This window comes from Vibrio sp. WZ-1, from assembly GCF_052037695.1.
GTDB lineage: Bacteria > Pseudomonadota > Gammaproteobacteria > Enterobacterales > Vibrionaceae > Vibrio.
This window is the reverse complement of record NZ_JBQEQR010000085.1, coordinates 1-57671: the sequence shown is the minus strand read 5'-3', so window position 1 is coordinate 57671 and position 57671 is coordinate 1. Positions and strand designations below refer to the sequence as shown.

The window sequence follows — 57671 nt, the reverse complement described above, 5'->3', positions numbered from 1 at the left end:
TTACTGCATCAAGAATGAAATCCATTGTGCGTGTGTGCAACACGGCATTGGCAAGCATATCTTGAAACAGAAAGCGCCACTTTGGCTAGCTCAACATCCAGACGTAATGGCATTCCACCAAGCGCCTTTAGAATTTGGCGGCGATGGTGCCCTACTGGTGCTACTTTCTATTCCAGAAAAATAAGGCACTAGCTAACAAGAACGACAAAGGCAGGTTGACCCTGCCTTTTTGCTTGTCTCGAGCTGGAATCCCGAGTTCTAACGTCCTATGGCGTGATATGCCACAGTACTTCACCGCGTTGTGTTTGCGGATCATACTCAATACATGCCAAACCCGATGTTGGAAACATTGGAGGCGTCATGTCTTTCACGAACTCAGAAGTTAAATAACCAACTAGCGGTAAGTGAGATACAAACAGTAGAGAATCAAGCTTTTCCACTTCAATCAAGGCATTAGCAAAATCAAACACCTGATCGGATTGACCGTAAGGGGTGATCTCTTCACATGTTTCGATGCTCTTTGCCGAAAAATGCGCGCTGATTTCTTGCCAAGTTTGCTCTGCTCGAATGTACGGACTCACCAATACTTTATCGAATTGGGCAAAACCTTGTTCTTTACATGCACGGGCAACCGCTTCCGATTCAGTTCTGCCTCTTGGGGTCAGTTGTCTTTCTGCGTCAGAGTTCGCAAAATGTTCCGCTTCACCGTGGCGCAAGATAAATATTTTCATGTTATTTCCTAGGGATAGCTAACGCTACCAAAAGGTTGACTGCTATCTTTATATCGATAGCGGGCTAACTTTAATAATGTTGAAGCAAAAATACTGATATAATTATCGGTTCATTATACCAATTCGCTTGCTAAAGATAGCGACTTTCTTAACAATCTATTAAAAAGAATATACTCAGTTCATCACATTCTACGATGAAGTAATGAACTCAGTGCATTCCTTCAAATAGCTCGAACCCCATAGCATTAGCTAATGGGCTTATGCAGTACTCTTACGAATAACAAAAATGCGGCAAGCAGTATTTGTCGAAGCGCAAACTTTGCGCCTCCCCACTCGGGGTTCATAATTACTGTAATGCGAAATCTGGAGATGCATCGTGCACTTAAGTCCAAACGATTCAAATCAATACCGCTACATTACACTGAGTAATGCCCTTCGCGTGTTGCTGATTCATTCCGACACGGCTCAGCAGTCGGCAGCAGCTCTAGCAGTTAACGTTGGACACTTCGATGATCCGATGGATCGTCAAGGTCTGGCACACTATCTAGAACACATGCTTTTTTTGGGTACGGAAAAATACCCTAAAGTGGGCGAGTTTCAAAGTTATATTAGTCAACATGGTGGTACCAACAATGCTTGGACGGGTACTGAGCACACTTGTTTCTTCTTCGATGTGACACCAACAGCATTTGAAACTGCACTTGACCGTTTTAGTCAATTTTTTACCGCACCACTGTTTAACGAAGAAGCGCTAGACAAAGAGCGCCAAGCAGTCGATTCAGAATACAAGCTAAAACTCAATGATGACTCTCGCCGCCTGTATCAAGTAAACAAAGAAGTCATTAACCCTGAACATCCATTCGCTAAATTCTCCGTCGGTAACTCAGATACACTAGGCGATCGCGATGGTAAATCGATTCGCGACGAGATTGTTGAGTTTCACCACTCTCAGTATTCCGCAGATTTGATGACGCTGACCTTGTTTGGTCCGCAATCTCTGGATGAGCAGCAAGCGTGGGTGGAAACCATGTTTGCTGATATTCCAAACCACCAGCTGCGCGGTAAATCGATCGATGTGCCTATCGGCACTGAAGACAGCACAGGCATTTTGGTCCAAGTAGAGCCCATTAAAGAATTCCGCAAACTGATCCTGACTTTCCCAATGCCAGGAATGGATGAACACTATAGCGTGAAACCGCTCTCCTACTTTGCTCACCTGCTAGGCTATGAAGGCGAAGGCAGTCTGATGATCCAATTGAAAGAGAAAGGCTGGATCACTTCCCTCTCTGCTGGGGGGGGCGCGAGTGGCAGCAACTATCGAGACTTTACGGTGAGTTGCACACTGACTCCAAAGGGTTTAGATCACGTCGATGGTATCGTGCAAGCGGTGTTCCAGTACCTAACTATGATTAAACAAGATGGTATGGATCAATGGCGCTACTTGGAGAAGCAAGCGGTATTAGAATCGGCCTTCCGCTTCCAAGAGCCATCTCGCCCAATGGATTTGGTCAGCCACCTGGTCATAAACATGCAGCACTATCAGCCGGAAGACACGGTTTATGGTGACTACAAAATGGCAGGCTATGATGAAGAGCTTCAACGTTCATTGTTGCAGTATCTTTCGGTTGAAAATGTTCGCGTCACATTGATTGCAAAAGGCTTGGAATACAATCAAACCGCAGAGTGGTACTTCACGCCTTACTCGGTCACCCCATTCAACGATGACCAGCGCCGCTTCTATCAGCAAATCGACCCAAGTTGGCAATTCTTACTACCAGAAAAGAACCCATACATTTGTTACGATCTCGACCCAAAACCGTTAGAAAATGGCGGCTCATTGCCTGAGTTGGTCGAAGATTTAGAAGGCTTTCGCCTGTGGCATCTGCAAGATGATGAGTTCTGCGTACCAAAAGGCGTTGTGTATGTTGCGATCGATAGCTCCCATGCTGTCGCATCACCGAAAAACATCGTAAAAACGCGCTTATGTGTCGAGATGTTCCTCGATTCTCTGGCACAAGAAACTTATCAAGCGGAAATCGCCGGCATGGGCTACAACATGTATGCTCACCAAGGTGGCGTCACATTGACCCTGTCCGGATTTAGCCAAAAACTGCCCCAACTACTAGAGATGATTCTTCATCGCTTTGCGGCGCGCGAGTTTAGTCCGGTTCGCTTTGAAACGATTAAACAGCAACTATTACGTAATTGGCACAATTCATCTCAAGATCGTCCTATTTCGCAGCTGTTCAATGCTCTAACCGGCCTACTTCAACCAAACAATCCACCTTTCGCGACACTAGTCGAAGCATTGGAGGAAATCGAAGTCGATGAGTTATCAGTATTTGTCGAATCGATCCTCGCGGAATTGCACGTAGAGATGTTTGTTTATGGCGACTGGCAACGTCAGCAAGCTCACGATATGGCCACCACGTTAAAAGACGCACTGCGCGTTAAAGAGCAGCGCTACGAGGAGGCACTTCGCCCCTTGGTCATGCTGGGGGAAAACGGCAGCTTCCAACGTGAGGTACATTGCAACCAACAAGATTCAGCGGTTGTTATCTACCATCAATGTGAAGATATCGAACCTCGCAATATTGCCCTTTATTCACTTGCGAATCATTTGATGTCAGCGACCTTCTTCCATGAAATCCGCACAAAACAGCAGCTTGGCTATATGGTTGGCACCGGCAATATGCCACTAAATCGCCATCCAGGTATCGTACTTTACGTGCAATCACCAAATGCAGCTCCAGCCGAACTGGTGACCTCGATTGACGAGTTCTTAAATGCCTTTTATATGGTGCTATTAGAGCTCAATGAGTACCAGTGGCACAGTAGTAAACGAGGGCTGTGGAATCAAATAGCAGCACCAGATACTACATTACGTGGCAGAGCACAGCGCCTTTGGGTCGCTATCGGCAATAAAGATACCGAGTTCAACCAAAGAGAAAAAGTACTGCAGGAACTAAAAAGCCTTACCCGTACAGATATGATTCGCTTTGTCGTGAATGAGCTTAAGCCTCGCACAGCTAATCGCTTGGTGATGCACTCCCAAGGAACGTCACATATTGATGCTCCACGTATTGATTTAGGACTAGAAGTGGGTTCTATAGAAGAATTTCAACTGCGCCCACAAGACTGTGGTTTAGGATAATGCTTGACGGCATAGCTGGCGTAAAATGGTAAAAACATCACTTTCGTTTATGCTGTAATAGCCTTGTTCAAGAAACACATGCAAACATGAGGATAATATGAAAAAGCTACTTTTACTTGCTGCGGTACTAATGCCACTTGCACCTTTCGCTCATGCGGATATCACGATTAAGGGCGATGACTTTGAGCTAAGCAATGATTGTTTGCGCCTCGATGGTGATAACGTCTCGATAAAATCTGATGACTGTTCTTCAGGCAAACATGATAAGAAGCACAAAGGAAACTCGAGTGTTCATGGTGATGACAACCCTGGTAAGGGCCATGACAAGGGTAAGAAAGACAAGAAGAAGTAATGTCTTGATAACTAATTAGAAAAAGAAAGGCTTGCATTCCGCAAGCCTTTTTATTTATCCAGTCAGATATAGCTAAGAGTAGAAATTGCGACCTTCTCCTGCACGGGTTAACAACCCATCACATGGTGCGTAACGTTCGCCGTATTTCGAAGCAAATTCATTCATTTTCTCCACCAGTTCTTTCAAACCGAACTGATCCATGTAACGGAATGGACCACCTAGGAATGGTGGGAAACCAATACCAAAGATCGCACCGATATCACCGTCGCGTGGTGAACGAATAATACCATCATCTAAACAGCGGACCGCTTCGTTTAGCATCGGCAATACACAACGCAGCGCGATATCGTTGTCGCTTAACTTCGACTCAGGGGTCAGGTTCAACAGCTTGTACACTGACTTATCGACTTCTTTCTTCTTACCTTTGTAGGTATAGAAGCCTTTACCACTCTTACGCCCTTTGCGACCGTCATTCAGTAGTGTGTCGAATACGTCTGGACCTTTAAATCGTTCACCCAATTCGTTAACCAAGATCGGCATGATCTTGGCGCCAATATCAACACCAACTTCATCCAACAAGGTAATCGGACCGACTGGGAAGCCGAAGTCAAGTAGCGCGCCATCAAGTTGTTCGATCGGCTCATTTGCAAGCAAGATGTTTGCAGCTTCGTTCATGTAAGGAGCAAGAACACGGTTTACATAGAAGCCAGCTTTGTCTTTAACAACGATTGGTGTCTTGCCCTGCTTCTTCGCAAGTGCAACAACCGTAGAAATGGTCTCTTCTGACGTAGTTTCATGAGGAATCACTTCCACCAGCGGCATTTTCTCTACAGGGCTGAAGTAGTGCAGACCGACGATGTTTTCTGGGCGTTCTGCTTTTTCCGCAATGTTGTGGATTGGTAGCGAAGACGTATTGGTCGCAAAGATAGTTTCTGGTTTCGCGTTCGCTTCAATATCCGCAACCATCTTTTGCTTCAGTTCGAGATCTTCAAATACCGCTTCGATAACCACATCAATATGGTTGAAGCTTGTAAAGTCAATGCCACCCGAGAGTTGCAGCATCTTCGATTGTAGACCTGCTTTCGAGATTATGCGGCGCTTACGCTGCTTTTCGAACAACTTGTAGTTGTAGTTCAATGCGTTAAGCACACCGTCATTGCTGACATCTTTAATTCGTACTGGCACTTTCGCTTTCGCAACAGAAACATGGCTGATGCCTGCCCCCATAAGACCGCCACCCAACACGCCAACTTTGTTGACTGCGGCTGGATCAGCTTCCGCGCCGTTTTCTTTCTTCATTTCAGTGGTGGCAAAGAAGATAGATCGCAATGCTTTCGATTCTGAGCTCATCACCAATTCGCCAAAGCGCTTCGCTTCAAGCTCTTGACCTTGCGCAAAACCTTTTTCAAGACCATGCTGGATCACTTCTAGAATCGCGACCGTTGCTGGGTAATTGCCACGAGTTTTTTCATTGGTTTTCTTCGCTGCTTGCTCAAACACAAACTTGCGCCCCAAACTGCTGCCCGACATCAACTTCTCTTTTGTCGATTGTTTTTGCTTGCCTCTCTTCTTCTCTTTCTCAATGTGCTTCTTAGCAACATCCAGTAAGATAGTTTCAGGCACACAAGCATCAACCACGCCCAGTTTCTTCGCTTTCTTCGCACGCAGTTGTTTGCCTGTAAGGATTAAATCTAACGAAGGCAATAGACCAATCAAACGCGGAAGACGTTGAGTACCACCAGAACCTGGCAACAGACCAAGTTGCACTTCTGGCAAACCCAGACGCGTTTTATCGGAATCAGTACATACGCGGTAGTCACACGCGAGAGCAAGCTCTAAGCCACCACCAAGGCAGGGACCATGAATCGCGGCAACGACCGGATAAGGCAGCTCGGAAAGCTGTTTGAACAACTCTTGACCTTGCTTAGCTAGTGCCTCAGCTTCACTTGCCGTGGTGCACGCTTCGAGCATACGAACGTCGGCGCCCGCAACAAAGTTATCTGGTTTTAGGGAATGAATGATCATCCCTTTCACGCCGCTAGTGTCTTTCAGTTGAGCGAAAATCTCTTTCATCTCATCTGCAAACGCCGCTTGCAGCGTGTTCATTTTTTCGTTTGGCACATCGATGGCTAGCCAAGCAATGTTTTGCTCATCAATCTTTAGACTAAATGCTTTTTGCTCGCTCATTACTCAACCTCCAAAATCATTGCTGCACCAAGACCACCTGCGGCACATGCGGTATTCAACGCAAGACCACCACCGCGACGTTTAAGCTCACGTAGCGTTTGTGTCATCATACGAGCACCTGTTGCGGCAAATGGGTGACCATAGGCAATCGAGCCGCCAAGGACGTTGAACTTGTCCATATCGATTTCACCAATCGCTTTCGAACGACCTAAATTTTCTTGGGCAAATTTGTCACAAGCAAACATCTTCACGTTTGCAAGAGCTTGCGCAGCAAATGCTTCGTGCATATCGATAAGCGTCAGATCTGAAAGCTCTAGACCGGTATTCTCCAACACTTTTGCTGTCGCATATGTTGGCCCCATTAGCATGTCCATTTCTACACCGATGGCAGAGAACGCATAGCCACGAATGTAGCCAAGAATTTCCATACCTAGCTCTTTTGCTTTGCCTTCTCGCATTAGCATCACCGCTGCGCTACCATCAGTAAGTGGAGTACTGTTCGCGGCGGTCACACTGCCATATTGGCGATCAAAAGCGGGACGCAGTTTCGCGTAGCCCTCTAGTGTAGAATCATGACGAATATTGTTATCTTCAGAAATCCACTTCTTGTAGGGTTCTGGGAAAGCAGTCATTACTTCATCTTGGATCTTGCCGTCTTTCCATGCTTGAGAGGCTAAAGAATGAGAGCGGTGTGCCAATGCATCTTGCTCAGCACGAGTAATACCGTGACTCTTCGCCATTTGCTCTGCAGTCTGTCCCATCGACAAACCAGTTGAGTATTCCGCTACTGCTGGCGGCACAGGCATTAAGTCTTTAAAGCTGAGTTGTTTAAGAATGCTGAGCTTTTGTCCCAACGTTTTGGTTTTACTTAGTGCAAGCAAGTTCGCGGCAAGTTTCTTCGAAACGCCAATTGGTAAAACAGATGATGAATCTGCACCACCAGCGATACCAACATCAATGCTGCCCGCCATAATACTTTCAGCGACGTTGACTGCGGCTTGGAAGCTGGTCGCACACGCACGAGTTACGCTATAGGCATCAGTGTGGATGTGCATTCCTGTTCCTAACACGATTTCTCGAGCAATGTTTGGCGCTTCTGGCATTTGAACAACCTGTCCAAATACAACTTGTTCGATAAGTTTCGGATCGATATCTGTACGAGCAAGCATTTCGCTCACTACCATTTTGCCTAAATCGACCGCTGGCACCTGGCTGAACTCAGTGCTTTGACGAGCAAAGGGGGTTCGTAGCCCTGCGACAATAGCGACACGCTCACCTTGGCGTGTTTTCACTTCCTGCTTGCCCATTGTTTCTCCTTAAATACAAGAGGTCTGACCTGATGCATTGTAATCAACTTGTTAAATTTATCAAACATGCGTTTAAATAAACGTGAAGCAAGTAGATCTATTGCTCTAGTTCGTTGATTCTTCTGCGATTAAGATAAACTAACTATAGGTTCTAGCTGGAAAAGATGGGGAGAAGCGGAAAAATTGGCAAAAAAAAACCACACAAAACTGTGTGGTCGGAATATCTATAAAACAATTAACATACGCCAATTGTAAAATTAATCAGTTTCCTGATTAGGAGAAAGTAAAGTCAGCCTTCAAAAGGAAGTGTCATCTTGCTCAACATGTTAGTCGCAATGACTAACTAGATGACAAGATGTACTATAGCCCCTTCAGGGTATGAGATTTTGAAATAGATCAATTTTTATGGTGTTTTTATATATTCCTATTCGCTCAAAGATCAAAAACAGCGTTTGAACAACATCAAGTAGATAAACGACATCATTAAAAATAATAACCATAAATTATCATTGCACTTGATAAGCGATTGATTATTTGAACAGTAATTTGTGCTGCTGAGCTACATTGATATGTAGTGACTTTGGTATTAAGACCTCACAGAGCAAGATGGAGGCTCCTGTGGCAATATTTAAAATGTTCGGAAATAAAAAACCCGACAGTCCGGTCAACTCTGATATGGACAGACAAAGAAAATACGAAGCTCTTGTTCGGGGCTATCACAGAGACTTGTATCGCTACGCTTACTGGTTATGCAAAGATAAGGCGATTGCAGAAGATTTGGTTCAAGAAACCTGTCTGCGAGCATGGAAGTCGCTGGATAGTCTTCAAGATGAAAAGGCAGCGAAATCTTGGCTTATCACCATATTAAGACGAGAAAACGCACGCCGCTTTGAACGCAAACAGTTTGATTTGGTTGATATCGATGACTATGGCAATGATGCTAAAGTCAGCGATGACCCACATCATCAGCAAGAATGGTTACAGGCTCAAATCATGAAGCTTGATGTCGAATATCGTGAGCCGTTATTTCTTCAAGTCGTGGGTGGTTTCAGTGGAGAAGAAATCGGCAGTATTCTTGAGCTAAATAAGAACACTGTCATGACTCGCCTTTTCCGCGCCCGTAATCAATTAAAAGAGATGTTGGATTCTCAAGATACTCAGAGAGGACAAAAGAATGGATGATTTAGAGTTTCGTCGTCGCATTTTGTCGGATCCAAAACAAAAGGATGAAGACATTCTCCAAGCTATCGCTAGTAACGACGCTAACAGCAAGTTTGTTGATGACATTTTGGATCTCGACCTAAAGATTAAGCAAGCCATGAATGTGGATGCACCGGAAGATCTCGCTGACAAAATTTTATTTAGCCAAACATCAAATGCACTTGATGAAGATAAAGTGGTTAGACCTAACTTTGCACGTAAAGCGATGGCTCTAGCCGCATCAATTGCGTTTACGGCAGGTTTGCTCGTTGGTCAAATTAACTGGGGTAATGTTGTTGTTTCACCAGCACAAGCGAGCTTAGCAGATACTGCGATTGAACATGTCATCGCTGAAGAACCGTTTGTTAAAGCGTTAAACGAAGACGTGTCTAGCAAGCAAGTAAATGCAAAAATGATGCCCTTTCATTACCAGTTTAAGAAAAGCTTCCCTTATCACGTTTACTACCTAAACCATTGTGGTTTCGCTGACTCACACGCGCTGCACATGGTTTTCGAAGGTTCTAAAGGCAAAGTTACGATGTTTATTACTCAAGTAGAGAGCGATGCAACCGTCGGCTTTGATAAGGATGGAATGACTGGCGTTGTAAAACCTGTTGGGTCCAACAGTATGATCCTTGTAGGTGAAAGCGGTGAAGATGTTGAAACCATCGCTGACAAGCTAGCGATGCTTATTCAGCCGATGTAACAACTTCAGCGAAACTACGCTACTAACAAGTTAAAAGCCGCTAAATTTCGAAATTTAGCGGCTTTTTGTTTATAAAACACCTCAAAAGCATTCACGTCAACTATTCAATTTAGAGTCAAAACTCTAAATTATGCACTTTAGATGCAATTTCCCGACATTTAGACATCATTTCTGCAATTTTTATTCAAATTTATTCAATGGTCGGATTTGTATGGTCCACTCTTAATACTAATATCTGCGCCACTGAGCAAAAGCTCAACTTATCGTCCAAAGAGACGAAACGAATAAGGAATAAAAAATGACTCAGAACACGCGTCTGTTTAAAAAGACTCTCCTAGCAGTAACAGTTGCAATGGCATCAGGCCAAGCAATGGCAGCTGGTTTCCAAATAAATGCACAATCCGCAACTGGTATTGGTCGAGCGTTTGCCGGTGATGCAGTAATTGCAGATAACGCATCGGTAATGGCTCGTAACCCTGCAGCAATGGCTCTATTTGACAAAATGGAACTATCTGTAGGTTTTGAAAGCATTACCTCAATGATTGAAGTAAAAGACTCGACTTACCGCGGCTTAACAGCCCCACTAGGTACATCTTCAAACTACGACGATGCTGGTGACACTTCTATTGCACCCAATATCCACCTAATCGTTCCTGTAAATGACAAATTTGCTTGGGGTGTAAATGCTTACTCTAACTTTGGTACCAAGACTGAGTTTGATGACAGCTTTGTTGCAAAAGAGTACGGCGGTCTAACTGACGTTAAAAGTGCAAACCTCGGCGTTGCTGGCTCTTACCGTCTAAATGATCAATGGAGCTTTGGTGCTGGTCTAGACCTTATCTATGGTCAAGGCACAATGAAGCGCGAGCATAGCGTGCTAGGTACTCTAGTGGATGTTGATAAAGCTGATGGTTGGGCAGTAGGCTTTAACGTAGGTACGGTTTACGAGTTAGACGAAAACAACCGTTTTGGTTTGTCTTACCGCTACAGTCCAGAGATGGAAGCGAAAGACGACAAAGGTCAGAAAATCACACTTCCTCTACCAGATATGGCTGAGTTCTCTGGCTACCATAAAATTACCGACACTAAGTTTGCCGTACACTACTCTGTTCAGTACATTGGCTGGAGCGCCTTTGATCAGATCGAATTCCGTAATCTTCAAGGCTCACCACTTGGTTCAAGCTACGATAAGCAGTACCAATGGCAAGATGGTTGGCACTACGCAATTGGTGGTACTTACTACCTAAACAACGATTGGACACTTCGTACAGGTTACATGTACGACACAAGTGCACAAGACTCCCTAACTTCTGTATCGGTTCCTGATTCAGACCGTCAATGGTTCTCTGCAGGCTTCACATACCACATCGATAACAAGTCAAACGTAGACTTTGGCTTTACTTACCTGATGGGTAAAGATGTAGATGTAAACGAGTCAACACCGAACCCAATGCATGTTCCAGGAAATCCTTTAACAGGGCCAGCAAACATCTCATCGCTATCAGCAACAACCCATGCAGACGCGATTCTATTCGGCTTACAATACAGCCGCAGCTTCTAAGCAGTAAGCGATAAGCTAATATAATTACTCTCTATGTAAAAGGCTGGAATTCCAGCCTTTTTTCTTATCTATTTCAAATCTCTTGCCACATTTAGGCGAACAAGTGTTGCCCTAAAACGTCATTAGAACTCACAGTTGTTCGCTGAGTTTTTTTCACACAGCCGTTACAGTCAGATAAACATACTGAAAAATGTCCACTTCATAGTAATTTAGACTAAAAACACTGTTTTATTGGATTTTCGTTTTTAAAGTAATAACTCTAGTCGTAAACTTTCGCCCCACGTTATAAATAACTCAGCGAACATTACAATGAAAACCAACAAGACTCTCCTTTCAGCAGCAGTGGCATTTGGCCTATTGAGCACATCAGGCGTTGCAAACGCAGCAGGTTTCCAACTTGCAGAGTACTCAGCGACAGGTCTAGGCCGTGCATACGCTGGCGAAGCAGCAATGGCTGATAACGCAAGTTCACAATGGCGTAACCCAGCAATGCTAACTTACCTAGAAGGTACGCAAGTGTCTGTTGGCGCAATCTATGTAAACCCTAACATTGATGTTGATGGCACATCGACATTCGTAAATGGTTCTAATAAAGCAAGCTCACACGACTTTGCTCACGATGCTATTATCCCTAACTTCTACCTGTCACATCAGTACAATGACAAATTTGCTATTGGTCTAGCGTTTGGTACTAACTACGGTATGGAAACAGACCTAGGTAAAGATTTTGCTGCAGCTAACTTTGGCAACCAAGCTAGCGTTACGTCAATGGAAGCGAACTTGAATGCAGCTTACAAACTGAATGAAGCGCTAAGTATCGGTGGTGGTATCCGTTACATCATCGCAGATGGTAGCATTGGTGCGGTAATGCCTCCTCAAATGGGTGTTGTAAACCCTGCATTAGCTGGTCAAACACTGAAGTATATGGAAGGTGATGACAAGGCATGGGGTTGGCAATTAGGTGCAGCGTGGCAGATCAATGATAGTAACCGTATTGGCTTCGCATATAAATCAGCGGTAGACCTAACCCTAGAAGGTCACGCAAATGGCCTTGCTTTCAACCCAATGAACCCTAGCGTTAAAAAAGCAGGTTCAATGGACCTAACTTTGCCGGCAACCGCAGAACTAGCTAGCTTCCACCAGCTAAATGACCAATTAGCCGTGCACGCAAGCATTAACTGGACAGATTGGAGTAGCTTTAAAGAGCTAGTGGCTGATTTCCCAGACTCTTCTGATCTAATCAAATCTGAAAACTGGGAAGATAACTACCGCTTTGCTGTAGGTACTACATACAAGCTTGACCAAAAATGGACACTGCGCTCAGGCGTTGCATACGACATGTCAGCCGTTGATGACAAGTACCGTACGACTACAATTCCAGAAACTGACCGTCTATGGCTAAGTGTTGGTGCTGGTTACGAATGGTCTAAGAACCTGACGCTAGACGCTGGCTTTACTTACATTTTCGCAAAAGACGCACCTATCAGTGAGCCTCGTGATGCATCTGACAATGCTGCAGCAGCTTTCGGTGGCGCATTTGAAGGTGAAGTAACAGGTAACGTTTGGCTAATCGGTGTTCAAGCGAACTACAAGTTCTAATTTGAACGCTACTTATCGATAAAAGAAAGTTACTGATAAAAAGAAAGGCTTGGTGAAAACCAAGCCTTTTTGTTTTTCGACTTACTGAAGCGTTTAGAAGTCTTCTTCTAAGTACTCATCCAAGTATGCTTCTTCGTCTTCATCCACTTCATCAGTGTCGTTGATTTCTGCTTTGAAATCTTGACGTTGAAGATAAATATCACGCGTCAACACGTATGGATCTGGAGATGCTTCAAGCTGCGCTTCTTGTGGAACAACCAGCGCACGCTTTTCCATACCCTCAAAAGCCCACTTACCTAAGCCAGCCCAGAAGTTAAGGTAAGAGAGTGGAACATACATACCATCCACGGTGTCTGTCACTTCACGTAGGGTATACGGCCCGTAACCTGGTAGCATAAAATATGGACCGTTACCGACACCGTAGTGACCCACTACACTGCTGAACTCTTTGTTGTCGTACTTAGTAATACCTGCGGCTGTTGCAATATCAAACAAACCAAAAATACCGAACGTCGAGTTGATCCAAAAGCGGTTAAAGTGCCCCACCGCTTTGGTGCCATTACCCATAACAAGATTGTTTACTACACTTGCAGGTTCATCTAGGTTAGCCAAAAAATTAGCTATACCAGAGCGAATCGGTACTGGCGTGTAATCGACATAAGCTAGAGAAATTGGACGCACTAAATATGGGTCTAGATAATCGTAGTTGATGTCCCACATAGCTCGGTTAAAACCTTCCAATGGATCATAGACACTGGAGGTCGAGCTATTAGTTTCACTTTCTTCGCTTGTTACTTCTTCTGGCGCTGATGAACAACCCGCTAAACCAACAGCAAGCAGCAGCCAAAAGATAGATTTACCCTTGTTATACATTATCTGTTCCATACGAACTATTACTATACCTAAGTGACCTTAGTTGAAGCCTATAAGCTAAAACGTGTATAAAAAGTCACTTGGGAATAAAAATAAACGAAGGCCAGCAAAGCTGACCTTCGTCATTCTACTCTATAGTTGTTGGGCGTACCACAAAGTGGCAAACACAATCACGACACTTATTGCACGTACTGTATAGAATATAGCGCTACAACTATTGATATTGGTTATTAATGGTAACTTCGACCGGCTGACCAAATTCGACCACAGCACTTTCACCATGCCAATCTTTGTCACGAGTCGCAACGTTGCCATCTGAGTCCACACGGACGCGAACTATCAGCTTATCCAGTGAAGATAATTTCTGGCCATCCATCATCGCGTTGCCATCATCCAACACCACCGTACGAGGGAATGTGCCCAATGGGTAACGTGCTGCTGCGACTGGCATTGGAGAACCATCTGCTCGATGAACCGATACGATCAATACCGCGTTTGGATCCAGCTGCGCTTCCGGCGCAACGTTAATGGTCACTGCCACGCTCTTGTCTGGTGAAACCGCTTCACCCATTTGCTTACGTGCGCTTTCAATACTACGACCCAGCATTTCATAACGGCTGTCTTCTGGGCCAATCATTTGCTGCATGATACCCCAGTACTTAATCGCCGCAGGGAAGTCTTGACGTTCGAATGCATCAAACGCAAGTAGCGAGAATACACGTAGATCGACATAATCTTGCTGCATCAACTTGCCAAGCAGAGAGCGAGCCGTCGCCTGATCCATGTCGTCTTGAGAAAGCATTAGAGCTTGTGCGTAACCAAGTTGAACATCAGGATCTTTTGGCTCTAGCTTGTACGCTTTTTCCATTGCATCAATTGAAGTTGTTACATCGCGATTAGCCAGTGCGATACGACCTAGTAATAACCAACCCGTTGAGTCTTCCGGTTGGTAGTGCAGGCGCGTACGCAGTGCCAAAGATAAGTCAGCCATTTCATCGTCACTTAATGGCTCAGATGAAGCAGACATCAGCTTTTTAGAAAGCTCAGGAAGGTTTGACGTGACTTCTTGCCACTGTACGACATCTTGAGAAGCACCAAACTTGTAATACAAGCCATAGCTTAGCGCTACGGTCAAGACTATTGATGGAATCAATACTGCAATTGGAGAAACCTTAGTTTCTTGCTGAGCTTTATCGCCAGGGATGTCATCGAGAAGAGATTGTTTTAGATCCGAAATCAGATCATCTTGGCTCTCAACCAGGCCTTCATCAGTTTCTTCAGCAAGCTCAGAAAGACGATCTTTATAGAACGCTTTGTTGAGCTCATCGCGTAACACTTCATCGTTGTTGGCTTTTTGCTTAAGTAGTGGCAATGCAACTAATGCACATGCTATCAGCGTTAGAACAACGGTAGAAACCCAAAATAGTGTCATTACTTCTTATCTCCGTTGTTCTCTTCATCAAGCAGTGATTTGAGGCGCGCTTCTTTTTCCGCATCCCATTGTTCATCATTGGTTTGTACTGCTTTCGCTTTTGATTTTCTGCTACGTAACACAATCAAACCAAAACCGCCTAAAACCACGGCCAGCGGCCCTAGCCAAAGAATTGCAGTCGCAAAAGTAAACGGAGGATTATAAGTTACAAAATTACCGTAACGAGCAATCATGTAATCTACGATCTCATCTTTGGATTTGCCATCTTTGGTCATTTCATAGACCTTATGACGCAAGTCCTGAGCAAGTTCTGCATTTGAATCAGAGATTGTATTGTTCTGACACTTAGGGCAACGAAGCGTATGACCAAGCTCTTTGAACTGCTGTTCTTGCTCTAAGTTATCAAACTCATACACTTCGATTGCAGCATGTGCTGCAAGCGAAAATGTCATGGCTGCAAATACCGCTAGGATAAACTTTTTCATTGCTTCGCCTCCTCAACCAGCTTGGTGTAAAGCGGTTCTAGAGTTTCAGCCCAGTTACGAGGGTTTACATCACCAACATGGCGGTAACGAATTACACCATCAGCATCAATGATGAATGTTTCTGGCGCGCCGTATACACCTAGGTCTAAACCTAGCATACCGCTACCATCAAACAAGCTGATCAGGTAAGGGTTACCAAGATCATTCAACCAGCCAATGGCTTTGTTACGATCATCTTTGTAGTTCATACCGATGATCTTCACGCCTTTGCCTGCTAATTCATTCAAGTACTTATGCTCGGCATAGCAAGTTGGACACCAAGTCGCCCAAACGTTCAGCAGCAAAGGTTCACCTTTGAAGATCGACTGATCGTATTGTTTACCTGGTTCTGCTAAATCTTCAAGATGAAATTCAGGAACTGGCTTGCCAACTAGTACTGATTCAAGCTTGGTCGGATCGTCGCCCTCTTGGTTACGAACCAACTGAGTTGCAAAGATACCCGCCAACACCATGAAAGCGACCAACGGGATAAATAAGACTTTCTTATTCATTTTATGCTTCCTTTTCCGCTAGCTTTGACTTTTCGTCTTTCTTAGCCGTTTTACGGAAGCGGTAACGTCTATCAGAGATAGCAAGTGCCCCACCTAAAGACATGATCAATGAACCAGCCCAGATCCAACGAACGAATGGTTTGTAGTAAATGCGAACAGCCCAAGAACGGTTATCTTCTAGACGCTCACCCATTGCAATATATAGGTCGCGAGTGATGCCACGGTCGATTGCCGCTTCTGTCATCATTGACTTCGCTGTGCGATAGAAACGTTTCTCCGCGTGCAACGTGTTCACGTACTTACCATCATTGGTGATTTCGAAGTCCGCGATGTAACCATCGTAGTTTGGACCGTCTTTGTCACGTAGACCTGAGAAGTAGAAATCGTAACCGTAAATCTTGAAGTGCTCACCTGGAGCCAAACGCACATCACGCTCGATGCTGTAGTTTTGCACCATCGCAATACCAATCACAGTCACAGCTAGACCTACATGACCCAGCATCATCGCCCAGTGGCTGCGTTGTAGCTTACGAACACCTTCACCAAAGCTGTGACGGTGTGTTGCACGCTCGTACAGTTCGAAACCGTGCATTGCAATAATCCAGATTGCCATTACCCAGCCGATGTAAGCCATCACTGAGAAAAAGTCTGCGAACAGGTATACACAAACCGCAGCTAGCGCGAAAGAAAGCACACCAGAAACCATCATTGGCTTGATTAACTTAGATAGATTGTCGCGCTTCCAACGAATAAGAGGACCGATACCTAATAGGAAGGCAAATGGCATCATCAACCATGCAAATAGCATGTCGAAAAATGGCGCACCGATAGATACAGAACCTAGGCCAATTTGTTTATGGACAAGCGGTAGCAATGTACCAACCAGTACAACAACCAGTGCAGCAATAAGAAGAACGTTGTTGGCTAGCAGTGCGTTCTCACGCGATACCAAATCAAAGTTACCACGTACACGCACTGCTGCGCCTTTCACAGCGAATAGCAGCAGTGAACCACCGATTACAAAGACTAGGAAGCCAAGAATAAACATACCGCGAGATGGGTCAGACGCAAACGCGTGTACCGACACCAAAATACCGGAACGAACCAAGAAGGTACCTAACAAACTTAGCGAGAATGCTGAGATCGCTAGAAGTACTGTCCACGCTTTAAATGTACCGCGTTTTTCCGTTACCGCTAGAGAGTGCATTAATGCTGTACCCGCCAGCCAAGGCATGAATGATGCGTTTTCTACTGGATCCCAAAACCACCAGCCACCCCAGCCAAGTTCGTAGTACGCCCACCAAGAACCTAGTGCGATACCTAGGGTCAGGAATACCCAAGCCGCCGTTGTCCAAGGGCGAGACCAACGAGCCCACGCCGTATCAAGACGACCAGTCATCAGTGATGCAATCGCAAACGAGAACGCAACCGAGAAGCCAACATAACCCATGTAAAGCATTGGTGGGTGAACGATCAGACCCGGGTCTTGAAGAAGTGGGTTCAAGTCACGACCATCAACTGGGAAGAATGGCAACGTACGTAGGAATGGGTTCGAAGTAAGGATGATAAACAGCAGGAAGCCTACCGAGATCATGCCCATCACAGCGAGTACACGTGCAACCGATTCTTGTGGCATACCTCGGCTAAAGGTTGCCACCGCTACCGTCCATGCAGCTTGGATAAGAACCCAAAGCAACAATGAACCTTCGTGCGCACCCCAAACTGCCGTCAAACGGTAATACCAAGGCAGCTGGCTATTTGAGTTACTTGCTACGTATTGCAGCGTAAAGTCGTTGGTATAAAAACCCCAACACAAAATTACGAATGAGAAAAACAACATAATGAACATAGACCATGAAAGCGGTCGTGCGGTGTTCATCAACATGCTGTTGTTATTTGATGCGCCCCATAATGGCAAAACACTCAGGAGTACTGCCATCGCAAGTGAGAGAATGAGGGCAAAGTGACCGATTTCAGCAATCATTGGTCGCTTCCTTGTTTTTGTTCAGTTGTGTACTGCAAAGGCTCATGCGTCTTCTTCATTGCTTCTGCAATTTCAGGTGGCATGTACTCTTCATCGTGTTTCGCTAAAACCTCGAAAGCTTTTACGGTTGTTGCATCTTCAAGCACACCTTGAGCAACAATACCTTGCCCTTCGCGGAATAAATCTGGAAGGATACCTTCATAAACAACAGTAACTTTTGGGCCAACATCATGCAGGTCAAAGCGTACTTTTAACGATTCTGGATCTCGGCGTACCGAACCTTCCACCACCATACCACCAATACGAAGACGCTGACCAACCTCAGGTTTTGTTCCGTCAGGCTTACCATTCACCAATTCCGTCGGCGTGTAGAATAGATCCATATTTTGGTTCAGTGCATAAAGCATTAAACCGATGGTTGCACTAATACCGATAAAGATCGCTAAGACTATGCCTAGCCTCTTTTTACGTCTCGGATTCATAACGTGTTCTCCATATTCTTCGCCGCGTCAATACGCTCTTGACGATCAATTTTCGCTTTCACCTCTTTCAACAGTGCATCCCCACGACGGATGCTTGAAATCAGAAGAATAAGCATAGATAAGAAGGTAATACCAAACGCGCTCCATACGTAAGCTGCGTAGCCACCCATGGCAAATAGTTCGCTCAGAGAATCAAAATGCATAATCAATTACCTCACTGAGTTTTTTCAGTCGCGAGTTTGCGCACCCAAGGGCGGTGACTCTCTTTGCTGATAATTTCGTTACGGAAACGTACCATTGTCACTGCGCCAAAGAAGAACGCAAAACCAAAAATATTCAGCAATAGTGGCCAAAGCATATTGGATGAAATGGACGGTTTTTCAAATTTAGTAATAGTTGCACCTTGATGTAGCGTGTTCCACCATTCAACTGAGAAGTGAATAATTGGTAGGTTAACAACACCAACGATAGCCAAAATGCCTGCCGCTTTCGCTGCGGTTTTCTGGTCATCAAATGCGTGATACAACGCAATCACACCAAGGTAAAGGAATAGAAGAATAAGCTCTGAAGTTAGGCGTGCATCCCATACCCACCAAGTACCCCACATCGGTTTCCCCCAAACTGCGCCTGTCAAAAGGGCAATAAAGGTGAACACTGCGCCAATAGGCGCCATTGCAAGTGCAGCCATATCAGAAAGACGGACCTGCCAAACCAAACCGATAAATGCGGCGATGGCCATAGACATGTACACACCCATCGACCAAATAGCCGAAGGTACGTGGATGTAGATGATTCGGAAACTATCACCTTGTTGGTAGTCCGAGGGCGCAAAGGCAAGGCCCCACACGGTACCTACCGATAAGCATACGAGGGCCAATGCAGCAAACCAAGGGAGCAATTTACCACTTAGGCTATATGCTGCTTCTGGCTTGGCGTAAGGATGTAGCCATTTCCACATGTTAAGTTCTCACTCTTACTTCAGGGACACTGTCAAAACGGCCGAGACCGTAGCAGTGCTTTAATAATAATTCTTTGATCAAACGTCGCTTAAATTGCTTTTATTGAGTTAGTTAACACTAACTCGCAATGCTGCGCTGATGGCGAATGGCGTAAGGGTCATCGCTCCCATCAGCATTGCGCCTAAAATTGCCAGTTGTCCGTTATACGCCATACCTAGTGCTGCAGCATCAATTGCGGACGTAGCGAAAATCAGAATTGGGATGTAGAGCGGAAGAATGAGCAAACTCAAAAGAACGCCGCCTTTTTGCAACCCAACCGTCAGTGCTACACCAATAGCACCGATAAAACTTAGCGTAGGAGTACCAATAATTAGTGTCAGTACAATCGACAACCAAGTGTTAAAATCAAGAGAAAGTAGAATCGCCAATAGAGGGCTGATTAAAATCAAAGGCAAGCCAGTTAGCAACCAATGAGCTATGACCTTTGAAATCACTACAAGTTGCAATGGGATTGGCATCAGCATCATTTGTTCTAATGCACCATCTTGATAATCATCACGAAACAGTCGTTCTAATGATAATAAGGCCGATAGTAGTGCAGCAACCCAAACAATACCCGCTGCAATACGTGCTAACAAATTAGGTTCAGGCCCGATGCTGAGTGGAAAAAGGGTAATCACGATAATGAAGAACCACAGAGGGTTCAAAATGTCAGCCTGACGGCGAAACGCAATCAAAAGCTCACGGCGAATAATGGTAGTCATCGCTGAAATCATATCAATCACCCAGTTTTATTTTTCTAAGTTTCGGGCTATCTGCAAACATATCTTGGTGAGTAGTTAAGATTACGATGCCACCATTATCTGCGTGACTGGCAAATAGTGACTCAAGTACTTTAACGCCTTGCTTATCGATTGCAGTTAGAGGCTCGTCTAGAATCCATAAGATTTGATTACTTAACCACAGCCGTGCCAACGCAACACGACGCTGCTGTCCAGCAGAAAGCTGTGCTACAGGCACGTCTTCTCTGCCCGCGAGCCCCACTTGAGTGAGCGCAGCAAAGATATCTTCGTTAGAGGAACGATTATTATGGATAGATTGGTAAAAGCGCAGGTTTTCAAACGCGGTCAGTTCACGTTTAACACCTGTTTGATGCCCTAAGAAAAGTAAATCTTGATGGAAAACATCACGAGATTTCTCAACCTCTTCTCCCTTCCATTTAATGATACCTTCGTCTCTATCACCTAACCCAGTGACAATACGTAGCAATGTCGTTTTTCCGGTGCCGTTACGTCCTTCAATTTGGACCAATTCACCAGGTCTAATTTCGAATTGCAGGTTTTCAAACAGGACCCTTTCATCACGGATCGCAGTTAGGTTAGAGACTTCTAACATAGGGCTTCAACTAAAAAATGAACGAGCCGCTATATTAACACAGCTTAGTTGTGACAAAACAGGATAAGAAAGCGATGATGTATGTAAGTTCGTGAGTTTTTGTTAACTTACTGTCACATTTTAATAAAATTAACTATAACTGGTTATAAGCTTTTATTTTAAAAATAAAAAAGGAGCCGAAGCTCCTAAGTTTTGTTTATCGACGTCTTCCTCGCGAGGGGTGTCGATGCTCATCAGAAGGGTGCCCACTTAAAGGTGGAATTTTTTCCTTACCTGCAAGCTTCTTCTGTAAAGAAAGCATCAATTCCGCCTCTGCTTTTGGTAGTTCGCACTCTTCGATCAGCTCATTGATATCAGCACCCAATTGAACCATTTTTGTTGCTCGGCTATACAAACGTCCGTCTGTATCCGCATGCTCAAGTTCATGTATGCGCTCGCTTAAATGCTGGATGATATCTTGCTGCTCTGAAACTTTTTGCCCTAATCCAATGACAACCGAACGAACTTCCAATAACTGTTTATTGAGTTTTTGAGTCTCTTTCTCTGCATGGCGAAACTGAGCACGCTGCTGATCCAATTGCTTTTGCAATCCTGAGCGTATCCGCACAATCGACAAGAGCAAGACTAAGACAATAAATACAACCCCACCAATAATAAGCGGGGCTGAAAGGAAGGAGTCTTCAATCATTATAGGTGAGCCATCTCATCCCATTCGTCTTCGCTTAGTAGCTTGTTCAAATCAACCAGGATTAGCAACTTACCATCACGGTTGCTCACACCTTGAATGAACTTAGCACTTTCGTCAGTACCTACTGAAGGTGTAGTGTCGATCTCAGAAGAACGTAGGTAAACGACTTCAGCTACGCTATCTACAAGAATACCAATAACTTGACGTTCTGATTCGATCACAATGATACGAGTGTTATCCGTCACTTCACCTTCCATTAGGCCAAAGCGCGAACGTGTATCAATAACGGTAACCACATTACCACGTAGGTTGATAATACCTAGAACGTAATCTGGTGCACCTGGAACTGGTGCAATTTCAGTGTAGCGAAGCACTTCACGAACTTGCATTACATTGATGCCGTAAGTTTCTTCTTCTAGTTGGAACGTCACCCACTGAAGAACTTCGTCATTCGATGTATCTTTCTTCACTTCTACTTCAAAAGCTTGAGACATAGTAAATCCTCGTTTATGTCGTTCCCGACCACAATTCTATTTTAGTGATTTTACATCTAAACCAGCGTTTAGCATGCCAATTAGTGCATGGACATGAATTAAAGCACACATTTTTTCTTTAACCATGCCAGCAAGCCAAGGTCTCTTGCCTGCTTGTTCACGCCAGCGCACTTTGTCCACATTTAGTGTTTCGGTGCCAAGTAGTTGATTACTTGCCAGCCCCCACATACTTTCACCAAGCATCACTACATATTCGTAGCTATCTTTGTATTCGTCGCTCGACAGCTTATCGGGCATCACCCATTTAGCGGTATCGACAACGTCGTATTGATTCTCTCTGCTGGTTTGAAGGCCCAAATACCAATCCGGGCGACCAATCAAATGGTTCAATTCAGCAATTCTGTGTATTCCACCTAGCTCATCCAGAGGAACCGCAAAGGTGACACCATTGACATCAAAATACAGAACCTGAAAGTCTTCGCTTCGCTGCGTGCTTTCCCACTCGTTTTCAGGCTCAAAGCCAGCTTGAGTGTCGAGCTCGACGTTTACCTCTAACTCTGTATCAACAATTGGCTCAACAACGTCTTCTACAGGCTCGGCGGTAACCGTTTCTGTTGCGCTCTCAGGTAACGAAGGCTCTTCGATTACCCACTCTTGAATCTCTTCTTCAACAGCCACGTGTTCTGCAACTTCAACTTCGACCTCTTGGTACTTAGTCTCAGATGCGATGTCTATCGTGTTCTGTTCCAGAATATCGTCAATATCCAGCTCTGCGACTACATTCGTCGACTCAAGTTGACTAAGAAGCCGCTGTACATCCTCAAGATTTGGAGCTTCTAGCTCCGGAGAATATACCTCGTGATATTGGTACGATTCTGGTTGCGAATATTCAAGCTTCAGCTCTGGCTCTGGCTCTGGCTCTGGCTCTGGCTCTGGCTCTGGCTCTGGCTCTGGCTCTGGCTCTGGCTCTGGCTCTGGCTCTGGCTCTGGCTCTGGCTCTGGCTCTGGCTCTGGCTCTGGCTCTTCAGAGCTTAATTCCTGTTCCAATAAGTCAAGTGGACTTTCTTGCGATTCAAACTCTTCATCGAGTAGCGCACTAAAGTAATCATCTAGCGCTTGCTCGCTCGAAAGAACTGGCTCGTGATTACTCATCAATTGCTAACCTCTCTAAATAGATCAGCAACTGTTTATAAGCAAAAACGCCTCGACTGCCTGACGCAAAGTGTGATGCTGGTAATCGCTTCAAACTGGCGTCTCTAAACTTGGTGTCGATGGGTACAGCTGATGTCCAAACTTTGTCTGGATAATCTTTCTTCAACTGGGTCAATGTCTGCAAAGATGCTTTGGTGCGTTTGTCATACATCGTAGGTACGATCGTCACTTTAAACTCATCTTTGCGAGACTTTTGCATGATGGTCAAAGTACGAATCATCCGTTCCAAACCTTTCATTGCTAAAAATTCAGTTTGAACTGGAATCAAAATTCGATCGCTTGCAGCAAGCGCATTCACCATCATTACACCAAGTATTGGCGGGCAATCAATCAGTACATAATCGTAATCTTGCTCTACAGCTTGGAGGGCTCTTTTTAAGATCAACCCCATGCCACTGCGATTTCCCATTACACGGTCGAGTGTCGCCAAGGACATATGAGCAGGAATAATATCGATACCTTCAACCTGAGTCTCAAGAATCAATGGACGTACTGTACTGCTGTTAAACGTTCTCAACTGGAAAAGGTCGAATAAGCTTGAGCTCACCGCATCCGGGTCAAAGCCAAGGTAGGTTGTCAACGATGCATGAGGGTCAGTATCGACCATCAATACACGATGCCCTTTTTGACTCAACAAGCCAGCTAACGTCACTGTCGATGTCGTTTTTCCTACACCACCTTTTTGGTTAGCTACACTCCAAACGATCATGATTTTTCCTACGCTAAGCCAACTTCGACCAACATGCGTTCTGCAATACGTTCTAAAGGTAGATCTTCTGTAGAAATCCCAGCTTTAGCAACTGCTTGAGGCATGCCATATACTACACAACTCTCTTCATCCTGCGCCCAAATTGTTGAGCCAGCGGACTTAAGCATGCGAGCACCCTCGCGGCCATCTGCACCCATACCGGTCAGCACCATTGAAAGCACTTTGTCGCCATAAATTTTCGCAGCAGAGCCAAAAGTAACGTCAACACACGGTTTGTAGTTCATTCGATCGCCACCATCGATAATACGAAGGCGCGCAGCTCCTGCTCTACCATCGATCATCATCTGCTTACCACCTGGTGCAAGGTACGCTACGCCAGCTTGCAATACGTCACCATCAGCCGCTTCTTTCACCTGAATCTTACACAACGAATTCAAACGACTTGCAAAGGCTGCGGTAAACGTCGCAGGCATATGCTGAATCAGGACAATTGGATGCGGATAATTAACCGGCAGTTTAGTGAGAATTTTCTGTAACGCAACCGGACCACCTGTAGAGGTACCAATCGCCGTCAGTTGATATTTCTTACCTGAAGCTCTGAATTTTGCTGCTACTGGTCTTCCAGTCGCTGGCGTCGTTGTACCGCTAGTGCGTAAAGCTGTTGGACGAGAAGCGGCACTGCTTGGCGTCGCTGCAGGCTTTGCAACTGGACGGCGCATAAACGCGCGCTTCGCAGCAATCTGAATAACGCGCTGCTGTAGCAATGTCACTGCTTCATCACGGTTGCGTGCAATGTCTTCAAATTTCTTGGGAAGGAAATCAAGAGCACCTGCATCCAGCGCATCAAGGGTCGCTTTTGCACCGTCATGCGTCAAAGATGAAAACATCAATATTGGCGTTGGTGCTGCTGCCATGATCTCGCGAACTGCGGTGATGCCATCCATCACCGGCATTTCGATATCCATTGTAATGACGTCGGGCTTTAGTGTTTTCGCTTTTTCAACGGCCTCTCGGCCATTTACTGCTACGTCAATAACTTCAAGGCGCGATTCTGAATTGATGATCTCGCTTACGCGACGTCGAAAAAAACTCGAATCATCAACAACTAGTACTTTAATCGCCATTTTTATCCTTTATATCTTTCTACTCAACTTAGATACGAGACGCAGCTGCGTACTGTTTAAGTAGGTCTGGCACATCAAGAATTAATGCAATGTGACCATCGCTGGTAATCGTCGCACCCGCCATGCCTGGCGTGCCTTGTAGTAAGTTGTCTAGTGGCTTGATAACCACTTCTTCTTGACCGATTAAGGTATCTACTACGAAGCCAACTCGCTGGCTACCTAGCTGAACAATAACAACGTGACCATGACCAGAACGTTCCGCTACTTTAGAGCCACGTTGCGCCAACCAATTCTGTAAATAGAACAATGGAAGCGATTTGTCACGGACTATAATCGTCAACTGTCCATCGACAACGTTGGTACGGCTTAGATCAAGGTGGAAAATTTCATTAACCGATGCAAGCGGTAGTGCAAATGGATGACCACCAACACCAACCATTAGGGTTGGAAGAATCGCTAGCGTTAGCGGTACTTTGATGGTGATCTTCGTACCTTTACCTAGCTCAGAATCGATATCGATTGAACCATTCAAGGTATTGATTGCTGTCTTCACAACGTCCATCCCTACACCACGGCCCGAGATATCAGAGATCTTCTCTTTACTAGAGAAACCTGGTGCAAAGATTAGGTTGAAACACTCTTTGTCCGATAGGCGCGCTGCCGCGTCTTCATCCATCATGCCGCGTTTCACTGCGATGCCACGAAGTTTGTTCGGATCCATACCGCCGCCATCATCAACGATAGCCAACTCGATATGATCGCCTTCTTGCGACGCAGACAGAATCACTTTACCAGTACGAGATTTCCCCGCTTTTGCGCGGTCGTCTGGCATTTCGATACCATGGTCAACTGAGTTTCGCACCAAGTGGATTAGTGGATCCGCAAGTGCTTCGACAAGGTTTTTGTCTAGATCGGTTTCTTCACCGCGCATTTCCAGCACGATGTCTTTTTGTAAGTTACGCGCCAAATCACGTACAACACGAGGGAAGCGGCCAAATACTTTCTTGATCGGCTGCATACGTGTCTTCATCACTGCGCCTTGAAGGTCTGCAGTAACGACATCTAAGTTCGCGACAGCTTTCGACATTTCTTCGTCGTTGCTGTTTAAACCAAGACTTAATAGTCGGTTACGAACGAGTACAAGTTCACCAACCATGTTCATGATGGTATCAAGAGTTGATGTGTCCACACGAACGGTCGCTTCTGCCTGAGGCTTCTTAACCGCAGGTGCCGCTGCTTTTGGCTCTTCTTTTACCGCAACAGGTTTTGCTTCTGGTTTAGGAGCAGGTGCAGGTGCGGATACAGGCGCAGGAGCAACAACTGGTTGAGTAGGCGCTGCAGGAGCATTAGTTGAATTTGCAGAAGCTGGCTTAGTCGCAAAATCAAGCTCTTCGATAGAAGGGCCTTTACCTGAACCATGTAGCTCATCCAGCAGCTTTTCAAACTCTTCATCGGTCATCAAGTCACTGTCTGCTGATGCAGCAGTTGGAGCTGGAGTGGCTGGCTCTGGAGCTTTAGGCGTTTCAGGTTCAGCTGATGCAAAGCTTGATGCTGATGGGCTTTTACCAGCGCCATGCAACTCATCCAGTAGACGTTCGAATTCATCGTCAGTGATATCGCCACTATCAACCGTTGCACTTGCAACAGGTGCAGCAGCAGGCTGTGCAGCATGTGTACCTGGTGCACTTCCTTTACCATGTAACTCGTCAAGGAGCTTTTCAAACTCGTCTTGAGTAATCTCATCAACAGAGCTTGCACTTACGCTTTCCACCGGAGCAGCCACTGGCTCTGAAATGACAACAGGCTCAGGTTCAACAATAGGTTCTGGCTCAGCGACAGGAGCAACGGCTACTTCATCCTCAGATTCAGGGCGACATAGACGATGTAGTTCTTCAAGTAACGCCGGATCGGCGGCTTCTAGAGCATCACGATCTTGAACTGCTTGGAATTGAGTATTAACGGTATCCAACGCTTTAAGCATGGTATCCATCAAACTCGGTGTTACGGAACGTTGACCATTTCGCAACACATCAAATACGTTTTCTGCACCGTGACAGGTATCAACCAGTTCGGCTAGAGATAGGAAACCCGCGCCGCCTTTTACGGTGTGGAATCCACGGAAAATAGCGTTCAGTAGATCTTTATCTTCAGGGTTATTTTCTAACTCTACAAGTTGCTCAGACAGCAACTCCAGAATTTCTCCGGCTTCAATTAGAAAGTCCTGAAGAATATCTTCGTCTAAATCGTAGCTCATACGTTACCTTTAAAATCCAAGACTGGACAATAAGTCATCGACTTCGTCCTGCGATGAAACTGCATCTTCCCTTAATTCTGGGTGTAGAATTGGGCCTTCCGCTTCACTTGAGCATTTTTGCTTTGTGTCAGAAGCTTTAACAGATGTGTCGGCTGCTTGTTCTTCTGGCTTGTTATTCGAAAAGACCGTCAATATTTCCACTAAACGCCCTTCCACTTCATTCACGAGTGTGATTACTCTGCGAATAATTTGACCGGTTAAGTCTTGGAAGTCTTGCGCCATTAGAATTTCGGTTAGTTGACCACGTAATTCTGTACTGTCACCCTCAACTTGAACGAGGAGTTCATCGATACGGTGGCAGAGGGCTTTAAACTCACTTAATTCAATTCGACCATGCATGAGTTCGTTCCATTGAGGGCGAACTTGCTGTAAGCAGTTATTTAAGTTGTCCGCCATAGGTAGACAACATTCCACAGCATCCATGGTCTTGTTTGCAGCCAGTTCGGTTTTCTCAATCACGTATTGAAGACGGTCCCTAGCATCTGGGATTTCATCTTTAGCGATTTCCGTCATACGTTGATCGATATTGAACTGCTTCAATGAGTCATGAAGGTCACGTGTAAGAGTTCCGATTTCTTGAAGCATCGGATTTCCTTTCCCTTCATATATGGAAGCAACCAGCGCATCTGCTTGTTCTTGCTCTCCACTTTCTAATAATTGGACGAGAGACTTCGCCTGCTCTAGTGAGATCATCCTGAATAGACCCTTTTACGTTTTGCTCTTTCTAATTACTACATTATGTTAAGTGAGCCATCTATTTTTAGATTTAAGGTATGTGACGACTCAGTTAACGAGTAAAAGTAAGGACTTATAAACGTTCGAAAATTTTATCGAGTTTTTCTTTTAGTGTTGCTGCTGTGAATGGCTTAACGATGTAACCGTTAACACCAGCTTGAGCAGCTTCGATGATCTGTTCACGCTTTGCTTCAGCTGTGATCATTAGCACAGGAAGATGCTTCAATTCTGCATCTGCACGAATGTGTTTTAGAAGGTCAATACCCTGCATTCCTGGCATGTTCCAGTCAGTTACAACGAAATCGAAGTCACCTTTTTTCAGCATTGGTAATGCAGTTAAACCATCATCAGCTTCTTGAGTGTTATTGAAACCCAAGTCACGAAGTAGGTTTTTGACAATACGGCGCATTGTTGAGAAGTCATCAACAATAAGGATCTTCATGTTTTTATTCAAAATTGCCTCCACTGAATCAAAAATCAGTGTTTTTAGTCATTTTGTGTCCACGCACTTAACTTAGTGCGTAAACGTTGCATCGCTTGGCTCAGTATTTGGCTAACGCGAGATTCGCTCACACCCAATACGTCACCAATTTCTTTCAAATTAAGTTCTTCGTCATAATAAAGCGAAAGTACCAAAGCTTCACGCTCAGGTAGCTGTTTTATTGATTCAACCAGTGCTTTTCTAAACGATTCATTAGCCACACCTTTGAATGGATTATTTTCATCCGAATCTTCGGCTGGTGTTATGACATCATCTGAGACGCCCAGATCTTCGATACCTATGAGCTTGGAGCAATTAATATCCGTCAACGCGTTATGATATTGCTCTTTTGTAAGCCCCATATGAGCCGCAACTTCAGCATCACTAGGATCTCGATTAAGCTGAGCCTCTAGCTCTGCTATCGCTTGATTAATCTCTCGATTATTTTTATGAACAGAACGTGGTACCCAATCCCCTTTACGAATGTCATCTAACATCGCACCACGGATTCGAATACCTGCGTATGTTTCAAAGCTCGCACCTTTAGAACCATCATAATTCTGCTGAGCTTCGATAAGTCCGATCATTCCGGCTTGAATTAAATCCTCAACCTGAACACTCGGCGGTAAACGGCCTAACAGGTGGTGAGCTATACGTTTGACCAGCACAGAGTAACGTTCAATGAAAGCCTGTTGGCTATTAACGTTGCCACGCTGATCATAGGTAAGCGCTTTATTCACCAAAAGGGTCCTCTGAGAATTCGTTACGATGCAGCAATCTTTCTACAAAAAATTCTAAGTGGCCACTTGGCGTTTTTGGAATCGGCCAAGTCAGTGCTTTGTTCGCTAATGAGCTGATTGCTAAAGCAGCTGGTGAGCGAGGAAAAGCATCCACTACGATTTTTTGCTTCTTAACTGCTTGTCGTACTTTATCATCTAATGGAATACATGCTACGAGTTCAAGGCTCACATTCAAGAATCGCTCTGTGACTAGCGTCAACTTTGCGAATAATTCTCTGCCTTCACGATAACTCCTGACCATATTTGCAACAACTTTAAAGCGTTGAACTTGATGTTCTTTGCTTAAAAGCTTGATCAGAGCATAAGCATCAGTGATTGAAGTTGGTTCATCACAAACGACAACAACAACATCTTGAGCTGCTCGTGAAAAACTGATTACCATATCAGAAATACCTGCGGCTGTATCAATTAGTAATACATCCATTTCATCTTCAAGGCTACCGAAAGCGCGAATCAAACCAGCGTGTTGAGCCGGTGACAATTCCGTCATGCTTTGTGTGCCTGAAGTTGCAGGGATTATCTTTATACCATAAGGGCCTTCAACAATTGCATCTTTTAACTCACATTCGCCTGCAAGTACGTGTCCTAGATTACGTTTTGAGCGAATACCGAGCATAACGTCGACATTAGCAAGACCTAAGTCAGCATCGAGCACCATCACCTTTTTACCTTGGCGTGCCATACAAATTGCCAAACCAAGTGTTACGTTAGATTTACCCACACCACCTTTACCACCCGTTACCGCAATAACTTTAGTGAGTGATGGCTGTGTTAAGCGACGGAGGCCGCTTGCTTGATCGTGTATCATATTCTCAGTCATAGTAGTCCGCCGCCCTAGAGTCCTTCGTTGTCACTATTCCAAAAGTGAGGTTCGTTCTCTGTCGACTTCTCTAACAGTTCGTTTGCTTTCGCAATCATGTATTTTGGTTGTGCAATCACAATGTCTTCAGGTACACGCTGTCCGTTTGCGATATACGCGACTGGCATTGCATTTTGAATAACCACGCTAATGAATTCACCTAAACTTAAGGATTCATCTAACTTAGTTAAAATGCAGCCAGACAATGGAATACGTTTAAAGTGGTCTAGTGTTTCTTGTAATACGCGTCGTTGAGCTGTTGCTGGCAATACAAGGTAACTGTGGATGACCTCTCCACTCTCTTGCATCAGTGTATCCAGTTGCTCTGATAGACGAACATCACGCTGCCCCATACCCGCTGTATCAACCAAAATCAGACGTCTGTTTCGTAGTTGATATATAACATCGGCCAATTCATCAGAATCTTTAGCAACTCTTACAGGACAACCCATAATTCTGCCATATATTGACAGCTGCTCATGTGCACCAATTCGATAAGTGTCCGTCGTTACTAAGGCAACATTATCCGCGCCGTACTCCATCGCAGCACGAGCGGCTAACTTTGCTACTGTCGTTGTTTTACCAACACCAGTAGGGCCAAGAAGGGCAACAACGCCACCACGCTTCAATATATCTTGTCGTGGTGTTGAAATCTGATCTGCAACAAGTGCTAGCAACGCCTTCCACGCTCTTGAAGGCTTGGTGTCTTCTGGAATATAACAAGCCATTTGGTCCGCTAATTCAGGTGAAACCCCCATACGCTCTAAACGCTTAATCAGCATTGCGCGTAAAGGTTCACGACGCTCAACCTCCTGCCACATAAGCCCCGAAACTTGATGCTCCAACAAACGACGGATCGATGTCATTTCTTCGCGCATGTTCTCGAGCTCACTAGGCGAATCATCTTTTTCATCAGAAGGTCGACGACGATCATAACGTGTCGGATCCAGCTTCGGAGTAGGACGACTAAATCGGTCATCTTGAGCAATAAGCTTAGCCAAAGGAGAATCAGGCTGGTATGGCGCTGGCTCGTTATAGTTTTCTCTGTGCTTAGTTTGGCGTTGTAACAGCGCTGATAGCGAATCCTCATTTTCAGCCACATGGTCATCAGACTCTGATGCACCATGACTATACTGTTTGAGCATATTCGCAAAACGTTTTGTCATCGAACCCGATTTCTCGGTGCTGTTGTTCAAACTAATTTTGTCTTCATCTAATCGGCGACCTTCAAAGCGGCTCGCGGCAGATGAGGACATTTGTTGATGTTCACTATAACGATTTGGTGTAGTAGAGCGACTAGGTAGCGCTTTTGCACTGCTATCACCAGCAGTTGCGTTGGACTCGCCATCTATCGCAGCTACGATCTCTACGCCACCCGCTACTTTCTTGTTCGACATGATCACCGCATCCGCTCCAAGTTGTTCTTTCACTTGAAGCAACGCTGAGCGCATATCTTTGGCAAAAAATCGTTTAATTTTCAAACTACGAATCCATTATAATGGGTGTTTAATTACCCACGGCTTGCACAATTCTGATCTGTTTTTCATCTGGGATTTCTTGATATGAGAGCACCCTTAGGCTTGGTATTGTGTTTTTAACAAATTTCGCTAATGTTGAACGCAATACGCCAGAAGTCAGTAGAACTGCAGGTTCCCCTTTCAGTTCTTGTTCTTGTGTCGCTTGACTCAAGGAGGATTGCAAACGTTCTGCTAACCCCGGTTCAATACCTGCAGATTCTCCCCCAGAAGCCTGCATTGTTTGATGCAAGATTTGTTCCAGCTCAGGAATAAGGGTAATAACAGGCAACTCAGGCTCTATCCCATTGATTTCTTGAACAATTAGTCGTTTAAGAGAGATACGTACCGCGGCTGTTAGGATGTCAGGTTCTTGACTCTTACTCGAGTACTCAGCCAGGGTTTGAATGATGGTTCGAATGTCTCGAATTGGAACCGCTTCATTGAGTAAGTTTTGCAGCACTTTCACGACCACACCAAGTTGCAGTTGGTCAGGAACAAAGTTCTCAACTAGCTTAGGTGCACTTCGTCCAAGCATTTCAAGTAGGTTCTGCACCTCTTCATGTCCAATAAGCTGGGAAGCGTTATTGGTTAGCAACTGGCTTAAATGCGTTGCTAAAACCGTTGACGAGTCTACAACAGTATAACCTAAGGCTTGTGCATGCTCTCGCTGCTCTTCACGAATCCATACTGCTTCGAGACCAAATGCAGGATCTATGGTAGGTTCACCCTCGATCATGCCATAAACTTGACCTGGGTTTATCGCAAGCTCTTGGTCTGGTTTAATTTCCGCTTCACCAACGGCAACACCCATTAGCGTAATACGATAGCTATTTGGCGTGAGTTCTAAGTTATCACGTATGTGTACGGCCGGAATGAGAAAGCCAAAATCCTGCGATAGTTTTTTGCGCACACCTTTAACACGTTCGAGTAGCTCTCCACCTTGATCTCTATCCACAAGCGGAATCAAACGATAACCCACTTCTAGACCAATAATATCCACTGGCTGCACATCATCCCAAGAAAGTTCTCGTTGAGAAATAGGTTCGTTCCCACCTTCAAGCTCAGCTGGCGGCTTAGGCTCTTTCGCTTTTTGTTTCTGCTTTTTATCTAGCCAATAAGCAGCGCCACCAGCAATGGCCGCAAGGGAGAGGAACGAGAAATGAGGCATGCCCGGAACAATACCCATAACACCTAAAATTGCCGCCGTGATCATCAGTGCTTTCGGGTTATCAAACATCTGAAAAATGAGCTGCTCGCCCATATCTTCATCAGTATTTTGACGGGTTACCATCATCGCAGCAGCGATTGATAGTAAAAGTGATGGTATCTGCGCAACAAGGCCATCACCAATCGTCAGCAGGGTATAGATTTGCATAGCTTCAGAGAAGCCTAAACCATACTGCGCCATACCGATGGATAAACCACCAATAATGTTGATGAATAGAATTAAGATACCAGCAATGGCATCACCTTTAACAAACTTTGACGCACCATCCATCGAACCATAGAAGTCGGCTTCTTTGGTAACTTCGAATCGTCTTGTTCTCGCCTGCTCTTGATCGATAAGTCCCGCGTTCAGGTCGGCATCGATGGCCATCTGCTTACCAGGTAAAGCATCTAGGGTAAAGCGAGCACTAACTTCAGAAATACGACCTGCACCTTTGGTAACTACCATAAAGTTGATGATCATCAAGATTAAGAACACCACCAAACCAACAGCGTAGTTACCACCAATTACAACATTACCAAAAGCTTCAATAACGTTACCGGCTGCGTTACCACCTTCATGACCATAAAGAAGAACGACACGAGTTGACGCAACGTTCAGTGCTAAACGAAGCAACGTTGCAATAAGAAGTACTGTTGGGAATGCAGCAAAGTCAAGCGGACGTCGTGTGTAAACCGTAACCAATAACACCACCATCGCAAGCGCGATGTTGAAGGTAAAAAACATATCCAGCAAGAACGCAGGAATAGGTAAGACCACCATTGCAAGGGTGGCAAGTACCATTACTGGCGCGCCGATAGCCGGCATTGAACGCTGTGGTATTTTGGGCAGCTTATCTGCAAAAGGCAGGCTTAACTTCATATTTAGGTGGTGTCTCAGCTTTGATGTCTGCTCGTCTCGACGGGACGAGGGAGCGATAGCACTCATTCGTAAGTGCTAGGTATTGTTGTTGATAAACACGATTTAAGCAATCTGTGTACCAGCATAAACGCCAAAATAATGACTAAAGATCAAAGTAATTCTCAATCCTTTGATCTTTAGCTAATTTCCCTAAGCATTAATGTCGATATTCTGGGGGAATAGGTAACTCATAGTCCTTGAGTTTTGGTCTTTGTCCACCACGCTTGCGGTACTGCTTTAACTGGAATACGAAAGCGAGTACTTGTGCGACAGCAGTAAATAGTGCATCAGGAATCTGCTGTTCTAACTCAGTGGTATAGTACAGTGCTCGCGCCAAGGGAGGTGCTGGCACAATCGTAATGTCATGCTCTCTCGCAATCTCACGAATTTTCATCGCAATATGATCGGTTCCTTTGGCAACAACGACAGGCGCACGGTCTGTTTTTTGCTGATACCGGAGTGCGACAGAAAAGTGTTCTGGGTTGGTGACAATAACGTCAGCTTGTGGAACATCAGCCATCATTCGGCGTTGAGCGGCTTCACGTTGTAGCATTCGGATACGGCCTTTAACCTCTGGTTTACCCTCCGTATCCTTGTATTCGTCTTTCACTTCTTGCTTGGTCATTTTGAGTTGGTCAGCGTGTTGCCAGATCTGAAATGGAATATCAATCGCGACGACTATCAATAGCGAGCAACTGATCAGCAAGACGAAGTTCAACAAGATATCGAGTGCATGGAAAATGTTTTGCGGATAAACATCCATACTAAGCTGAATCAAATCAGCCTGTGATGCTTGGATCAAGTAAATTGCCACCCCTGTCACCAAGCCAACCTTTAGGATTGATTTGACCAACTCAACCCAGCTTTGTAGCCCCACCATTCGCTTCAGGCCACTTAGTGGGTTCATTTTTGACAACTTAGGCATCGCCGCTTCTGCAGAAAAGCTGATTCCCCCCACGCCAGCCGCGCCAATCACCGCAGCAATAAAGAGCGTCAGTAGGATCAGTAGCAGAGGTAGCAGTAAGGAAGTAAGAGCACCGCCCGCGATATCAAACAATTTGGCGACATCAAAGATTTCATCGCGCTTAAGAGCGAACAAGCGGCTCATGATAGAAAACAGAGCACGAGCCAAAGATTCTCCGAACCACATTAAAGATACTGCGCCGACGATGAGCACCGAGGCCGATGCAAGCTCTTTGGAACGAGCCACCTGCCCCTTTTCTTTGGCTTGTTGTAACCGTCGGGGGGTGGCTTCTTCGGTGCGTTCTTGACCGTCTGACTCTGCCAAACCAGCCTCCTAACAACTCAAGCGAATGAGGTTACATATTTGCTCCTCACCCACTGTCCAATACAGTAAGTAGTGGCTATATAAGCCAGCCAAAATATACCAACACAACAACAAACCAACCATCAAAGCAAAGGCAAAACCGAGCGAAAAGATGTTTAGCTGTGGTGCGGCACGAGTCATTACGCCGAAAGATAAGTTAATAGTCAGCAGCGCAATAATACCCGATAAAGACATGCTCAAAGCCGTTTTAAACATAATCCCCAACCAGCTTGCCATCTCTCTATAATCGACCGCATTTAGGCTGCCTGATCCAATTGGTAGAGTTTTAAAGCTAAACACCACCAGTTGTAGCATTTTCAGATGCCCATCTGTTGCTAAGAAGAATAAGGTCGCCAAAAACATGAAGAGTTGACCAAGCAATGGGGTATTTTGACCGTTAGCCGGGTCGACCATCGATGCAAAACCTAAGCTCGACTGCATACCTAATATCTGGCCAAGCAGAACAAAAGTTTGAATCAAAAACTGGGTGACCATCCCCATTGCAACGCCAATAATGATTTGCTCAGCGATGGTCATGAAACCACGAAATGAGAGCAGTTCAATATCTTGAGGAACCGCTGGAATAGCTGGCATCACGGCAAAAGTGATCGCTAACCCTAGGTAAAGGCGGATACGTGGCGAAACAAAACGCGCACCAGTCACAGTCATTACCATTAACATTGAAGATATACGGACATATGGCCAAAAGTAATTGGCAATCCAATCCAGTACAATGTCAGTTGGGTATTCCATCACAATACCTTGTTAATAAAGCACTTGAGGCAAGCGCTCGATCAAGCCAAAAAAGTACTCCATCAGCATTTGCGTCATCCAGTGACCAAATAGCATTAGAGCCAACAAGGTCACAATCAAACGTGGTAAAAAGCTCAATGTCTGTTCGTTGATAGACGTGGCCGCTTGAAAAATTGCCACGACTAAACCAATTAGCAAGCTAGGAATAATGATGGCACAGACCATGATCAGTACCATCCACAGAGCATCGCGGAAAAGCTCGACAAACATTTCAGGAGTCATAATTATTCCTCTTCAAATTTGCCCAGCTACAAAGCAAAACTGCCTGCGAGGGTTGATAGTATTAAGTTCCAGCCATCAACTAGCACAAACAACATTAGCTTAAATGGCAGGGATACAATCATTGGTGATAGCATCATCATACCCATCGCCATCAGTACCGATGCGACCACTAAGTCAATAATAAGGAACGGAAGAAACAGCATAAAACCAATCTGGAAGGCTGTCTTTAGCTCAGAGGTAATAAAGGCAGGGATCAAAACCGCCATTGAAACATCTTCAGGGTTTGTCACTTCCGCACCCGACATATTAACGAACGTTTCAAGATCTTTAACGCGAGTCTGCTTGAGCATAAATGCCTTCATTGGCTGTTGCGCGGCATCAAAAGCTTCTCGCGCTGTGACTTGCTCATTTAAATATGGCTGAATAGCAGTGTCATTCACTTCGTTGAGTACTGGGGACATCACGAAAAAAGTAAGGAACAACGCAATACCAATAATGACCTGGTTAGATGGCGTCTGCTGCAAACCCATAGCCTGCCGCAAAATGGACATGACGACCACGATGCGAGTAAAAGAGGTCATTAAAATAACCATCGCTGGCAAAAAGCCAAGCATGGTCATCAAAGCAAGAATCTGCAACGTAACCGAATAGTCTTCGCTGCCATCCGGATTGGTCGTCATGGTGAACGCAGGAATGCCGCCCGTGTTGGAAACCGATAATGAGTGGCTTGCACCTTTATCGCTCTCCATCGCTTGCACTGTAACACTCCCCCCAGGCGCTAGATTGGAGGGTAATGCGCCCTCTTCTGCCTGAGCGAACGCAACTGACGACATTAATAGACTTAGCATCAAGACAACAAAGCCGATGACCAGTCTTATTGGATTATCCTTTATCATGCTTCTTAATCAGTTGACTAAATTGACTAGCAAATGCATTCGTCGCCAACTCATCCTCTTTTAACGGTTGTTCTAGTTTGGCCAGGGTTTGAATCGACTGACTAGTAATACCTACCAGAAATTGCTCTTCTCCGACTTGCACAACAGCAATGCGTTCTTTAGTGCCTACAGGTAGTTGACTGACAATTCGTAAGCCCTTTTGCTGCCCCATTGCAGGAACCTGCATGCGCTTTAACAGCCACGCCAAAAATATGATGACACCAATTACAAGAACTAATGAGCCCAATGTCGTCGCCATATCCAAACTGTTTGGCGCCGCTGCAAATGCATAAGGAGCACTCAGCGCTAAGCTCAGTGCTCCTGATATTTGCATCAATCGAGTATTGATTGTCTTTCTCATGCTAGCGAAGCTTTTTGATGCGTTCAGTTTGGCTGATTACGTCTGTCAGACGGATACCAAATTTGTCGTTAACGACAACAACTTCACCGTGCGCAATGAGTGTTCCATTGACTAACACGTCAAGAGACTCTCCCGCTAAGCGGTCTAACTCTACGACCGAACCTTGGTTTAATTGCAATAGGTTTCGAATGCTGATCTGAGAACGACCGACTTCCATCGAGATAGTCACGGGAATATCCATGATGGTATCAAGCTTACGTCGCTCATCTTCAGAAATAGGCGCAGAGGTGTCTTTCAACTCTTCTAATGGCGCGGCAAGCACTTCATCAACATCAATTGACGGTGCTGATGGATCTTCGCCAAGAGCTGCTGCCCATTCGTCAGCAAGTTTTTGATCGTCACTTGGTTCCATTATTGTGTCCTGTCTTAAATCTTCTTTGTTCTTCCACCTTAGCTATCAAGTCAGCAAAGGCATTGAAATTCTGGTGTGTTAATCGTCATCATCGCTTTCAAGCTCAGACATAATGTCCTTACCCAAAAACGCCAAATCGGTTTTTACTACATGTGGACGCTCAATTTCCTCAGAAACTTGCACTGCCAGCTTGTCTTCTGAGCGCCCCATTTTGACTCGATAGGTTGGTAAATCTTCAATGAACATCGTCGCGTGTTCTGGCATTTCAATCGGGATCACATCCCCCGGTTGAAGTTCCATCAAATCACGCAGAGAGATGTCTTTCTCCAGCAAATTCACACGAAAGTTTACCGGGCAATCCATGATCTCTTCACGCAGAGCAGAGCTCCAACGTACGTCTGTTTCCATCTTGTCAGATTGAACACCCGCATCCAGCAATTCACGGATAGGTTCAACCATGGAATAAGGCATCACAACGTGGAAGTCGCCACCTCCGCCGTCAACCTCGATGTGGAATGAGCTTACAACAATCACTTCTGTTGGGCTCACGATGTTTGCCATACTAGGGTTTACTTCTGAGTCGAGATATTCGAACTCCACCCCCATGACTGGTGACCATGCTTCTTTGTAGTCTTCAAAAACAATCTTTAGCAGTAATTGAATAATACGTCGTTCGGTTGGAGTAAATTCACGACCTTCGATTTTGGCATGGAAGCGTCCATCACCACCGAAGAAGTTCTCTACCAAAATAAATACCAAACGTGCTTCCATGGTGATCAGCGCCGTGCCTTTTAAGGGACGGAAGCGCACCATGTTCAGACTGGTTGGAACGTACAGAGTATTTTGGTATTCACCAAACTTCATCATCTGTACGCCATTGATCGACACTTCTGCCGTTTTACGCAACATGTTAAACAGACTGATCCGCATGTGTCGTGCAAAGCGCTCGTTGATAAGCTCGAGCGTCGGCATGCGACCACGTACAATTCTGTCTTGAGATGAGAAGTCGAAGTTAACGGCACTTCCCGTGTCTTCGTCCATGGGTTCATCGACGTCATCAACATCGTCTACACCATGTAATAGCGCATCAATCTCATCTTGGCTTAATAGATCTGTCACGTTTTACCTATTGAATAACAAAGTCTGTAAACAGGACTTTTTCGATAACTGGTTTACCAACCGCAGCATTTAGCGCAGCTTTGATATCGTCAGTCGCTCGGTTTCTTAACTCAATTCGACCATCCGGAGAGCGAAGTTGCTCAACCGTAGCAGAAGCAAACGTTGATAGAAGAGAGCTTTCTATAAGTGGTGAGTGATAGCGAGCTAAATTTTCATTTTCACTACCACGAACCATCAGTTGCGCTTTGATTTGAACAAGGCGGTCCCGGCTATCCCCCGTTACATTAAACACAAATGGTTGTGCAATATTAACGTAAGCGATTGGATTTGCTGCCGCAACGGCTTGTGCGTCTTGTTCAACAGCAGCTTGTTCAGGCTCACTCGAGCCCATTAAAAAGAATGCAGCAGCACCGCCACCACCAAGCAATACAACGACTGCAATGATGATAATTAACAATTTACCTTTGCCTTTAGGCGCATCAGCGCCTTGTGGTTGTTCTTCTGCCATATTCTTCTCTTATGTTATTTGACGCTAAAACTCTGATATTTTATGCGTAAAAACTAATTCCATCACGCTTTGAAGTCACATTCAAATCAAGATTCACATCAGCATCAAAGTTTTCATCCGATTGGCCAGAAAAACCTCGCTCAGAACCACCTTTTCCAGATTGTTCTGATGCAGCATACCCTTGTTGTTGGCCACTACTTTGCTGCTGAACAGAAGAGTCAGCAAGCTGCATGCCTTGCTGAGCCAGCATTTCTCTTAAACGAGGCAAGGTCTGTTCAATCAAATCTCGAGCTTGTGGGTTACTAACCGTAAAGTGCACATTGGCTAAATCATTGTTCATTGTCATGCGGATCTGCATACGCCCTAACTCTGGCGGGTCTAAGCGGATATCGAGATTCTTAAGATTCTTCGACATCATCATCTGTACTTTTTCTGCCACTTGTTCATTGGCCAGCTCTTTGGTTAGCTGCAGGGGTATTTGAGCTTGCTGAGCCGCGTCAACTCGAGCCTGTTGTTGGGCCGTAACGCCTTGCTGTCCAGCTGCTGCTTGAATTTGTCCTGCTAAGCCATGCTGAGCTTCTGGTTTGTCCTGCTGATTTGAAGCTCCTTTCAAGGCGCCTGTCGCTAAACTCGCATTCATTACCTTTTTACTTAAGTCAGCATGAGTAGCTGTGTGCGCTGCGGAGTTGATATTGGCGGCGACTAAAGCCTCTGGCATTGTCGCCATCGCCGCAGCTTTATCTGCGTTTGATGCTACCGCGGCTTGCGCATTAGCTTGTGTTACTGCATGTTTTAGATCTTGCGCGGCAAGTTGATGTGCCTGTTGAGCGCTCACCGCGGAAGCCGCCGAACGATTTTGATTGAGTGTCGCTTGATGCTCGGCCATCGCCACTTTTACATCACTAGGTAAAGCAACAAATTGGGCTAACTCTTGCTCTGGAATATCTGCGACCAACTCACCAGATTTTAGCCCTTCAATTATCTCCAGATCTTTTGCAGACAAGGGCTCACCCTGCGCTAACTTGGTATCAATCATTTCCAGTTCAGCGAGAGCTACACGCTTTATTTCAACTGTCCCGCTTTCTAGTGATGCTGCTTCTAGCGGTAATGTCTGTTTAAGAGCTTCTGTACCGACCAGCGCTTGAGCACCTTGAGCCACAACTTGACCATTGACGGCGGCTTGGGTTGTTGCATTGACTATCGCTTCTGCATGAACTGCCTGCGTAGTTGGCGAGCTCCAATCAATCTGCGCTGCAGATGGGGCGTTACCGCTACTTTGTGGTTGCTGAGAGATGTTTGGTACATGTAGTGCGTTTGATGCATTCGAAGCTACCACTAACGGCTTGCCATTAGCATCTAGCATCACTTTTTCAGTGCCAGCAGAAGACAGATTTTCAATCTCTTTGACTGACGGATCTGTCGCCAGAGCTGCTTGCTGGTCCGGTGTTAGTTGAGCACTTTGCGCATTACTAGCGCCCGCCGATACCATAACGCCCTCTGGTGGCAATGCTTTGCCACTATCTACAGAAGGTTCATTTGATTTAAGCGTTTGGTTTGCTTGCTCAATACGCCCAAGTAGCTGCTGACCTTCTCCCATCGCGCTCTTGACTTGCTCGGTCTGTGGTTGCTCGGAAGATTTGGTTTGGGCAATGTTCGTTTGAGAGTCTTGAGTTGGCTTCGCAGCCAGTGAAGCTGATTCAGAACCAGTCGACGTCGCCTCCGCTCCCTTTGTCATTTCGCTAGAGTCTGGAGGGGTGGAACGACTTGCGGTATCTAATTCAGCTTTAATTGATTTACTTTCGTGGTCGCCACTTTGTGCACCTGCTGCTTTGGATTCACTCTGCTCAAGCAGTTCATCGGTCGACTCTGTGGAAGCAACTTTATCAGCTTCACCACCTTCCGCAGAGACTTTTGCTTGGCTTTCAGCTTCTGAGTCTGCTGAAGCATCGTTAACCACTTCATCTTTGGTCTCTACCGAAGCGTCAGGTGCATCAGATTTTGCCACCGCCTTCTCTGCTTTTTGTGAATCACTAAACACCCCAGCTAAGGTTTCAAAAAAACCTTTGCTTTCAGGGTTATCTTCAACAACCTTACTAGAAGAATCGGTGACCGACACCTTATTGGTTGCGGAAACATTCGATAAATTCACATTCATATAGACACTCTCATCATCGGCAGCGTTGAGCATATCGCTGTCGGATTGCACTTTAGCGGCAAACTTAGGTCACAGGACCAGATATTGATAACTGTTTTGCAAAAATCACGCCAACAGCAGGTAAAAAGAGACCAAACTGAACTGTGATTAAGCAGCCTGAGAGAAGAACGAAATTTTCACTCGTGCTCGAAGGGAGACAAATGTTAGATAGCTGTGTTCACGTTGGTGCAAACAATTTTAGTCGCTAATAAGTGAGAATGGATTCGCCCCCTTGGGCACTCACTCAAAGAATGATAGCAATGGAACTTGATATATTGGAAGATTTGAAGGAATTAAGCAAGGCGCTATCCACATCACCTTGCTTGAAACGTCGATTGATAAAACTCAGAAACGTTGTGGCTTTCGGCTATAGAGCAAGGTCGAGAACTCATCCATTTGCTTCTGCTCTCGCTTAGCTTCTGCGGCTTGCTTTTCTTTTTCGCGCTTTTCAATCATCCACTCGTAAGACATGCGCTCTTTACGCATGTTTAACCAGTAATCTTGGCAGTTTGTCACCTGTTCTTTGAAGTGGGTTTCTGCTTGCTTCTGTTTAGATAACGTTTCATCTAATTGTGTTAAGAATCGATTCAAGTGTCCATATTGGCTGGCAGTAAGCCCCGCCATACCGCGATCTACGAGCTGCTGGCAGTAATCAAGACGATACTTTTCGATTTGTTCTACTTGGCGGTAGTAATCTTCTAGCTCAGTGCGGGCTTTATTAAGTGCAAGCACTGCTTGGTCTTCACGCTCTTTTGCCTGCTCAAGCAAGAAATCCATCGCATTATTCATAGGTTATTACCCACCCAAGAGGCTTTTCAACATATTCACACACATGTCATACGGCACCGACTCTTTCATCCGTTGCTGTAGGTATTCATCCAGTTTTGGTTTGATGGTAAATGCACCATCAATAGCTGGATCGGTGCCCGGCTTGTAGGCTCCGATTGACACCAAGTCTTGGTTCTTGCGGCAAATCGACAACACCTGGCGAACTGCTTTTGACATCAGTACATGCTCTTCAGTCGTGATTTGCGGCATAACACGGCTGACTGACTTCTCTACATCAATCGCTGGGTAGTGACCGGCATCCGCCATTTCACGAGAAAGAACAATGTGACCATCAAGAATCGCTCGTGATGCATCCGCAATTGGGTCTTGAAGGTCATCGCCCTCAGTTAAAACCGTAAAAAATGCCGTAATCGAACCTTGCTCAGGACTACCATTACCCGCACGTTCCACGAGCGCTGGAAGCTTAGCAAATACGCTAGGTGGATAGCCTTTGGTTGCTGGCGGCTCACCGACTGACAACGCAATCTCACGCTGAGCTTGAGCAAAACGGGTTAATGAGTCCATTAATAGCAAGACATCTAAACCCTGGTCTCGAAAATACTCGGCAATCGTTAGCGCAGTTTGGCAGCCTTTCAGACGCATCAGAGGCGATGCATCAGCGGGCGCAGCGACAACGACGGAACGTCGTCGGCCATCTTCACCAAGAATTTCCTCAATAAACTCTTTAACTTCTCGACCACGCTCACCAATCAGGCCAACGACAACAACTTGAGCCGTTGTTCCTCGAGTCATCATGCCTAAGGTTACCGATTTACCCACACCGGAACCTGCAAACAGACCGATACGCTGACCCTTACCCACCGTCAGCAGACCGTTAATTGCTTTCAAGCCGACATCCAGTGGCTCTGAGATCGGTTTACGTGAGAGAGGGTTGATGGGTTCGGCATTGAAAGAAGCACGCTGCTCTGTATACAACGGACCTAGTCCATCAAGCGGGTTACCAACGCCATCGATAACGCGTCCCAAAAGCTCCATGCCTACCGGCAGGCCTGCTTCGCTGGTCAGTGGCGTCACTCTCGCGCCAGGAAGAATGCCTGTGATTTGCTCACTCGGCATCAAAAATAGGTTGTCACCAGAGAAGCCGACGACTTCTGCTTCCATATGCCCAGAAATCGTTTCAACCAAGCACAAACTACCAATCGGTGCACGACACCCTGTTGCCTCTAACGTTAAACCCACCACTCTGACGAGCTTACCTGAAGCGACAGGTCTCGTGGTAAGCCCTTCGATTTTATAGCTTTTAAGGCGCTCTGCTAACGCAAGCATGGCTTACTCGCCTCCTTGGTGGCGATTGGCTCCACAGAAACTTTGAATCACTTGCTTAATACGCTCTTCCATTCGGTAGTTAATACTCGATTCTCCGGCTGCGATTTGTACATCACCACGATTTAGTGCTGGCTCGGCAACGAGCGTCCAGTTACGAAACTCCAACTCACTTTCCCCGTAAGAAGAGCGAATAATAGAGACATCATCGGGGTTAAGATGCAAAGTGATCGGGTGTCCACTGATTGGAAGTGCTTCCACCGATTGTTTCACCGTATCAAGGATGACTTGAGGATTCATTTGAACTTCTACATGAACCACTTCTTTTACAAGGCACAACACCATGTCTACCAATTGCTTTTCGACCTGAGCATTCATCAGCTCTAGCGGTTGGGCAAACTGGTTAGCAAGGTTGATAAAGGTCTCGACTTGCTGCTGAATGTACTCTTGCCCTGCAGTCACACCTTCGACTTTACCGAGTTCTAAACCCTCCGCATGGCCAGCTTGTAAACCCTCATCTTTGCCTTTTTCGTAGCCTTGCTTAAAACCAGCTTCTTGGCCTTGATGCAACCCTTCTTGATACGCTCCTTGCTTAATTAACTCGATTTGCTCTTCTGTTAATTCAAGAACTTGCTCTTCTTCAGGTTCATCAAAATTGGGTACCCAACCAGGATCATAATTAAAGGCTGTTTCTTTCGCCTGTTTAGAGCTAGCATCAGCATAGTCTGGTAAACCCCAGCGCTGAGGTTCAACCATCGAATCCTCTTCGTCAGGGCGAATAAAGCCACGTTTTCTATCACCGACCATGGGGCACCTACTGTGTACTTAGCTTTGAAGATAATTAGCCCTGCGGAGAATGGTGCAGGGCTGTAGTGATTATAGGAATTCGTCCGCGCCGCCTGATAGCATGATTTCTCCGCTGTCAGCCATTCGTCTTGCAATAGCCAGAATTTCTTTCTGCGCCGCTTCCACATCCGCAACACGTACTGGTGGCATTGCTTCAATATCATCGCGCATCATCTCAGCTGCACGCTTAGACATGTTCTTGAAGACTTTCTCACGTAGAGAGTCATCAGCGCCTTTAAGTGCTTTCTGCAGAACATCTTGAGGTACATCACGCAGCAATTTCTGAATACCTTGATCGTCCACCTCGACAAGGTTTTCGAATACAAACATAAGATCTTGAATCTGCGTCGCCATATCTTCGTCTTGGTCTCGAATCTGCTCCATGAGCAAACCTTCGACGTTGTTGTCGAGATAGTTCATGATCTCTGCTGCTGCCTTCAGGCCGCCAATCTTCGCGGCTTGTGCACCAGCTTGACCAGCAAACTGCTTCTCCATAATTTCATTCAACTCTGCCAATGCAGATGGCTGAACTTCTTCTAGGTTGGCAATTCGCATCATCAGGTCAAGGCGCACACGTTCAGGGAACTGAGAAAGGATCTCTGCCGATTGATCCGCTTCAAGGTATGACAATACGATAGTTTGAATTTGCGGGTGTTCATTGACAATGATGCTCGCTACCTGACGAGGATCCATCCATTTCAATGAATCAAGACCTTTTGAACCAGTACCAAGTAGAATTTGATCAACAAGGTTGTTCGCTTTGTCCTCACCTAGTGCAGCCACCAGCGCATTGCGCATAAAGTCTTCACTGCCCATACCGATGTTGGTGTATTTCTGGATGTCTTCTAGAAACGCACGATGTACTGCAGAAACTTTATCCTGACTAAGATCCTTCGCTCTCGCCATTGAGCTACCAACGCGCTGAACCTGCTTTGGTTCGAGGTGTCGAATTATCCCTGCTGCATCTTGTTCATTGAGACTCAACAGCAAAATTGCCGCTTTCTCTTCACCAGAAATGGTTGATGGGTCAATTTCTGCAGGTACGCCCGCATTCTCTTCTTGAGGAACAATATCGTTAGCCATTATCCAACATCCAGTTCTTAACTACTTGAGCGGCAAGCTCTGGTTCGTTCGCAACTAACGCACGAACCGCTTTCAATACATCTTCATCTTTATGAAGGTTTGGTAGATCGATGCTTGAACCAAATTCAAACAGTTCACTACTCTCGATATCACTGCCAATCAGGCTGGTTTCACCATCTGCACCAATTGGGAGGCCATCTGGTCCATACATTTCATCTTCATCGTCCGCAGCTGGGTTAAGAAGTTTCTTCATAGCCGGACGAACAAGAACAAGGACAACTACAATGATAACTAGTGCGCTTGCAAACCAACGAACCCAATCGTTAAAGTTCGGGTGCTCCCAAATTGGCGTATCGGCCAACTGTTCCATTTCTGGCTCTGCAAACTTAACGCTTAGGACATTCAGTAGGTCACCACGTGCTTCACTAAAACCGACTGTACCAATCAAAACTTGGCGGATTGCATTTATTTCGGATTCGCTAAGCGGGGTATATGTCACTTCACCGGTATCTGGATTAACACTGCGATGTTCTTTGATTGCGACGGAAACAGTTTGGCGGTTAATCACCCCTGTTTGCATGCGCTCATGACGAATGGTCGTATCTAGCTCGAAGTTGCGGGTGGATTCCTTACGTACCGAACCTTGACCTAACACCGAGCCATCTTTCATTTGCGCAACATCCTGCGGGATAGATGCATCTGCTGGAGGCTGATTGCTTAGTGCTCCCGGAACTCCAGCAACCATATTACCGTTGTTATAATCTTCAAGGGCATACTCACTACGTGTCGCAGGGGTATTTGGATCGAACTGCTTACGTGTCTGCTCGATCGCACTGAAGTCCATTTGAATATCGACCTGAGCGGTATAGTTTCCGTAACCCAAGATAGGTAAAAGTACAGAGTCTATTTTCTCTCGCAGAGATTGCTCTTGGCTGCGCTCAAGTTCTTGCTCTTTACGGCGTGCGGCTGAAACTGGGTCTTGCGAACCTGAATTAAGCAGGCGTCCGTGTTGATCCGTCACCGTAATTCGAGAAGTTTTCATCCCTGGAACAGCGCTGGCGACCATATCGACAATAGAATCAACTTCTTGCTGTTTGAGATTCGCCCCTGTCGATAAGGTTAAAAATACCGAGGCGGAAGCCTCTTGGTTATGACGGACAAAAACACTGTGCTTAGGTAATGCAAGTAAGACACGCGCTTTACGAACTTGCTTCATTTCCTCAATTGCTTGGGCAAGCTGCCTTTCACGACTGAGTTTTAAACGTTCTTGCTCTAGACGTTGCGATACACCGAAACCCATATCTTGTAAGAGAATATCATCTCCGGCTTCCGTCGCCTGATTTACACCAGCACGAACCATACCCAACTTAATAGAGTTATAGTCACTCGCTTCAACGGAGATCGTATTACCGTCGAGTTTGTAATTGATTTTTTGCTGATCTAGGTAGTCTAAAACTGGAATGAGCTCTTCCGTTTCATAGGCGCCCAACGGTCGCATTTCTGGCTCTTTAACCCAGAAAAACAACATCACAATTAACGCGACACAGATAGAAATGGAAAGTACAAGTACGACCTGTCGCAGTAGATCAAGATCACCTACTGCCATATCAAATTTTGATGCACTGCGCTCTTCTAGATCTGGATTCTGACCTTCAACATCAATATCCGAGCTAGAGACAAGAGCGCCATCGGTTCCGCCATCAGAGACGGTTAAATCTGTAGACTGTTCTGCCACACTTGTTACCTAAATTAAACTGGCATGTTCATGAGATCTTTATAAGACTCAATGAGTTTATTTCGAATTTGGACAGTTGCATCGAATGCGACGCTCGATTTGTTTCGTGCAATCATAACGTCAGAAAGGGATACGTCAGCGTCACCGCGGTCAAAGCGAGTCTGTAGATCTCCTGACGCTTTTTGTAATGAGTTAACATTATTGATGGCTTTAGTTAAAAGATCACCAAAATCTGCGCCCACTTTTGCACCAGTTGCAACGGGAGCAGTATTACTCGCCTCTACCATCATGGCGCGCATTTGTGATTGAAGACCATCAATTTTCATTGTCACCTCTAAGCCAAAAGTTTGACGACTAATATAAATCTATTTATTGACGCAGCAAGTTGCGTGCCATAAGACAATAAGCTCAATAGTGTAGCTACTCTTTTGTCTTATGGCTATTTACCCATGCATTAACCCGGAATTTCTATACCCGCATCACGCATTTTGGCGAGTTTATAACGCAAAGTACGAGGGCTGATGCCCAACTTTTCTGCCATTTCTTTACGGCGGCCGTTACATTCTATAAGGGTTTCTAGAATAATTGCGTACTCTTGATCTCGCAATTCCCCTCCCAAACCTTCGCTACTTGCCATACCACGCAGTGGCTCCGCTTCCGCAACAGGTTTAACGTCAGGCACAACAACATTACCGCTCTGAACGACGCTTTGCAGACTGCTCGCATCCTGCCAATCAACGCCTTCTAGAAGAATATGTTCAGCTTCGATATCACCATTATCACTTAAGATAAGAGCGCGCTGAACAACGTTATCAAGTTCGCGAACATTCCCCGGCCACGGATAACTCAGCAGCTTCTCGATTGAGGCATAAGAAAAACTTGGGACTGGCATTCCCATTTTACCACAATGCCTTTCAGCAAGGTGCTTCGCTAATGGCTCAATATCCCCTTTTCGGTCGCATAATGCAGGCCATGAAATTGGGAATACGTTCAGACGGTAATACAAGTCTTCGCGGAAGTTGCCTTCTGACACATACTGCTTAAGATCGCGGTTACTGGTTGCAAGTACACGCACATCCAGCTTAATGCTTTTGCGACTACCTAAGCGCTCCACTTCACGCTCTTGTAATACACGCAGTAGTTTTGCTTGTAGGTTTAAGTCCATCTCACTGATTTCATCCAATAAGATAGTGCCGCCTTGTGCTTGCTCGAACTTACCCGGGCACGCTTGTACCGCGCCCGTGAAGGCGCCTTTCTCGTAGCCAAACAACGTTGCTTCCAGCATATTATCCGGAATTGCTGCGCAGTTGATGGCAACAAACGGACCGTCTTTACGGTTTGATGCATTATGGATATAGCGCGACATCACTTCTTTACCTGAACCACTTGGTCCTAGGATCATCACGTTTGCATCAGTACGGGCAACTTTGTCAGCAAGAGCAAGTAATTGAAGGCTCTTTTCATCAGCAACAACAGCGTCACCATTATCGTCTGATTTGATAGGCGCATAACGGCTCACCATGTTGAGCAGCACTTCAGGTGCAAATGGCTTGGCCATGTAATCAATGGCTCCATCTTTCATTGCAGAAACGGCATCTTCAATATTGGCATACGCTGTCATCAACAAAACAGGTAAGTTAGGCCAGTTTTGCTTGATATTACGCAGTAAAGCGAGGCCCCCCATCCCTGCCATCTGAACATCAGAGACAACAATATCAACGGCATTGGATTTCAATTTAACCAGTGCATCTTCTGCACAATCTGCTTCTAACCACTCATAGCCAGCTAGAGCAAGTGTATCTACTAATGCTTCACGAAGACCTTCATCGTCTTCAACGATAAGCACTTTGCTTTGCGCCATTACGATTCTCCAGTAATTCTTGTTCGCAGTGTCAGCACTATTCGGACTCTGCTTGCACTCGCTCGAGTGGAATGCAAATGGTAAAGCAGGCTCCATCACCCTGCTCTGAAAGAAGTTCAAGTCTGCCATCATGGGCACGGCAGACCATTTGCACAACGGCTAACCCTAGGCCAGTGCCTTGGGAACGTGTTGTAAAAAACGGTTCCATAATCTTGGTTTGTAGTTCGTCGGGAACGCCTGGACCATTGTCCTGAACCGAGATTCGAAGCTCTCCATTCACTGGTCGGAAAAAGACATCAATTTGTGATTCTTTACCGCCAATCTGGATCGCATTCATCACTAAGTTGCTAAGAGCAGATGCGATAGCGTTGGCATTACCAAGCAATACCGTTTCCTCTTCTTCAACCTCTTGGAAATAGTCGATTTGATTGTTCTTAAGTGCTGTTTCGACCATTGGTTGAAATTCGGCGACTAGCTGGGCAATCGTGAAAGGTTTAATAACCTTATTATCATCACCTTTAGCAAAAAGCAGCATATCATTGACCTGCTTTTCCAAATCGTGCAGTCGATCCATTAATTTGCTTTGAAAGCGCTCTTTTGTCGCCGGCGGTAAATTTGGCGCGGCAAGGTTGGACGCATAAAGCATCGCACTTGAAAGCGGTGTTCTCACTTGATGTGCTAGAGAAGCCACCATTCGGCCTAAGGACGATAAACGTTGCAAGTCACTCACTCGTGATTGGAGTAAGCGCGTTTCTGTTAGGTCAGTGATCAATATCAGCTGTCCAGTTGTCGAAGCAGAAATCGCGAGTCTCACCTTACGACCATTTCTCAATGAAATTTCATGTCCATCATCTTCACGAGGGTCAAAGGCGGCCTGAATGACGTTGAACCACTTTTCATTAACCAGTGGTACTTCAAGAATACGATGAGCTTCCGGATTCGCCTCTCTGACAACACCTTGTGTATCCAGCAAGATGACACCGGCAGGCATTACGTCCAGAACTTGTTTGTACTGCTCAACTTGGTTTTCTACCGAGTCTAAGTGGGACTGGTTTGCTTTATTGTCCATTTGCTGCCTGTCGAGATATCGCCATTTAAATACTAAAATAGCTTGGTACGCAATTAACGTGCCAAGCTATTTTTTATATTTATCATGAAGTTAATCCCTCGACAAGAAGTTGACACTAATAAAAGTGTGGTTTTATTGTCGATTTTTACTAGGACTAGCGTTGTAAATTGTATTTACGCATCTTCTCGACCAGTGTGGTTCGACGCATGCCTAACATATCAGCAGCACGGGCAACGACCCCACCTTGCGCTTCTAATGCTTGGCTAATCATATTAACTTCTAAATCGGCTAACAGTTCTTTTAGGTTAACACCCTCTGGTGGTAAGCCTTGTGGAGCATTGAGGTTGTGGTCCAAATCACTCTGTTCATCAAAATTGAAGTCTTCTGAGAAAATATCTTGGAATACATCTCTTTCTTGCTCTTCGACCGAAGTAAATGGATTTCCTTCAGGTTGGAACTCTGGAATGTCACTGTAGCGATATTTGGTTGGCAAGTGATTCACATCAACCAAACTGTTTGGGTAAAGAATCACCATACGCTCGACCAAGTTAGCCAACTCTCTTACGTTGCCTGGCCAGTGATGCTCCATTAAAGAATTTATAGCTCTTGGTGTGAAGCAGATTGGTAATCCACCTTCCGCTTCTAAACGTGCCATCAGCTCTTGCAGGAGCAAAGGGATATCTTGTTTACGAGACTTCAACGCTGGCATTTCGATTGGGAAAACATTCAAGCGGTAGTATAAGTCTTCGCGGAACGAACCCTCTTCAATCATGCGCTCTAAATTGCGGTGGGTTGCGGCAACAACACGAACATTGACTTTAATCGTCGTGTTACCACCAACACGTTCAAAGCATCGCTCTTGGAGAACACGTAGCAATTTTACTTGCATCGGCATTGGCATATCGCCGATTTCGTCAAGGAAAATTGTACCGCCTTCGGCTAGCTCAAAGCGACCTTTTCGAGATGTTAAAGCCCCCGTGAACGCCCCTTTCTCATGACCAAAGAGTTCACTTTCTAATAGCTCTGGTGGGATAGCACCGCAGTTAATCGGTACGAATGGACCATTGCGGTGTGCTGAATGGTAATGGATATTTCGAGCAACAACTTCTTTACCAGTACCAGATTCACCAAGAATCAATACGTTTGCTTCTGTCCCCGATACTTGTTCAATCAGATGACGAACTTCTTGAATACCGCGGCTTTGACCTACAAGGCTTCGAAAAAGCGTATTCTTTCGCGCAGAAGCAACGACATTGACACCTTTTCGACCCAAAAAGTCTTTACAGTGTCGCAGCGCTTCACTCAGTTGAGGGAAATTCAGAGGTAGCTCTAACTCTCCAACATAGTTAGGAAGCTCATCGACAGAAAGAGGTAACGGTCCCATGACAAGCAAAGGAATATGGTGCGCTTGACTCAAGTAAGCGATAACTTGAGTCATCGTTTGAGCATTGGATATATTGCCAACAATACAACCAGACCAAACACCAGACCAATCCACTTCGTCCAGTTGTTTAGAGCTGACAGCATCGCAACTCTCTCCAACAAATTCCAATATATTGCTTATATTCAAGCGACTCGAAGCGTCGTCATCGATTACAAGCAGCTTTGCCAAACCTTGCATAAGTAAGAATAATTGCCTTTGTTTTGGGTGTGTTGCGGCCAAACCTTGATAAGCGAATTTGAGTGAACGAATAAGAGGCCGTCTCAAATAACGATAGACAAAATAAGAAAATCAGCAACAAAAAAAGCCATTAGGGCCACTAATGACTTCTATTTTATTTGAATAAAAAAATAAGGCAACCAAGCAATATAGAGGTGTGAGCTCGATTGAAACTTTAATGCATCAATTAGTGTGCAATCAGTAGCAATACAATATGTCTGTCATAAAGTATTGTTTTCGATATTAAATACCAACTTCAGCCGCAGTTAGGTTGTGGAACTCTTGTGGAATCTGGTCCCATGCTGATTTGATCTCTCGAATAATATCGATAACATCATCAATAGGTTGAGGATCATTTTGATGATTAGCTGCTGAAATCTGAGTAATCATGAACTCATACAAAGAATCTAAGTTTGAAGCAATGTCACCACCGTCATCCATAGATAAGCAGCTACGCAGTGCAATAATGATGTCTAACGCTTTGCCAAGACGCTCACCTTTTGCAGGAATGTTGCCTGCTTGCATCGCTGCTTTGCCTTGAATCAAACGTTCAATTGCACCAGCCATCAGCATTTGAATTACTTTGTGCGGAGATGCAGCACTTAGTTGGCTGTCAACTGAAACCTTTTTATATGCCTGTAATGAACCGCGCATAGTATTCCTCTTTTATGTAAATTTTTTGTACTGCTGAAGCGAACGTTGGCCGTAACGAAGCTTATGGAGCTGCTTCCCTAATTGACTCGTTTCACACTGCATCAGCTCAACAATTTCTTTAGTTCGAGTGACCACTGCATGCCACTCCGCATCCTGCTTCAAATCAATATTGCCTTGGACAATAGGTAGCAGGTTTTGCAACATCTGTTCCCTAATATCGACCAAACGCAAAATTTCTTCAGTATTTAGTTCAACTTTTTCTAATTCTTGAGAAATTAGTTGATCGAGGTCACGCAAGCTTGCTAGTTCAGATTCCATTTATTAGCCCAACGCGCTCATTAATGCACCGAGTTGCCCCTGCATTTTGCCGGTAGCGTCTTGCATGGCTGTAAACTTGTTATGTGTGCGCTTTTCAAGACCCTCGATGCGGCGATCTAATGCCGCCTGATCGTCATTTAAACGATAATTTTGTTCTGTAAGGCTTTTTTCTCTAGTTCTGATAGAACCCGTGATACCAGTAATACCATGAATGGCATCTTCTATCCGCTTAGCGAAACCTGTGTTGCCGCCAAAAAACTTTTCTAGCTCGTTAAAGTTATTATTGAGCTGCTTATCAAGCATCTCATAGTTTATCTCTAGCGTACCTTGCCGAGTGGTGGTGATGCCAAATTCAGTGAGTGATTTAAGATTCTCTGGCGCTTTTTCAATACGAGTCGAAAATACTGACTTCAATCTAGAGTCAGCACTCCTAACGGTACTATCACCAGCCAAGGGGCCTTTTTGTCCAGTCATCGGGTCGACGCCGGATAGCGCTTTGGAGGTTTGATAGAAGTTGTTGTATGCCGAGACAAACGTCTCTATGTCTTGGCGTACACTCTGCCTATCATATTCAACGCCAATTTCTGCAGCAGGCTTGTCTTTAGGTGTCGTGCCTTTCAAACTTAAGCTTACACCTTCAACCGCATCTTCTATGACGTTGTTGTGACTAGAAAGTTGAGCAACACCATCAAGTACAACTAGTGAGTCTTGACCGGCTTGAACCTGAGCCATCCCCATATAAGTCTCAAACGATTTTTGTGCTTTTTCTAATTTCGCTTCAGCTACGTCAATCTTTTCAAGCTTTTCACGCTCTTGGGGGTCAAGCTTCGCCCTATGCATTTGAGTAGCTTGATCTTGCGTTAGTTCTCCACGAGCTACTTTTTCATCCAGCTCCTGCTTCTCGTCAGCGATTTTTTGTTCAATCTCTGCTTTTTCTTGCTCTAGCTGTTGCTGTGCTTCTTTAGCAGTGACGTATGAATCTGTCAGGGTACCTGATGCAGTATTTGTCCAGCCGGGAATATCTGGTGCTTTTCCTATCGCCTTTTCATCAAGCTCAAGCTCGGGCGTGCGATAAGAGTCCAGCAAAGTTCCAGATGCCGCTTCTGACCAGCCACCGATGCTATCTTCAGGCATCATGCCAGCTTTCTTCTGCGCTTGATCTATCGCCGCTTGACCAGCTTTTGCCGCTTCTGCACCAAATGATGAAATAGGTTCATTCTTATCAGCGTCAGAGGCGTTTTCCTGCGGAGATGAGGCTTCTTCAGGAGGAATAGGGTTACCTTGCTCATCAAGCTCTTGCGGAGCATTTGGATCAGCGAGTTTGTCATTTTCTGGAGAGGTTAGCGGACCAATGATCTCTTCCGCTGCATTGCGAGCGTCTTCGAGCGCTTTTACTCGCTCTTCTAACGTTTTGTATTCAAATTTCTTAAGTGGATTCCCCACCTCAGAATCAACATTGATATGAAGTTGATGGTCCTTGCCTGATTGATTCGAGGCAAGGATCAGACGTGGCCCTTCTACATCGTTAATGATGGAGGCACGGACACCAGGGTTACCCTTGGCTCCATTTATTCCACGAACAACATCGGCTAGTTTAGTACCAGCACTGACATTAACTTCGAAGTCTTTGTCACCTAATGAAATCTGCAGCTTACCAGGACCAAATTTTGCGTCTTCAGGAACAACATCCGACGCCAGTTTATGGCTCTGTGCAAGCTGCAACACATCGATAGCATACTTACCAGCTATAGCATCAGTGGTTGCAGTTGCTGACACGACCGCATCGTCCGTTGTATCAACTTTACGAACGGCAAATGCTTTCTCTTGGCGAAAGTTCGCCATGAGATTTTTCATCGTATCCAATGATTCTCTGAGTCGCCCATAGGCACTGATGCTGGTGTCTATCTTCATTCGCTCATTGTCGATGCGTTGCTGTTTTGGCACACGCTCCGCATCCACAATTTTGCTGACCATGGAATTAATATCCATGCCACCAGACATACCCAAAGGGCCTAAACTCATCAAATCACCTCAAAAACGACTTACACCTTTTCTACTAACAAACCTGTGTTAGCAGAATGTGCGGCTAGACGACGTAATATCTCTAGCATTTCTTCATCAGGTATCTGGCGAATTACATCACCAGTGGTGGCTTCATAAATCGTCACTACATCTCTACCTGACTCTTCATCCACACGAAATGCGACGCCTTTATTGATGGATGTAACAAACTCATTCATTTGATCCACAATCTTTTGTCGCTCTTCTCTGTTCAGCTCTTTTTGCTGTTCAGCAATTTCTAATGCTGCTTGAACAGAGAAGTCATGTTCAGGTTCTTTCGCTGCATTTACAGTGCTAGCCCCTGTTGGACTTGAAATTCTAGCTTCGTCTCCGCCATTTTCTTTAGCAACTTTTATGCCACTAGGTGAGCCGTAAGGCTGGATGTTCGATGCGTAAGAGGATATTTCCATCACACTCTCCCTTCCACCTTAATAGCTAGCGATAGAGTTCTATCGCTATGGTGACCTAAAACTCAGGCTTAGTCGACCCTATTAGCCCAGCAGACTTAGCGCTGCAGAAGGAGACTGCTTCGCTTGAGCTAAAATAGAAGTACTCGCTTGCTGAAGAATTTGCGACTTAGTCATCGCCGTTGTTTCTTTCGCGTAGTCTGTATCTTTAATGCGGCTCTTAGATGCATTAACGTTTTCATTAATGTTGTCTAAGTTGCTGATCGCATGGTCGAATCGGTTTTGGAATGCACCTAGAGAAGCACGTTGGCTGTCTACAGATTTAAGTGCGCCATCAATCACAGCAACCGCTTCCTGAGCCCCCGCAACTGAAGTCACGTCAATATCTTTTACAGATACATCTTTTGCGTCGCCAAAGCCGATCTCACCCGCTAGGCCGCCAGAGAACTCAACTTCGCCATTTACTTTTTGAGTCGCAGCAAATACTTGAAGTTTGCCATCTTCACCAACAGAAGCTTTTACATCTTCATTTTGACCATTGATGTAGGTCGCAAGCTGTTCGATGTCGTCGCCTTTCTTCGCTTGAATAGTAACTTCTTTCTCTTCACCAAGCTTAGTTGTGTACTTCATGCTTAGTTCAGTGTTGTCGCCTACTTTCCAAGACGCATCTTTACCTTCTTCTGCAGCGTAGCTCTTACCACCCATTTCTGTCGTGTCTGAGCGTAGGTTACCCATAGAAAGCTTAACTGCTTCACCAGAGTCTGCACCGATTTGGAAAGATTGAGTACCGTAAGTACCGTTTAGAAGTTTGTTACCACCGAACGAAGTTGTTTCAGCAATACGGTTTAGCTCATCGTTTAGCGCTGTTACTTCTTCTTGGATCGCTACACGTTCAGCTTTAGAGTTTGAACCATTCGCAGATTGAAGCGATAGGTCACGCATACGTTGTAGGATGTTGGTAGATTCATTCATTGCACCTTCAGCTACTTGTGCAATAGAAATACCGTCGTTTGCATTTTTTACCGCCATATCTAGGCCGCGGCTCTGTGCATTCAAACGGTTTGAAATCTGTAGACCTGCAGCATCATCTTTCGCGCTATTGATTTTGTAGCCCGAAGACAAACGCTCCATTGATTTTTGTTGACCTTCAGCCGCTTGGTTTAGGTAACGCTGTGCGGTCATTGCAGAGACGTTAGTATTAACGTTAATCGCCATAATTGATCTCCTTAAGGCTTTTGCTAATGTACCCTCGTGTCTCTCACCTCACTTAGGTACATCTCATTTCTCTCAGTCCCTTTAACGGCGACCTTTGGATATCCTTTAGGAGAAAATTAATTTTTTTTGCGATTTTTTTAATCGGCATCCTCAAGTGTGATTTACATCTCACCTATACTCTATTTTCGTTTACAGTTTAATCACTTAGACATCAAAACGAAAAAAACCCAGCCGAAGCTGGGTTTACTCGCTCATCTCTCACCACGAGCCAATGAGGTTCTTGTCTTTAGTTAATGAATTAACCTAGTAGACTTAGCGCTGAGTTTGGCGCTTGTTTCGCTTGCGCAAGAATTGAGCTTGACGCTTGCGATAGAATTTGTGACTTGGTCATTTGAGTCGTTTCTTTCGCGAAGTCTGTATCTTTGATACGGCTCTTCGATGCGTTCACGTTCTCGTTAATGTTATCCAAGTTGCTGATTGCATGGTTGAAACGGTTTTGGAAAGCACCCAGCTCTGCACGGTGGCTGTCTACGTATTTCAGTGCCGCGTCAACAATAGCTACCGACTCTTGTGCGCCTGCAACCGATGTTACGTCAATCGTATCTACGGTTACTGCTTTAGCTTCACCTAAGCTTAGCTCACCAGCTAGACCACCAGAGAATGACACTTCGCCGTCAACTTTGTTGTTACCCGCAAATACTTGTAGCTTACCGTCTTCACCTACAGATGCTTTTACTAGG

At 45.2% G+C, this 57671-nt stretch carries 56 protein-coding genes (1 of these 56 running past the window's edge); 7 read left to right on the top strand and 49 right to left on the bottom strand.

Translation table 11 applies throughout. The features are described from left to right. A protein-coding gene (gene smrB / locus ACTS60_RS20975; protein WP_440889835.1) for an endonuclease SmrB crosses the window boundary here: on the top strand, positions 1-184 show its final stretch. 347 nt of this gene lie to the left of the window's left edge; the window shows 184 of its 531 coding nt (coding positions 348-531); its start codon lies beyond the left edge, outside the window; its stop codon occupies positions 182-184. Between the two features lie 82 nt (positions 185-266). Here smrB and sixA read toward each other — a convergent pair whose 3' ends face one another. Beyond that, entirely contained in the window at positions 267-731 is a 465-nt protein-coding gene (sixA, locus tag ACTS60_RS20970; protein ID WP_440889834.1) for a phosphohistidine phosphatase SixA, read from the bottom strand. Between the two features lie 376 nt (positions 732-1107). Here sixA and ACTS60_RS20965 point away from each other — a divergent pair, with 376 nt between their 5' ends. Both ACTS60_RS20965 and ACTS60_RS20960 read left to right on the top strand, forming a co-directional pair. After that, positions 1108-3885, top strand: a complete 2778-nt coding sequence (locus ACTS60_RS20965; RefSeq protein ID WP_440889833.1) for an insulinase family protein — start codon at positions 1108-1110, stop codon at positions 3883-3885. A 97-nt stretch (positions 3886-3982) separates the two neighbouring features. Then, complete coding sequence (locus ACTS60_RS20960) at positions 3983-4237, top strand: CG2 omega domain protein (protein ID WP_440889832.1); 255 nt, start codon at positions 3983-3985, stop codon at positions 4235-4237. 72 nt (positions 4238-4309) lie between these two features. Here ACTS60_RS20960 and fadJ read toward each other — a convergent pair whose 3' ends face one another. Continuing rightward, entirely contained in the window at positions 4310-6424 is a 2115-nt protein-coding gene (gene fadJ / locus ACTS60_RS20955; protein ID WP_440889831.1) for a fatty acid oxidation complex subunit alpha FadJ, read from the bottom strand. Further along, positions 6424-7731 carry an acetyl-CoA C-acyltransferase FadI gene (gene fadI / locus ACTS60_RS20950; protein WP_440889830.1) on the bottom strand — a complete coding sequence of 436 codons (1308 nt, stop codon included), beginning with the start codon at positions 7729-7731 and terminating at the stop codon, positions 6424-6426. The genes fadJ and fadI overlap by 1 nt, the downstream gene beginning before the upstream one ends. A 606-nt stretch (positions 7732-8337) precedes the next feature. Between fadI and ACTS60_RS20945 the strand changes: the two genes are divergently transcribed. The 4 genes from ACTS60_RS20945 (at position 8338) to ACTS60_RS20930 (ending at position 12797) form a co-directional block, all read left to right on the top strand. After that, complete coding sequence (locus ACTS60_RS20945; RefSeq protein ID WP_440889829.1) at positions 8338-8913, top strand: sigma-70 family RNA polymerase sigma factor; 576 nt, start codon at positions 8338-8340, stop codon at positions 8911-8913. Beyond that, on the top strand, positions 8906-9637 hold the full coding sequence (locus ACTS60_RS20940; RefSeq protein WP_440889828.1) for a DUF3379 domain-containing protein: 732 nt from the start codon (positions 8906-8908) through the stop codon (positions 9635-9637). The genes ACTS60_RS20945 and ACTS60_RS20940 overlap by 8 nt, the downstream gene beginning before the upstream one ends. Positions 9638-9935: 298 nt before the next feature. After that, a complete protein-coding gene (locus ACTS60_RS20935; protein ID WP_440889827.1) occupies positions 9936-11198 on the top strand; it encodes an outer membrane protein transport protein in 1263 nt (420 codons plus the stop codon). Positions 11199-11507: 309 nt separating this feature from the next. Next, positions 11508-12797 (top strand): outer membrane protein transport protein, encoded by a 1290-nt coding sequence (locus tag ACTS60_RS20930; RefSeq protein WP_440889826.1) that lies wholly within the window; start codon positions 11508-11510, stop codon positions 12795-12797. Between the two features lie 93 nt (positions 12798-12890). On the opposite strand, the gene ACTS60_RS20925 is transcribed toward ACTS60_RS20930, so the two are convergent. The 46 genes from ACTS60_RS20925 to ACTS60_RS20700 form a co-directional block, all read right to left on the bottom strand. Further along, positions 12891-13670: an MlaA family lipoprotein gene (locus tag ACTS60_RS20925; RefSeq protein WP_440889825.1), complete on the bottom strand. Its 780-nt coding sequence runs from the start codon at positions 13668-13670 to the stop codon at positions 12891-12893. 214 nt (positions 13671-13884) lie between these two features. Further along, on the bottom strand, positions 13885-15102 hold the full coding sequence (gene ccmI / locus ACTS60_RS20920; RefSeq protein WP_440889824.1) for a c-type cytochrome biogenesis protein CcmI: 1218 nt from the start codon (positions 15100-15102) through the stop codon (positions 13885-13887). After that, the gene (locus ACTS60_RS20915; RefSeq protein WP_440889823.1) at positions 15102-15587 is read right to left on the bottom strand and encodes a cytochrome c-type biogenesis protein; all 486 of its coding nucleotides are present in this window, start codon (positions 15585-15587) and stop codon (positions 15102-15104) included. The genes ccmI and ACTS60_RS20915 overlap by 1 nt, the downstream gene beginning before the upstream one ends. After that, entirely contained in the window at positions 15584-16138 is a 555-nt protein-coding gene (locus tag ACTS60_RS20910; protein WP_440889822.1) for a DsbE family thiol:disulfide interchange protein, read from the bottom strand. The genes ACTS60_RS20915 and ACTS60_RS20910 overlap by 4 nt, the downstream gene beginning before the upstream one ends. Before the next feature lies 1 nt (position 16139). Continuing rightward, positions 16140-18122 (bottom strand): heme lyase CcmF/NrfE family subunit, encoded by a 1983-nt coding sequence (locus ACTS60_RS20905; RefSeq protein ID WP_440889821.1) that lies wholly within the window; start codon positions 18120-18122, stop codon positions 16140-16142. Beyond that, a complete protein-coding gene (gene ccmE, locus ACTS60_RS20900) occupies positions 18119-18604 on the bottom strand; it encodes a cytochrome c maturation protein CcmE (protein ID WP_440889820.1) in 486 nt (161 codons plus the stop codon). The genes ACTS60_RS20905 and ccmE overlap by 4 nt, the downstream gene beginning before the upstream one ends. Beyond that, positions 18601-18807 (bottom strand): heme exporter protein CcmD, encoded by a 207-nt coding sequence (gene ccmD, locus ACTS60_RS20895; protein ID WP_440889819.1) that lies wholly within the window; start codon positions 18805-18807, stop codon positions 18601-18603. The genes ccmE and ccmD overlap by 4 nt, the downstream gene beginning before the upstream one ends. An 11-nt stretch (positions 18808-18818) precedes the next feature. After that, a complete protein-coding gene (locus ACTS60_RS20890; RefSeq protein WP_440889818.1) occupies positions 18819-19562 on the bottom strand; it encodes a heme ABC transporter permease in 744 nt (247 codons plus the stop codon). 108 nt (positions 19563-19670) lie between these two features. Beyond that, positions 19671-20339 (bottom strand): heme exporter protein CcmB, encoded by a 669-nt coding sequence (gene ccmB / locus ACTS60_RS20885; RefSeq protein WP_440889817.1) that lies wholly within the window; start codon positions 20337-20339, stop codon positions 19671-19673. A gap of 1 nt (position 20340) precedes the next feature. Next, on the bottom strand, positions 20341-20958 hold the full coding sequence (gene ccmA, locus ACTS60_RS20880) for a cytochrome c biogenesis heme-transporting ATPase CcmA (protein WP_010449583.1): 618 nt from the start codon (positions 20956-20958) through the stop codon (positions 20341-20343). Positions 20959-21154: 196 nt separating this feature from the next. Beyond that, entirely contained in the window at positions 21155-21646 is a 492-nt protein-coding gene (locus ACTS60_RS20875) for a DUF2802 domain-containing protein (RefSeq protein ID WP_440889816.1), read from the bottom strand. Further along, complete coding sequence (locus ACTS60_RS20870) at positions 21646-22140, bottom strand: chemotaxis protein CheW (RefSeq protein ID WP_010449585.1); 495 nt, start codon at positions 22138-22140, stop codon at positions 21646-21648. The genes ACTS60_RS20875 and ACTS60_RS20870 overlap by 1 nt, the downstream gene beginning before the upstream one ends. 36 nt (positions 22141-22176) lie before the next feature. Further along, on the bottom strand, positions 22177-23292 hold the full coding sequence (locus tag ACTS60_RS20865) for a chemotaxis protein CheW (RefSeq protein ID WP_440889815.1): 1116 nt from the start codon (positions 23290-23292) through the stop codon (positions 22177-22179). Further along, positions 23285-24061, bottom strand: a complete 777-nt coding sequence (locus tag ACTS60_RS20860; RefSeq protein WP_038884864.1) for a ParA family protein — start codon at positions 24059-24061, stop codon at positions 23285-23287. Before ACTS60_RS20860 ends, ACTS60_RS20865 begins: the two co-directional genes overlap by 8 nt. Before the next feature lie 8 nt (positions 24062-24069). Then, entirely contained in the window at positions 24070-25185 is a 1116-nt protein-coding gene (locus ACTS60_RS20855; RefSeq protein WP_440889814.1) for a protein-glutamate methylesterase/protein-glutamine glutaminase, read from the bottom strand. Positions 25186-25213: 28 nt separating this feature from the next. Beyond that, positions 25214-27439, bottom strand: a complete 2226-nt coding sequence (locus ACTS60_RS20850; RefSeq protein WP_440889813.1) for a chemotaxis protein CheA — start codon at positions 27437-27439, stop codon at positions 25214-25216. A gap of 9 nt (positions 27440-27448) precedes the next feature. Further along, entirely contained in the window at positions 27449-28192 is a 744-nt protein-coding gene (locus ACTS60_RS20845; RefSeq protein WP_440889812.1) for a protein phosphatase CheZ, read from the bottom strand. A 115-nt stretch (positions 28193-28307) separates the two neighbouring features. Continuing rightward, on the bottom strand, positions 28308-28676 hold the full coding sequence (gene cheY, locus ACTS60_RS20840) for a chemotaxis response regulator CheY (protein ID WP_017635949.1): 369 nt from the start codon (positions 28674-28676) through the stop codon (positions 28308-28310). A 44-nt stretch (positions 28677-28720) separates the two neighbouring features. Beyond that, complete coding sequence (locus tag ACTS60_RS20835; RefSeq protein ID WP_440889811.1) at positions 28721-29455, bottom strand: RNA polymerase sigma factor FliA; 735 nt, start codon at positions 29453-29455, stop codon at positions 28721-28723. Next, positions 29448-30335, bottom strand: coding sequence for a MinD/ParA family protein (locus ACTS60_RS20830; RefSeq protein ID WP_029561023.1), 888 nt, complete (start codon positions 30333-30335; stop codon positions 29448-29450). The genes ACTS60_RS20835 and ACTS60_RS20830 overlap by 8 nt, the downstream gene beginning before the upstream one ends. 14 nt (positions 30336-30349) lie before the next feature. Continuing rightward, positions 30350-31855 carry a flagellar biosynthesis protein FlhF gene (flhF, locus tag ACTS60_RS20825; RefSeq protein ID WP_440889810.1) on the bottom strand — a complete coding sequence of 502 codons (1506 nt, stop codon included), beginning with the start codon at positions 31853-31855 and terminating at the stop codon, positions 30350-30352. A gap of 25 nt (positions 31856-31880) precedes the next feature. Then, positions 31881-33980 carry a flagellar biosynthesis protein FlhA gene (gene flhA, locus ACTS60_RS20820; RefSeq protein WP_010449595.1) on the bottom strand — a complete coding sequence of 700 codons (2100 nt, stop codon included), beginning with the start codon at positions 33978-33980 and terminating at the stop codon, positions 31881-31883. Positions 33981-34176: 196 nt separating this feature from the next. Next, positions 34177-35307, bottom strand: coding sequence for a flagellar biosynthesis protein FlhB (gene flhB / locus ACTS60_RS20815; RefSeq protein WP_010449597.1), 1131 nt, complete (start codon positions 35305-35307; stop codon positions 34177-34179). A gap of 9 nt (positions 35308-35316) precedes the next feature. Further along, positions 35317-36099, bottom strand: coding sequence for a flagellar biosynthetic protein FliR (fliR, locus tag ACTS60_RS20810; protein WP_010449599.1), 783 nt, complete (start codon positions 36097-36099; stop codon positions 35317-35319). 12 nt (positions 36100-36111) lie between these two features. Then, the gene (fliQ, locus tag ACTS60_RS20805) at positions 36112-36381 is read right to left on the bottom strand and encodes a flagellar biosynthesis protein FliQ (RefSeq protein ID WP_005433008.1); all 270 of its coding nucleotides are present in this window, start codon (positions 36379-36381) and stop codon (positions 36112-36114) included. Between the two features lie 26 nt (positions 36382-36407). Continuing rightward, positions 36408-37277: a flagellar type III secretion system pore protein FliP gene (gene fliP, locus ACTS60_RS20800; RefSeq protein WP_440889809.1), complete on the bottom strand. Its 870-nt coding sequence runs from the start codon at positions 37275-37277 to the stop codon at positions 36408-36410. Next, on the bottom strand, positions 37264-37677 hold the full coding sequence (gene fliO / locus ACTS60_RS20795; protein ID WP_440889808.1) for a flagellar biosynthetic protein FliO: 414 nt from the start codon (positions 37675-37677) through the stop codon (positions 37264-37266). Before fliO ends, fliP begins: the two co-directional genes overlap by 14 nt. A 1-nt stretch (position 37678) precedes the next feature. After that, positions 37679-38089: a flagellar motor switch protein FliN gene (gene fliN, locus ACTS60_RS20790; RefSeq protein ID WP_010449605.1), complete on the bottom strand. Its 411-nt coding sequence runs from the start codon at positions 38087-38089 to the stop codon at positions 37679-37681. A 78-nt stretch (positions 38090-38167) separates the two neighbouring features. Continuing rightward, positions 38168-39208: a flagellar motor switch protein FliM gene (gene fliM / locus ACTS60_RS20785; RefSeq protein WP_010449607.1), complete on the bottom strand. Its 1041-nt coding sequence runs from the start codon at positions 39206-39208 to the stop codon at positions 38168-38170. A 7-nt stretch (positions 39209-39215) separates the two neighbouring features. Continuing rightward, positions 39216-39716 (bottom strand): flagellar basal body-associated protein FliL, encoded by a 501-nt coding sequence (gene fliL, locus ACTS60_RS20780; protein WP_440889807.1) that lies wholly within the window; start codon positions 39714-39716, stop codon positions 39216-39218. A 40-nt stretch (positions 39717-39756) separates the two neighbouring features. Beyond that, the gene (locus ACTS60_RS20775; RefSeq protein WP_440889806.1) at positions 39757-41871 is read right to left on the bottom strand and encodes a flagellar hook-length control protein FliK; all 2115 of its coding nucleotides are present in this window, start codon (positions 41869-41871) and stop codon (positions 39757-39759) included. Positions 41872-42255: 384 nt separating this feature from the next. Continuing rightward, positions 42256-42699 carry a flagellar export protein FliJ gene (gene fliJ / locus ACTS60_RS20770; protein WP_440889805.1) on the bottom strand — a complete coding sequence of 148 codons (444 nt, stop codon included), beginning with the start codon at positions 42697-42699 and terminating at the stop codon, positions 42256-42258. A gap of 6 nt (positions 42700-42705) precedes the next feature. Further along, positions 42706-44025, bottom strand: coding sequence for a flagellar protein export ATPase FliI (fliI, locus tag ACTS60_RS20765; protein ID WP_010449616.1), 1320 nt, complete (start codon positions 44023-44025; stop codon positions 42706-42708). Between the two features lie 3 nt (positions 44026-44028). After that, positions 44029-44829: a flagellar assembly protein FliH gene (fliH, locus tag ACTS60_RS20760; protein ID WP_440889804.1), complete on the bottom strand. Its 801-nt coding sequence runs from the start codon at positions 44827-44829 to the stop codon at positions 44029-44031. Between the two features lie 69 nt (positions 44830-44898). After that, positions 44899-45951 (bottom strand): flagellar motor switch protein FliG, encoded by a 1053-nt coding sequence (gene fliG, locus ACTS60_RS20755; protein ID WP_440889803.1) that lies wholly within the window; start codon positions 45949-45951, stop codon positions 44899-44901. Then, entirely contained in the window at positions 45944-47686 is a 1743-nt protein-coding gene (fliF, locus tag ACTS60_RS20750; protein ID WP_409575600.1) for a flagellar basal-body MS-ring/collar protein FliF, read from the bottom strand. Before fliF ends, fliG begins: the two co-directional genes overlap by 8 nt. A 14-nt stretch (positions 47687-47700) precedes the next feature. Continuing rightward, positions 47701-48012, bottom strand: coding sequence for a flagellar hook-basal body complex protein FliE (fliE, locus tag ACTS60_RS20745; RefSeq protein ID WP_010449625.1), 312 nt, complete (start codon positions 48010-48012; stop codon positions 47701-47703). Between the two features lie 128 nt (positions 48013-48140). Next, positions 48141-49547 (bottom strand): sigma-54-dependent transcriptional regulator, encoded by a 1407-nt coding sequence (locus ACTS60_RS20740; protein WP_440889802.1) that lies wholly within the window; start codon positions 49545-49547, stop codon positions 48141-48143. A 37-nt stretch (positions 49548-49584) separates the two neighbouring features. Next, the gene (locus ACTS60_RS20735; protein ID WP_440889801.1) at positions 49585-50616 is read right to left on the bottom strand and encodes a sensor histidine kinase; all 1032 of its coding nucleotides are present in this window, start codon (positions 50614-50616) and stop codon (positions 49585-49587) included. Positions 50617-50770: 154 nt separating this feature from the next. Continuing rightward, on the bottom strand, positions 50771-52237 hold the full coding sequence (locus ACTS60_RS20730) for a sigma-54 dependent transcriptional regulator (RefSeq protein ID WP_440889800.1): 1467 nt from the start codon (positions 52235-52237) through the stop codon (positions 50771-50773). Between the two features lie 282 nt (positions 52238-52519). Then, positions 52520-52930, bottom strand: a complete 411-nt coding sequence (fliS, locus tag ACTS60_RS20725; protein ID WP_010449633.1) for a flagellar export chaperone FliS — start codon at positions 52928-52930, stop codon at positions 52520-52522. Positions 52931-52942: 12 nt separating this feature from the next. Then, positions 52943-53248 (bottom strand): flagellar protein FliT, encoded by a 306-nt coding sequence (locus tag ACTS60_RS20720; protein ID WP_440889799.1) that lies wholly within the window; start codon positions 53246-53248, stop codon positions 52943-52945. Between the two features lie 3 nt (positions 53249-53251). Next, entirely contained in the window at positions 53252-55270 is a 2019-nt protein-coding gene (gene fliD, locus ACTS60_RS20715; protein WP_440889798.1) for a flagellar filament capping protein FliD, read from the bottom strand. A gap of 20 nt (positions 55271-55290) precedes the next feature. Further along, positions 55291-55719, bottom strand: coding sequence for a flagellar protein FlaG (gene flaG, locus ACTS60_RS20710; RefSeq protein WP_440889797.1), 429 nt, complete (start codon positions 55717-55719; stop codon positions 55291-55293). Positions 55720-55800: 81 nt separating this feature from the next. Beyond that, positions 55801-56931, bottom strand: a complete 1131-nt coding sequence (locus ACTS60_RS20705) for a flagellin (protein WP_088880495.1) — start codon at positions 56929-56931, stop codon at positions 55801-55803. A 298-nt stretch (positions 56932-57229) separates the two neighbouring features. Beyond that, a partial coding sequence (locus ACTS60_RS20700; protein ID WP_440886968.1) for a flagellin occupies positions 57230-57671 on the bottom strand: 442 nt, incomplete at its 5' end.

Excerpts from the sequence above, each read along its gene's own strand:
- ACTS60_RS20865 (WP_440889815.1), bottom strand. The coding sequence starts at position 23,292 with ATGAGTAATCACGAGCCAGTTCTTTCGAGCGAGCAAGCGCTAGATGAT.
- ACTS60_RS20705 (WP_088880495.1), bottom strand. The coding sequence starts at position 56,931 with ATGGCGATTAACGTTAATACTAACGTCTCTGCAATGACCGCACAGCGT.
- ACTS60_RS20860 (WP_038884864.1), bottom strand. The coding sequence starts at position 24,061 with ATGATCGTTTGGAGTGTAGCTAACCAAAAAGGTGGTGTAGGAAAAACG.
- ACTS60_RS20935 (WP_440889827.1), top strand. The coding sequence starts at position 9,936 with ATGACTCAGAACACGCGTCTGTTTAAAAAGACTCTCCTAGCAGTAACA.
- ACTS60_RS20930 (WP_440889826.1), top strand. The coding sequence starts at position 11,508 with ATGAAAACCAACAAGACTCTCCTTTCAGCAGCAGTGGCATTTGGCCTA.
- ccmI (WP_440889824.1), bottom strand. The coding sequence starts at position 15,102 with ATGACACTATTTTGGGTTTCTACCGTTGTTCTAACGCTGATAGCATGT.
- ACTS60_RS20960 (WP_440889832.1), top strand. The coding sequence starts at position 3,983 with ATGAAAAAGCTACTTTTACTTGCTGCGGTACTAATGCCACTTGCACCT.
- fliD (WP_440889798.1), bottom strand. The coding sequence starts at position 55,270 with ATGAGTTTAGGCCCTTTGGGTATGTCTGGTGGCATGGATATTAATTCC.
- ACTS60_RS20845 (WP_440889812.1), bottom strand. The coding sequence starts at position 28,192 with ATGATCTCACTAGAGCAGGCGAAGTCTCTCGTCCAATTATTAGAAAGT.
- ACTS60_RS20890 (WP_440889818.1), bottom strand. The coding sequence starts at position 19,562 with ATGTGGAAATGGCTACATCCTTACGCCAAGCCAGAAGCAGCATATAGC.
- ACTS60_RS20905 (WP_440889821.1), bottom strand. The coding sequence starts at position 18,122 with ATGATTGCTGAAATCGGTCACTTTGCCCTCATTCTCTCACTTGCGATG.
- ACTS60_RS20730 (WP_440889800.1), bottom strand. The coding sequence starts at position 52,237 with ATGCAAGGTTTGGCAAAGCTGCTTGTAATCGATGACGACGCTTCGAGT.
- ACTS60_RS20875 (WP_440889816.1), bottom strand. The coding sequence starts at position 21,646 with ATGATTGAAGACTCCTTCCTTTCAGCCCCGCTTATTATTGGTGGGGTT.
- fliH (WP_440889804.1), bottom strand. The coding sequence starts at position 44,829 with ATGGTCGGTGATAGAAAACGTGGCTTTATTCGCCCTGACGAAGAGGAT.
- ACTS60_RS20925 (WP_440889825.1), bottom strand. The coding sequence starts at position 13,670 with ATGTATAACAAGGGTAAATCTATCTTTTGGCTGCTGCTTGCTGTTGGT.
- ACTS60_RS20850 (WP_440889813.1), bottom strand. The coding sequence starts at position 27,439 with ATGAGCTACGATTTAGACGAAGATATTCTTCAGGACTTTCTAATTGAA.
- fliJ (WP_440889805.1), bottom strand. The coding sequence starts at position 42,699 with ATGAATAATGCGATGGATTTCTTGCTTGAGCAGGCAAAAGAGCGTGAA.
- fliN (WP_010449605.1), bottom strand. The coding sequence starts at position 38,089 with ATGGAACCAAGTGACGATCAAAAACTTGCTGACGAATGGGCAGCAGCT.
- fliO (WP_440889808.1), bottom strand. The coding sequence starts at position 37,677 with ATGAGAAAGACAATCAATACTCGATTGATGCAAATATCAGGAGCACTG.
- ACTS60_RS20775 (WP_440889806.1), bottom strand. The coding sequence starts at position 41,871 with ATGAATGTGAATTTATCGAATGTTTCCGCAACCAATAAGGTGTCGGTC.
- ACTS60_RS20720 (WP_440889799.1), bottom strand. The coding sequence starts at position 53,248 with ATGGAATCTGAACTAGCAAGCTTGCGTGACCTCGATCAACTAATTTCT.
- fliR (WP_010449599.1), bottom strand. The coding sequence starts at position 36,099 with ATGGAATACCCAACTGACATTGTACTGGATTGGATTGCCAATTACTTT.
- ccmA (WP_010449583.1), bottom strand. The coding sequence starts at position 20,958 with ATGTTAGAAGTCTCTAACCTAACTGCGATCCGTGATGAAAGGGTCCTG.
- flhA (WP_010449595.1), bottom strand. The coding sequence starts at position 33,980 with ATGAAGTTAAGCCTGCCTTTTGCAGATAAGCTGCCCAAAATACCACAG.
- fliQ (WP_005433008.1), bottom strand. The coding sequence starts at position 36,381 with ATGACTCCTGAAATGTTTGTCGAGCTTTTCCGCGATGCTCTGTGGATG.
- ACTS60_RS20735 (WP_440889801.1), bottom strand. The coding sequence starts at position 50,616 with ATGGACAATAAAGCAAACCAGTCCCACTTAGACTCGGTAGAAAACCAA.
- fadJ (WP_440889831.1), bottom strand. The coding sequence starts at position 6,424 with ATGAGCGAGCAAAAAGCATTTAGTCTAAAGATTGATGAGCAAAACATT.
- ACTS60_RS20910 (WP_440889822.1), bottom strand. The coding sequence starts at position 16,138 with ATGAATAAGAAAGTCTTATTTATCCCGTTGGTCGCTTTCATGGTGTTG.
- ccmE (WP_440889820.1), bottom strand. The coding sequence starts at position 18,604 with ATGAATCCGAGACGTAAAAAGAGGCTAGGCATAGTCTTAGCGATCTTT.
- fliS (WP_010449633.1), bottom strand. The coding sequence starts at position 52,930 with ATGCGCGGTTCATTACAGGCATATAAAAAGGTTTCAGTTGACAGCCAA.
- ACTS60_RS20830 (WP_029561023.1), bottom strand. The coding sequence starts at position 30,335 with ATGACTGAGAATATGATACACGATCAAGCAAGCGGCCTCCGTCGCTTA.
- fliG (WP_440889803.1), bottom strand. The coding sequence starts at position 45,951 with ATGGCTAACGATATTGTTCCTCAAGAAGAGAATGCGGGCGTACCTGCA.
- cheY (WP_017635949.1), bottom strand. The coding sequence starts at position 28,676 with ATGAAGATCCTTATTGTTGATGACTTCTCAACAATGCGCCGTATTGTC.
- ACTS60_RS20855 (WP_440889814.1), bottom strand. The coding sequence starts at position 25,185 with ATGGCGATTAAAGTACTAGTTGTTGATGATTCGAGTTTTTTTCGACGT.
- fadI (WP_440889830.1), bottom strand. The coding sequence starts at position 7,731 with ATGGGCAAGCAGGAAGTGAAAACACGCCAAGGTGAGCGTGTCGCTATT.
- ACTS60_RS20940 (WP_440889828.1), top strand. The coding sequence starts at position 8,906 with ATGGATGATTTAGAGTTTCGTCGTCGCATTTTGTCGGATCCAAAACAA.
- ACTS60_RS20915 (WP_440889823.1), bottom strand. The coding sequence starts at position 15,587 with ATGAAAAAGTTTATCCTAGCGGTATTTGCAGCCATGACATTTTCGCTT.
- flaG (WP_440889797.1), bottom strand. The coding sequence starts at position 55,719 with ATGGAAATATCCTCTTACGCATCGAACATCCAGCCTTACGGCTCACCT.
- sixA (WP_440889834.1), bottom strand. The coding sequence starts at position 731 with ATGAAAATATTTATCTTGCGCCACGGTGAAGCGGAACATTTTGCGAAC.
- ACTS60_RS20870 (WP_010449585.1), bottom strand. The coding sequence starts at position 22,140 with ATGTCTCAAGCTTTTGAAGTAGAAGTGAAGAAAGATACATCGAATGAC.
- fliL (WP_440889807.1), bottom strand. The coding sequence starts at position 39,716 with ATGGCAGAAGAACAACCACAAGGCGCTGATGCGCCTAAAGGCAAAGGT.
- fliP (WP_440889809.1), bottom strand. The coding sequence starts at position 37,277 with ATGATAAAGGATAATCCAATAAGACTGGTCATCGGCTTTGTTGTCTTG.
- ccmD (WP_440889819.1), bottom strand. The coding sequence starts at position 18,807 with ATGCATTTTGATTCTCTGAGCGAACTATTTGCCATGGGTGGCTACGCA.
- fliE (WP_010449625.1), bottom strand. The coding sequence starts at position 48,012 with ATGAAAATTGATGGTCTTCAATCACAAATGCGCGCCATGATGGTAGAG.
- ACTS60_RS20740 (WP_440889802.1), bottom strand. The coding sequence starts at position 49,547 with ATGGCGCAAAGCAAAGTGCTTATCGTTGAAGACGATGAAGGTCTTCGT.
- fliI (WP_010449616.1), bottom strand. The coding sequence starts at position 44,025 with ATGCTTGCGTTAGCAGAGCGCCTTAAAAGCTATAAAATCGAAGGGCTT.
- ACTS60_RS20945 (WP_440889829.1), top strand. The coding sequence starts at position 8,338 with ATGGAGGCTCCTGTGGCAATATTTAAAATGTTCGGAAATAAAAAACCC.
- ccmB (WP_440889817.1), bottom strand. The coding sequence starts at position 20,339 with ATGATTTCAGCGATGACTACCATTATTCGCCGTGAGCTTTTGATTGCG.